The organism is Streptomyces sp. B1I3 (assembly GCF_030816615.1).
In the GTDB taxonomy this organism is placed as follows: domain Bacteria; phylum Actinomycetota; class Actinomycetes; order Streptomycetales; family Streptomycetaceae; genus Streptomyces.
In genome coordinates, this window is sequence record NZ_JAUSYD010000001.1 from 6,091,011 (window position 1) to 6,146,459 (window position 55,449).

General features: G+C 71.5%; 55 protein-coding genes and 2 pseudogenes (2 of these 57 running past the window's edge). 40 read left to right on the top strand and 17 right to left on the bottom strand.

Annotation, left to right across the window (positions count from 1 at the left end):
• The 8 genes in view from QFZ58_RS27620 to QFZ58_RS27655 are tightly spaced (at most 60 nt apart) and all read left to right on the top strand, a layout consistent with a single transcriptional unit that may run on beyond the window.
• Positions 1-236 carry the 3' portion of a metalloregulator ArsR/SmtB family transcription factor gene (locus tag QFZ58_RS27620; RefSeq protein WP_307127607.1) on the top strand. 514 nt of this gene lie to the left of the window's left edge, so only the last 236 of its 750 coding nucleotides appear in the window; its start codon lies off the left edge, out of view; it ends in the stop codon at positions 234-236.
• The gene (gene sufB, locus QFZ58_RS27625) at positions 233-1,654 is read left to right on the top strand and encodes a Fe-S cluster assembly protein SufB (RefSeq protein ID WP_307127608.1); all 1,422 of its coding nucleotides are present in this window, start codon (positions 233-235) and stop codon (positions 1,652-1,654) included. The genes QFZ58_RS27620 and sufB overlap by 4 nt, the downstream gene beginning before the upstream one ends.
• Before the next feature lie 60 nt (positions 1,655-1,714).
• On the top strand, positions 1,715-2,896 hold the full coding sequence (sufD, locus tag QFZ58_RS27630) for a Fe-S cluster assembly protein SufD (RefSeq protein WP_307127609.1): 1,182 nt from the start codon (positions 1,715-1,717) through the stop codon (positions 2,894-2,896).
• Complete coding sequence (locus tag QFZ58_RS27635; protein WP_307127610.1) at positions 2,896-3,213, top strand: bifunctional 3-phenylpropionate/cinnamic acid dioxygenase ferredoxin subunit; 318 nt, start codon at positions 2,896-2,898, stop codon at positions 3,211-3,213. Before sufD ends, QFZ58_RS27635 begins: the two co-directional genes overlap by 1 nt.
• 7 nt (positions 3,214-3,220) lie before the next feature.
• Positions 3,221-3,985: a Fe-S cluster assembly ATPase SufC gene (gene sufC / locus QFZ58_RS27640; RefSeq protein ID WP_307127611.1), complete on the top strand. Its 765-nt coding sequence runs from the start codon at positions 3,221-3,223 to the stop codon at positions 3,983-3,985.
• Positions 3,982-5,250 (top strand): cysteine desulfurase, encoded by a 1,269-nt coding sequence (locus QFZ58_RS27645; RefSeq protein WP_307127612.1) that lies wholly within the window; start codon positions 3,982-3,984, stop codon positions 5,248-5,250. The genes sufC and QFZ58_RS27645 overlap by 4 nt, the downstream gene beginning before the upstream one ends.
• A gap of 25 nt (positions 5,251-5,275) precedes the next feature.
• Entirely contained in the window at positions 5,276-5,731 is a 456-nt protein-coding gene (gene sufU / locus QFZ58_RS27650) for a Fe-S cluster assembly sulfur transfer protein SufU (protein ID WP_307127613.1), read from the top strand.
• Positions 5,728-6,066: a metal-sulfur cluster assembly factor gene (locus QFZ58_RS27655; RefSeq protein WP_307127614.1), complete on the top strand. Its 339-nt coding sequence runs from the start codon at positions 5,728-5,730 to the stop codon at positions 6,064-6,066. The genes sufU and QFZ58_RS27655 overlap by 4 nt, the downstream gene beginning before the upstream one ends.
• A 328-nt stretch (positions 6,067-6,394) precedes the next feature.
• Here QFZ58_RS27655 and QFZ58_RS27660 read toward each other — a convergent pair whose 3' ends face one another.
• Positions 6,395-7,402 carry a hypothetical protein gene (locus QFZ58_RS27660; RefSeq protein ID WP_307127615.1) on the bottom strand — a complete coding sequence of 336 codons (1,008 nt, stop codon included), beginning with the start codon at positions 7,400-7,402 and terminating at the stop codon, positions 6,395-6,397.
• 316 nt (positions 7,403-7,718) lie between these two features.
• Between QFZ58_RS27660 and QFZ58_RS27665 the strand changes: the two genes are divergently transcribed.
• From QFZ58_RS27665 to dapD, 3 genes are all read left to right on the top strand, one after another.
• Positions 7,719-8,039 (top strand): multidrug efflux SMR transporter, encoded by a 321-nt coding sequence (locus QFZ58_RS27665; RefSeq protein ID WP_307127616.1) that lies wholly within the window; start codon positions 7,719-7,721, stop codon positions 8,037-8,039.
• The gene (locus tag QFZ58_RS27670) at positions 8,039-8,587 is read left to right on the top strand and encodes a TetR/AcrR family transcriptional regulator (protein ID WP_307127617.1); all 549 of its coding nucleotides are present in this window, start codon (positions 8,039-8,041) and stop codon (positions 8,585-8,587) included. Before QFZ58_RS27665 ends, QFZ58_RS27670 begins: the two co-directional genes overlap by 1 nt.
• Positions 8,588-8,825: 238 nt before the next feature.
• Positions 8,826-9,824 carry a 2,3,4,5-tetrahydropyridine-2,6-dicarboxylate N-succinyltransferase gene (dapD, locus tag QFZ58_RS27675; RefSeq protein WP_307127618.1) on the top strand — a complete coding sequence of 333 codons (999 nt, stop codon included), beginning with the start codon at positions 8,826-8,828 and terminating at the stop codon, positions 9,822-9,824.
• Here the strand turns inward: dapD and dapA are convergent.
• Entirely contained in the window at positions 9,821-10,702 is an 882-nt protein-coding gene (gene dapA / locus QFZ58_RS27680; RefSeq protein ID WP_307127619.1) for a 4-hydroxy-tetrahydrodipicolinate synthase, read from the bottom strand. The two genes, dapD and dapA, sit on opposite strands and share 4 nt — an antisense overlap.
• A gap of 152 nt (positions 10,703-10,854) precedes the next feature.
• Here dapA and QFZ58_RS27685 point away from each other — a divergent pair, with 152 nt between their 5' ends.
• The 6 genes and pseudogenes from QFZ58_RS27685 to QFZ58_RS27710 all read left to right on the top strand — a co-directional run bounded on the left by QFZ58_RS27685 (position 10,855) and on the right by QFZ58_RS27710 (position 16,619).
• Positions 10,855-11,511: a DUF4232 domain-containing protein gene (locus QFZ58_RS27685; RefSeq protein ID WP_307127620.1), complete on the top strand. Its 657-nt coding sequence runs from the start codon at positions 10,855-10,857 to the stop codon at positions 11,509-11,511.
• Positions 11,512-11,631: 120 nt separating this feature from the next.
• A complete protein-coding gene (locus tag QFZ58_RS27690; protein ID WP_307127621.1) occupies positions 11,632-12,342 on the top strand; it encodes an antibiotic biosynthesis monooxygenase in 711 nt (236 codons plus the stop codon).
• 138 nt (positions 12,343-12,480) lie between these two features.
• A complete protein-coding gene (locus tag QFZ58_RS27695) occupies positions 12,481-13,962 on the top strand; it encodes a hypothetical protein (RefSeq protein ID WP_307127622.1) in 1,482 nt (493 codons plus the stop codon).
• Positions 13,963-14,153: 191 nt separating this feature from the next.
• Entirely contained in the window at positions 14,154-15,632 is a 1,479-nt protein-coding gene (locus QFZ58_RS27700) for an alkaline phosphatase PhoX (RefSeq protein ID WP_307129013.1), read from the top strand.
• Between the two features lie 211 nt (positions 15,633-15,843).
• Positions 15,844-16,310: pseudogene (locus QFZ58_RS27705) on the top strand (hypothetical protein); the annotation flags it as partial.
• A gap of 78 nt (positions 16,311-16,388) precedes the next feature.
• A complete protein-coding gene (locus tag QFZ58_RS27710; RefSeq protein WP_307127623.1) occupies positions 16,389-16,619 on the top strand; it encodes a hypothetical protein in 231 nt (76 codons plus the stop codon).
• Between the two features lie 109 nt (positions 16,620-16,728).
• On the opposite strand, the gene QFZ58_RS27715 is transcribed toward QFZ58_RS27710, so the two are convergent.
• The 3 genes from QFZ58_RS27715 to QFZ58_RS27725 all read right to left on the bottom strand — a co-directional run bounded on the left by QFZ58_RS27715 (position 16,729) and on the right by QFZ58_RS27725 (position 19,227).
• Positions 16,729-17,952, bottom strand: a complete 1,224-nt coding sequence (locus QFZ58_RS27715) for a TerD family protein (protein WP_307127624.1) — start codon at positions 17,950-17,952, stop codon at positions 16,729-16,731.
• 65 nt (positions 17,953-18,017) lie between these two features.
• A complete protein-coding gene (locus tag QFZ58_RS27720; RefSeq protein WP_307127625.1) occupies positions 18,018-18,251 on the bottom strand; it encodes a hypothetical protein in 234 nt (77 codons plus the stop codon).
• 166 nt (positions 18,252-18,417) lie between these two features.
• Positions 18,418-19,227, bottom strand: coding sequence for an NAD(P)-dependent oxidoreductase (locus QFZ58_RS27725; protein WP_307127626.1), 810 nt, complete (start codon positions 19,225-19,227; stop codon positions 18,418-18,420).
• Between the two features lie 384 nt (positions 19,228-19,611).
• Between QFZ58_RS27725 and QFZ58_RS27730 the strand changes: the two genes are divergently transcribed.
• From QFZ58_RS27730 to QFZ58_RS27810, 17 genes are all read left to right on the top strand, one after another.
• Complete coding sequence (locus QFZ58_RS27730; protein ID WP_307127627.1) at positions 19,612-20,577, top strand: 5-dehydro-4-deoxyglucarate dehydratase; 966 nt, start codon at positions 19,612-19,614, stop codon at positions 20,575-20,577.
• Entirely contained in the window at positions 20,574-21,755 is a 1,182-nt protein-coding gene (locus QFZ58_RS27735; protein ID WP_307127628.1) for a hypothetical protein, read from the top strand. Before QFZ58_RS27730 ends, QFZ58_RS27735 begins: the two co-directional genes overlap by 4 nt.
• 760 nt (positions 21,756-22,515) lie before the next feature.
• The gene (locus QFZ58_RS27740; RefSeq protein WP_307127629.1) at positions 22,516-23,172 is read left to right on the top strand and encodes a GntR family transcriptional regulator; all 657 of its coding nucleotides are present in this window, start codon (positions 22,516-22,518) and stop codon (positions 23,170-23,172) included.
• A 50-nt stretch (positions 23,173-23,222) separates the two neighbouring features.
• A complete protein-coding gene (locus QFZ58_RS27745) occupies positions 23,223-24,125 on the top strand; it encodes a dihydrodipicolinate synthase family protein (protein WP_307129014.1) in 903 nt (300 codons plus the stop codon).
• A complete protein-coding gene (gene araD, locus QFZ58_RS27750; RefSeq protein WP_307127630.1) occupies positions 24,122-25,858 on the top strand; it encodes an L-arabinonate dehydratase in 1,737 nt (578 codons plus the stop codon). The genes QFZ58_RS27745 and araD overlap by 4 nt, the downstream gene beginning before the upstream one ends.
• Positions 25,859-26,017: 159 nt before the next feature.
• Positions 26,018-26,953, top strand: coding sequence for a carbohydrate ABC transporter permease (locus tag QFZ58_RS27755; RefSeq protein WP_307127631.1), 936 nt, complete (start codon positions 26,018-26,020; stop codon positions 26,951-26,953).
• Positions 26,950-27,867 carry a carbohydrate ABC transporter permease gene (locus tag QFZ58_RS27760; RefSeq protein ID WP_307127632.1) on the top strand — a complete coding sequence of 306 codons (918 nt, stop codon included), beginning with the start codon at positions 26,950-26,952 and terminating at the stop codon, positions 27,865-27,867. The genes QFZ58_RS27755 and QFZ58_RS27760 overlap by 4 nt, the downstream gene beginning before the upstream one ends.
• 5 nt (positions 27,868-27,872) lie before the next feature.
• Positions 27,873-29,054, top strand: coding sequence for a Gfo/Idh/MocA family protein (locus QFZ58_RS27765; protein WP_307127633.1), 1,182 nt, complete (start codon positions 27,873-27,875; stop codon positions 29,052-29,054).
• A complete protein-coding gene (locus QFZ58_RS27770; RefSeq protein WP_307129015.1) occupies positions 29,048-29,875 on the top strand; it encodes a PmoA family protein in 828 nt (275 codons plus the stop codon). The genes QFZ58_RS27765 and QFZ58_RS27770 overlap by 7 nt, the downstream gene beginning before the upstream one ends.
• Complete coding sequence (locus QFZ58_RS27775; RefSeq protein ID WP_307127634.1) at positions 29,872-31,413, top strand: glycoside hydrolase 43 family protein; 1,542 nt, start codon at positions 29,872-29,874, stop codon at positions 31,411-31,413. The genes QFZ58_RS27770 and QFZ58_RS27775 overlap by 4 nt, the downstream gene beginning before the upstream one ends.
• A gap of 97 nt (positions 31,414-31,510) precedes the next feature.
• Entirely contained in the window at positions 31,511-32,845 is a 1,335-nt protein-coding gene (locus tag QFZ58_RS27780; protein WP_307127635.1) for a sugar ABC transporter substrate-binding protein, read from the top strand.
• Between the two features lie 127 nt (positions 32,846-32,972).
• Entirely contained in the window at positions 32,973-33,797 is an 825-nt protein-coding gene (locus QFZ58_RS27785) for a rhamnogalacturonan acetylesterase (protein WP_307127636.1), read from the top strand.
• A 105-nt stretch (positions 33,798-33,902) separates the two neighbouring features.
• A complete protein-coding gene (locus tag QFZ58_RS27790; protein WP_307127637.1) occupies positions 33,903-35,234 on the top strand; it encodes a polysaccharide lyase family 1 protein in 1,332 nt (443 codons plus the stop codon).
• An 89-nt stretch (positions 35,235-35,323) separates the two neighbouring features.
• On the top strand, positions 35,324-36,430 hold the full coding sequence (locus QFZ58_RS27795) for a pectinesterase family protein (RefSeq protein ID WP_307127638.1): 1,107 nt from the start codon (positions 35,324-35,326) through the stop codon (positions 36,428-36,430).
• Entirely contained in the window at positions 36,427-37,509 is a 1,083-nt protein-coding gene (locus QFZ58_RS27800; RefSeq protein ID WP_307127639.1) for a dienelactone hydrolase family protein, read from the top strand. Before QFZ58_RS27795 ends, QFZ58_RS27800 begins: the two co-directional genes overlap by 4 nt.
• Positions 37,510-37,645: 136 nt before the next feature.
• A complete protein-coding gene (locus tag QFZ58_RS27805) occupies positions 37,646-37,897 on the top strand; it encodes a hypothetical protein (RefSeq protein WP_307127640.1) in 252 nt (83 codons plus the stop codon).
• A gap of 178 nt (positions 37,898-38,075) precedes the next feature.
• Positions 38,076-39,206 carry a cellulose binding domain-containing protein gene (locus QFZ58_RS27810; protein ID WP_373428676.1) on the top strand — a complete coding sequence of 377 codons (1,131 nt, stop codon included), beginning with the start codon at positions 38,076-38,078 and terminating at the stop codon, positions 39,204-39,206.
• 65 nt (positions 39,207-39,271) lie between these two features.
• Here QFZ58_RS27810 and QFZ58_RS27815 read toward each other — a convergent pair whose 3' ends face one another.
• The 6 genes from QFZ58_RS27815 to QFZ58_RS27840 all read right to left on the bottom strand — a co-directional run bounded on the left by QFZ58_RS27815 (position 39,272) and on the right by QFZ58_RS27840 (position 44,312).
• Positions 39,272-40,105, bottom strand: coding sequence for a pectate lyase (locus tag QFZ58_RS27815; RefSeq protein WP_307127642.1), 834 nt, complete (start codon positions 40,103-40,105; stop codon positions 39,272-39,274).
• Positions 40,106-40,208: 103 nt separating this feature from the next.
• Positions 40,209-40,925, bottom strand: coding sequence for a hypothetical protein (locus QFZ58_RS27820; protein ID WP_307127643.1), 717 nt, complete (start codon positions 40,923-40,925; stop codon positions 40,209-40,211).
• The gene (locus tag QFZ58_RS27825) at positions 40,922-41,494 is read right to left on the bottom strand and encodes a SigE family RNA polymerase sigma factor (RefSeq protein WP_307127644.1); all 573 of its coding nucleotides are present in this window, start codon (positions 41,492-41,494) and stop codon (positions 40,922-40,924) included. Before QFZ58_RS27825 ends, QFZ58_RS27820 begins: the two co-directional genes overlap by 4 nt.
• A gap of 393 nt (positions 41,495-41,887) precedes the next feature.
• Positions 41,888-42,664, bottom strand: coding sequence for an ABC transporter permease (locus QFZ58_RS27830; RefSeq protein ID WP_307127645.1), 777 nt, complete (start codon positions 42,662-42,664; stop codon positions 41,888-41,890).
• Positions 42,661-43,629 (bottom strand): ATP-binding cassette domain-containing protein, encoded by a 969-nt coding sequence (locus tag QFZ58_RS27835; protein ID WP_307127646.1) that lies wholly within the window; start codon positions 43,627-43,629, stop codon positions 42,661-42,663. Before QFZ58_RS27835 ends, QFZ58_RS27830 begins: the two co-directional genes overlap by 4 nt.
• An 11-nt stretch (positions 43,630-43,640) precedes the next feature.
• On the bottom strand, positions 43,641-44,312 hold the full coding sequence (locus tag QFZ58_RS27840; protein WP_307127647.1) for a DUF4097 family beta strand repeat-containing protein: 672 nt from the start codon (positions 44,310-44,312) through the stop codon (positions 43,641-43,643).
• Between the two features lie 224 nt (positions 44,313-44,536).
• On the opposite strand from QFZ58_RS27840, the gene QFZ58_RS34540 reads away from it, so the two are divergent.
• Positions 44,537-45,310 carry a helix-turn-helix domain-containing protein gene (locus tag QFZ58_RS34540; protein ID WP_373428598.1) on the top strand — a complete coding sequence of 258 codons (774 nt, stop codon included), beginning with the start codon at positions 44,537-44,539 and terminating at the stop codon, positions 45,308-45,310.
• A gap of 69 nt (positions 45,311-45,379) precedes the next feature.
• Here QFZ58_RS34540 and QFZ58_RS27860 read toward each other — a convergent pair whose 3' ends face one another.
• The 3 genes from QFZ58_RS27860 to QFZ58_RS27870 all read right to left on the bottom strand — a co-directional run bounded on the left by QFZ58_RS27860 (position 45,380) and on the right by QFZ58_RS27870 (position 48,180).
• Positions 45,380-46,831 carry a penicillin-binding protein 2 gene (locus QFZ58_RS27860; protein ID WP_307127648.1) on the bottom strand — a complete coding sequence of 484 codons (1,452 nt, stop codon included), beginning with the start codon at positions 46,829-46,831 and terminating at the stop codon, positions 45,380-45,382.
• Between the two features lie 100 nt (positions 46,832-46,931).
• The gene (locus QFZ58_RS27865) at positions 46,932-47,405 is read right to left on the bottom strand and encodes a GNAT family N-acetyltransferase (RefSeq protein ID WP_307127649.1); all 474 of its coding nucleotides are present in this window, start codon (positions 47,403-47,405) and stop codon (positions 46,932-46,934) included.
• Positions 47,406-47,409: 4 nt separating this feature from the next.
• On the bottom strand, positions 47,410-48,180 hold the full coding sequence (locus tag QFZ58_RS27870; protein WP_073747874.1) for an IclR family transcriptional regulator: 771 nt from the start codon (positions 48,178-48,180) through the stop codon (positions 47,410-47,412).
• Positions 48,181-48,346: 166 nt separating this feature from the next.
• Between QFZ58_RS27870 and QFZ58_RS27875 the strand changes: the two genes are divergently transcribed.
• Entirely contained in the window at positions 48,347-49,867 is a 1,521-nt protein-coding gene (locus QFZ58_RS27875; protein WP_307127650.1) for an aldehyde dehydrogenase (NADP(+)), read from the top strand.
• The gene (locus tag QFZ58_RS27880) at positions 49,864-50,475 is read left to right on the top strand and encodes a DUF1349 domain-containing protein (protein WP_307127651.1); all 612 of its coding nucleotides are present in this window, start codon (positions 49,864-49,866) and stop codon (positions 50,473-50,475) included. The genes QFZ58_RS27875 and QFZ58_RS27880 overlap by 4 nt, the downstream gene beginning before the upstream one ends.
• Before the next feature lie 85 nt (positions 50,476-50,560).
• Here QFZ58_RS27880 and QFZ58_RS27885 read toward each other — a convergent pair whose 3' ends face one another.
• The gene (locus QFZ58_RS27885; RefSeq protein ID WP_307127652.1) at positions 50,561-50,767 is read right to left on the bottom strand and encodes a DUF397 domain-containing protein; all 207 of its coding nucleotides are present in this window, start codon (positions 50,765-50,767) and stop codon (positions 50,561-50,563) included.
• Positions 50,764-51,609 carry a Scr1 family TA system antitoxin-like transcriptional regulator gene (locus QFZ58_RS27890; RefSeq protein WP_373428677.1) on the bottom strand — a complete coding sequence of 282 codons (846 nt, stop codon included), beginning with the start codon at positions 51,607-51,609 and terminating at the stop codon, positions 50,764-50,766. Before QFZ58_RS27890 ends, QFZ58_RS27885 begins: the two co-directional genes overlap by 4 nt.
• A 133-nt stretch (positions 51,610-51,742) precedes the next feature.
• Between QFZ58_RS27890 and QFZ58_RS27895 the strand changes: the two are divergent.
• A pseudogene (locus QFZ58_RS27895) lies at positions 51,743-52,180 on the top strand (ATP-binding protein).
• Here QFZ58_RS27895 and QFZ58_RS27900 read toward each other — a convergent pair.
• Positions 52,170-53,591 carry an MFS transporter gene (locus QFZ58_RS27900; RefSeq protein ID WP_307127654.1) on the bottom strand — a complete coding sequence of 474 codons (1,422 nt, stop codon included), beginning with the start codon at positions 53,589-53,591 and terminating at the stop codon, positions 52,170-52,172. The pseudogene QFZ58_RS27895 and the gene QFZ58_RS27900 overlap by 11 nt on opposite strands.
• A 70-nt stretch (positions 53,592-53,661) precedes the next feature.
• On the opposite strand from QFZ58_RS27900, the gene QFZ58_RS27905 reads away from it, so the two are divergent.
• Both QFZ58_RS27905 and QFZ58_RS27910 read left to right on the top strand, forming a co-directional pair.
• Positions 53,662-54,636 carry a GlxA family transcriptional regulator gene (locus tag QFZ58_RS27905; RefSeq protein WP_307127655.1) on the top strand — a complete coding sequence of 325 codons (975 nt, stop codon included), beginning with the start codon at positions 53,662-53,664 and terminating at the stop codon, positions 54,634-54,636.
• An 85-nt stretch (positions 54,637-54,721) separates the two neighbouring features.
• Positions 54,722-55,449, top strand: the 5' portion of a protein-coding gene (locus QFZ58_RS27910) for a DsbA family oxidoreductase (RefSeq protein WP_307127656.1). Its footprint extends 10 nt past the window's final position; the window shows 728 of its 738 coding nt (coding positions 1-728); the start codon lies at positions 54,722-54,724; its stop codon lies off the right edge, out of view.

Here is a 55,449-nt window from a genome sequence, read left to right on the forward strand (position 1 = left end):
TGTGCCAGCACCACTGCCCGGTCGCCCACGTCGCCGAGCAGTTCCCGCAGCTGTGCGAGGCGGAGACGGAATTCTTCTCCAGCCTGCTCGGGACCCACGTACAGCGTCTTGCCACCCTCGCCCACGGCGACGGTGTGTGCACGACGTTCGTTCCGCGCAGCAGCCCCACGGCACCACAGGCTTCACAGACCACCCATTCAGTATCTGCAAGTACGGCCGGGAGGAACCCCGCATGACGCTCCCCACGGAGACTGCCCACCCTGAGCTCGAGGGTCTGGGCACCTACGAATTCGGCTGGGCCGACTCCGACGCGGCAGGAGCGGCGGCGAAGCGCGGCCTGTCCGAAGCTGTCGTCCGCGACATCTCGGAGAAGAAGAACGAGCCGGAGTGGATGCTCAAGCTCCGGCTCAAGGGCCTGAAGCTGTTCGGCAAGAAGCCCATGCCGAACTGGGGCTCCGACCTGTCGGGCATCGACTTCGACAACATCAAGTACTTCGTCCGGTCCACGGAGAAGCAGGCCGAGTCCTGGGAGGACCTGCCCGAGGACATCAAGAACACGTACGACAAGCTCGGCATCCCGGAGGCGGAGAAGCAGCGCCTGGTCGCCGGTGTCGCCGCGCAGTACGAGTCCGAGGTGGTCTACCACCAGATCAACGAGGAGCTCGAGGCGCAGGGTGTCATCTTCATGGACACCGACACGGCGCTGAAGGAGCACCCGGAGCTCTTCAGGGAGTACTTCGGCACCATCATCCCCGTCGGTGACAACAAGTTCGCCTCGCTGAACTCCGCCGTGTGGTCCGGCGGCTCCTTCATCTACGTGCCGAAGGGCGTGCACGTCGAGATCCCGCTCCAGGCCTACTTCCGTATCAACACGGAGAACATGGGCCAGTTCGAGCGGACGCTGATCATCGTCGACGAGGACGCCTACGTCCACTACGTCGAGGGCTGCACCGCGCCGATCTACTCCTCGGACTCCCTGCACTCCGCGGTCGTCGAGATCATCGTGAAGAAGGGCGGCCGCTGCCGCTACACGACCATCCAGAACTGGTCGAACAACGTCTACAACCTCGTCACCAAGCGCGCCGTGGCGTACGAGGGCGCGACCATGGAGTGGGTCGACGGCAACATCGGCTCCAAGGTCACCATGAAGTACCCGGCCGTCTACCTGATGGGCGAGCACGCCAAGGGCGAGACCCTCTCCATCGCCTTCGCGGGCGAGGGCCAGCACCAGGACGCCGGCGCCAAGATGGTCCACATGGCGCCGAACACCTCCTCCAACATCGTCTCCAAGTCGGTGGCGCGAGGCGGTGGCCGCACCTCCTACCGGGGTCTGATCGAGATCGGCGAGGGCGCACCGGGCGCGAAGTCCAACGTGCTCTGCGACGCGCTCCTGGTCGACACCATCTCCCGCTCGGACACGTACCCGTACGTCGACGTCCGCGAGGACGACGTGTCGATGGGCCACGAGGCGACCGTCTCCAAGGTCTCCGAGGACCAGCTCTTCTACCTCATGAGCCGCGGACTCACCGAGTTCGAGGCCATGGCGATGATCGTGCGCGGCTTCGTCGAGCCGATCGCCAAGGAGCTGCCCATGGAGTACGCCCTGGAGCTCAACCGGCTGATCGAGCTGCAGATGGAGGGTTCGGTCGGCTAGCAGGCCCGCCGACCGCGCCCCGACACGTTCTTGACTGAGAAAGCGAGCACTACGACAGCCATGGCTGAGGCTCAGAACATCCCGGCCGGTTCGACGACCGCCGGTTCCATCGCGGTGGCCGCCGAGTCGACCGTCGCCACGCGCATGAGCGCCCCCCCGTCCTTCGACGTCGCGGACTTCCCGGTCCCGCACGGCCGCGAGGAGGAGTGGCGGTTCACGCCGCTGGAGCGACTGCGCGGTCTGCACGACGGCACCGCCGTGGCCACCGGTGACGGTGTCAAGGTCGTCGTCGAGGCGCCCGCGGGTGTCACGGTCGAGACCGTGGGCCGCGACGACGCGCGCCTCGGCAGGGCCGGCGCCCCGGTGGACCGGGTCGCCGCCCAGGCGTACTCCTCCTTCCAGCAGGCCTCGGTCGTCACGGTCGCCAAGGAGGCCGTGCTCACCGAGCCGGTCCGGATCGCCGTGCACGGCCAGGGCGGCGTCGCCTACGGCCACCAGGTCATCGAGCTGGGCGCCTTCGCCGAGGCCGTCGTGGTCATCGACCACACCGGCGACGCGGTGCTCGCCGCGAACGTCGACTACATCCTGGGTGACGGTGCGAAGCTGACCGTCGTCTCCGTCCAGGACTGGGACGAGGACGCCGTCCACGTCGGTCAGCACAACGCGCTGGTCGGCCGGGACGCCTCCTTCAAGTCCATCGTCGTCACCTTCGGCGGTGACGTGGTCCGTCTCCACCCGCGGATCGCCTACGCGGGTCCCGGCGGTGAGGCCGAGCTCTTCGGCCTGTACTTCACCGACACGGGCCAGCACCAGGAGCACCGCCTCCTGGTCGACCACAACACCCCGCACTGCAAGTCCAACGTGGCCTACAAGGGCGCGCTGCAGGGCGAAGGCGCGCACGCCGTCTGGATCGGCGACGTCCTCATCCGGGCCGCGGCCGAGGGCACCGACACCTACGAGATGAACCGCAACCTGGTTCTGACCGACGGCGCCCGGGTCGACTCCGTGCCCAACCTGGAGATCGAGACCGGCGAGATCGTCGGAGCCGGCCACGCCTCGGCGACCGGCCGCTTCGACGACGAGCAGCTGTTCTACCTGCAGTCCCGCGGCATCCCGGCCGAGGAGGCCCGCCGGCTCGTCGTGCGCGGCTTCTTCGCCGAGCTGGTCCAGCAGATCGGTCTGCCCGATGTCGAAGCCCGGCTCCTCGACAAGATCGAGACCGAGCTGAAGGCATCCGTCTGATGGCCTTCGTCCGAGTCTGTGCGCTGAGCGAGCTGGAGGACGGCACCCCGAAACGGGTGGAGCTCGACGGCACGCCGGTCTCCGTCGTCCGCACCGAGGGCGAGGTGTTCGCGATCAACGACATCTGCTCGCACGCGAACGTCTCGCTGTCGGAGGGCGAGGTGGAGGACTGCTCGATCGAGTGCTGGCTGCACGGCTCGAGCTTCGACCTCCGCACCGGCAAGCCGTCCGGCCTGCCCGCGACGCGCCCCGTCCCCGTATACCCCGTAAAGATCGAAGGGGACGATGTGCTCGTCTCCGTCACCCAGGAGTCCTGAGTCACCCATGGCAACGCTTGAAATCCACGACCTGCACGTCTCCGTCGAGGCCGACCACGCCACGAAGGAGATCCTCAAGGGCGTCGACCTGACCGTGAAGCAGGGCGAGACCCACGCCATCATGGGCCCGAACGGGTCCGGCAAGTCCACCCTCGCCTATTCGCTGGCGGGTCACCCCAAGTACACGATCACGAGTGGCACGGTGACTCTGGACGGCGAGGACGTCCTGGAGATGTCCGTCGACGAGCGGGCCCGCGCCGGCCTGTTCCTCGCCATGCAGTACCCGGTCGAGATCCCCGGTGTCTCGGTCTCCAACTTCCTGCGCACGTCCGCCACCGCCGTCCGCGGCGAGGCCCCCAAGCTGCGGACGTGGGTGAAGGAGGTCAAGGAGACGATGTCCGGGCTCCAGATGGACCCGTCCTTCGCCGAGCGCAACGTCAACGAGGGTTTCTCCGGCGGTGAGAAGAAGCGCCACGAGATCCTCCAGCTGGAGCTCCTCAAGCCGAAGATCGCGATCCTCGACGAGACCGATTCCGGCCTGGACGTCGACGCCCTGCGCGTCGTCTCCGAGGGCGTCAACCGGGTCCGTGAGGGCGGCGAGGTCGGCACCCTGCTGATCACGCACTACACGCGGATCCTCCGCTACATCAAGCCCGACTTCGTGCACGTCTTCGCCAACGGCCGCATCGCCGAGTCCGGTGGCGCCGAGCTCGCCGACAAGCTGGAGAACGAGGGCTACGAGGCTTACGTGAAGGGTGGCGCTTCCGCGTGACTGACGCCCGACAGGGGCTCTCCGGCCTCCTCGACACCGAGGCGATCCGCAAGGACTTCCCGATCCTGGACCGCACGGTCCACGACGGCAAGAAGATCGTTTACCTGGACAGCGCGGCGACCTCGCAGAAGCCGCGCCAGGTCCTCGACGCGCTCAACGAGTACTACGAGCGGCACAACGCCAACGTCCACCGCGGTGTGTACACGATCGCGGAGGAGGCCACCGCGCTGTACGAAGGCGCGCGCGACAAGGTCGCCGCCTTCATCAACGCACCCAGCCGCAACGAGGTGATCTTCACCAAGAACGCCTCGGAGTCGCTCAACCTCGTGGCGAACATGCTCGGCTGGGCCGACGAGCCCTACCGGGTCGACAGTGACACCGAGATCGTCACCACCGAGATGGAGCACCACTCCAACATCGTGCCGTGGCAGCTGCTCTCGCAGCGCACGGGCGCGAAGCTGAAGTGGTTCGGCATCACGGACGACGGCCGCCTCGACCTGTCGAACATCGACGAGATCATCACGGAGAAGACGAAGATCGTCTCCTTCACGCTGGTCTCCAACATCATGGGCACGCACAACCCGGTCGAGAAGATCATCCGGCGCGCCCAGCAGGTCGGCGCGCTGGTCTGCATCGACGCCTCGCAGGCCGCCCCGCACATGGTGCTCGACGTGCAGGCGCTGCAGGCCGACTTCGTGGCCTTCACCGGTCACAAGATGGTCGGCCCGACGGGCATCGGCGTGCTCTGGGGACGGCAGGAGCTCCTCGAGGACCTGCCGCCGTTCCTCGGTGGCGGCGAGATGATCGAGACGGTGTCGATGCACTCCTCGACCTACGCCCCCGCGCCGCACAAGTTCGAGGCGGGTACGCCCCCGATCGCGCAGGCAGTCGGCCTCGGCGCGGCCGTGGACTACCTCTCGGCCATCGGCATGGAGAACATCTACCGCCACGAGCAGGCGATCACCGAGTACGCGGTGAGGCGGCTGCTGGAGGTCCCCGACCTCCGGATCATCGGCCCGGCGACGGCCGAGGACCGTGGAGCGACGATCTCCTTCACGCTCGGTGACATCCACCCGCACGACGTAGGCCAGGTCCTGGACGAACAGGGCATCGCCGTCCGGGTCGGGCACCACTGCGCACGGCCGGTCTGCCTGCGGTACGGAATTCCTGCGACGACGCGAGCGTCGTTCTATCTGTACTCCACGCCGGGCGAGGTCGACGCCTTGGTGGACGGCCTGGAGCACGTACGGAACTTTTTCGGTTGATCGGGACAGGGCTGAGGGTTGACTGGTGAAGCTTGACTCCATGTACCAGGAAGTGATCCTGGACCACTACAAGCACCCCCACGGGCGTGGCCTGCGGGACGGCGACGCCGAGGTGCACCACGTCAACCCGACGTGCGGCGACGAGATCACGCTCCGCGTGAGGTATGACGGCGAGACCATCGCCGACGTCAGTTACGAGGGCCAGGGCTGTTCCATCAGCCAGGCCAGCGCCTCCGTGCTCAACGAGCTGCTGGTGGGCAAGGACCTCGGCGAGGCGCGGAAGATCCAGGAGACCTTCCTGGAACTGATGCAGTCCAAGGGTCAGCTGGAGCCGGACGATGCGATGGAGGAGGTGCTGGAGGACGCCGTCGCGTTCGCCGGCGTCTCCAAGTACCCGGCCCGGGTCAAGTGCGCGCTGTTGAGCTGGATGGCGTGGAAGGACGCGACGGCGCAGGCGCTGTCCGAAGGGAAGACGGCATGAGCGACAACGAGACTCTCACCATCAAGCCGGCCTCCGAGGAGGAGGTCCGCGAGGCGCTGTACGACGTGGTCGACCCCGAGCTCGGGATCGACGTCGTCAACCTGGGCCTGATCTACGGCATCCACATCGACGACGCCAACATCGCGACGCTCGACATGACGCTGACGTCCGCGGCCTGTCCGCTGACCGACGTCATCGAGGACCAGGCGAAGTCCGCGACCGACGGCATCGTCAGCGAGCTCCGCATCAACTGGGTCTGGATGCCGCCGTGGGGCCCGGACAAGATCACGGACGACGGCCGCGAGCAGCTTCGCGCACTCGGCTTCAACGTCTGACCCATGACGTCCTGGACGGCCCCCGGCATCGTGCCGGGGGCCGTCCGCGTCTGTTCGCCCGGCGTATCAGCGGCGTGCCACCGCGTACCTGAGCTCCCGCGCCCCTCGTCCCGCCGAAGTCGGGCGGCAAGGCGCTGATCGTGCCCGTGACCGACTTCGACGAGGTGGCGGGCGGCGGGGCCGAGGCCGTCCTCGGTACGCCGATCGCGCTGGACCTGGGCGGGCCGGCCGTCCGGGACATCCGGAAGAACGCCACCGGTCAGTACCTGATCGTCCGTGTCCCCAGGACGACGGCCGTGCCCGCGCCACCGGACGGTGACGGGGCGGGTCACCACTGCGGGGCGGCGCCGCCTGCGTACGGTGGTGGCGGGTGGGGGCCCTGGGCGGGGGCGCCGGCGGCCTCGGCCAGGACCGGGCCCAGGTCCTCCGTCCGTATGCGGCGGTCGACGTAGAGCAGGCCGGCCACCAGCTGCGGGAACGTCGTCGAGATGACCTGGCTGACCAGCTGCCCCAGCATCATCGCGACGAGGTAGCCGCTCATCGCCACGATCACCGCTGTGGCGCTCGGGTCGTTGCCGAGCGAGGACGTCCCGATCATGCCGGGGAACATGCCGAGGATCGAGAACGGCATCTGGATGACATAGCCGGCCGTGGCCGCCATGCTGCCGGCCAGCAGGGTGATGCCGAAGATCCGCCACCAGTCGCCGCGCACCAACTGGGAGGAACGGCGCAGGGCAGCTACGGAGCCCTGGCCCTCGAAGACCACCGCCGCCGGTGCCAGGCAGAACTTGATCCAGAGCCAGACGGCCACCGGGCCGGTCACCAGGGCGCCCAGGAGTCCGAGCGTCGTGGCGGTGGCGGCGCCGCCACCGCTGTCCATGGCGATGAGACCGATGGCCACCCCGACGAACGCGACCCCCATGAGGACCACGGGCACGACGGCGATCAGGGCCGTGAGGATCAGCGCACCGATCACGGGTGCGACGCGGCTCCAGGCCTTGCGCCACACCGTGGCGAAGGCGACGGGCCTGCCCAGCACCGCCTCCTGGAGGACCGCCGGGACGGCCGCGTACATCAGGCCGGAGACGACGGCCATGGTGATGATGCCCAGCAGGGCGAGGACGCAGAGCGCCGTCACCAGCGACACGACGTCCGACGAGGCGGCCTCCTCGTCGTGGCTGAGGGAGACCACGCGATCCAGGGGGCCGGCGACCGTGGAGTAGGCGATGGCGACCGCCGCCGCCATGACCAGCAGTGCGCCGCCGTACAGCGCGGCGGCCGTGCCGAACAGCGGCCTCCAGTACCTGCCCATCGTCGAGAACGCGCCGTTGAGCACATCCCCGAGCTTCAGGGGTGCGAGCGGTATCACTCCCGGCTTCGGCGGCGGTGCCCAGCCGCCCCAACCCGGCGGCCCGGGGGGCCCTCCGTACGGCGGCGCTCCGCCGTGCGGTGTGCCCCCGTATGCGCCGCCGCCCCACCCTGCGTCCTGCGCCACTGCTGCTCCGTTTGTTGTTGTTGTCCGGTTGTCATCCGGTCCTACCGGTCGGGACACCGTAGCGTCCCGCACCGGCCCCGGAACCGGCCAGGGCGGGCCGGAACGGGCACGGGTGGGGTTGTGTACGGCCGTACACAATGATGTGTACGGTCGCCCCATGGGATACGGACTGCTGGCCGCGGCCATCGCCGCCGAGGTGGCCGGAACGACGGCCATGAAGTACAGCGAGGGGTTCACCCGGCTCTGGCCCTCGCTCGTCACGGTCGTGGGCTACGTGCTGGCGTTCACGCTGCTCGCCCAGACCCTCAAGACCCTGCCCATCGGTACCGCCTATGCCATCTGGGCGGGGGTGGGCACCGCGGCGGTCGCCGCCATCGGCATCCTCTGGATGGGCGAGTCCGCGGGCTCCGTGAAGCTGGCCGGCATCGCGCTGATCATCGCCGGGGTCGTGGTGCTCAATCTCGGCGGGGCCCACTGATGGCGCGCCGTTACGACCCCGGGCGGCGCGAGCGGATCATCGACGCGGCGATCCGCGTCGTGGCGGCCGAGGGCATCGCGGGTCTCAGTCACCGGACCGTGGCCGCCGAGGCCGACGTGCCGCTCGGCTCGACGACGTACCACTTCGCCTCGCTCGACGAACTGCTGGTCACCGCCCTGCGCCGGTGCAACGAGAACTTCGCCCGGACCGTACACGAGAGCGCCTGCCTCGCCGATCCCGCCGTCCCGACGGCGGAGGCGCTGACCCGGCTGCTGGAGGGGTGGTTCGCGGGTGGGCGCGGGCCGATGGAACTGGAGTACGAGCTCTACCTCGCCGCCCTGCGCCGGCCGGCCCTGCGGGCCGTCGCCGCGGAGTGGGCGGACGGCCTGACAGAGGTGATCGCCTCCCGCACCGACCCCGCCACCGCGCGGGCGCTCGTCGCCCTGCTGGACGGGATCAGCCTGCAGGTGCTGCTGACCGGGGGTGACTTCGACGCGGCGCACACCCGGGAGATGCTGGGCCGGATCGTGGCGGGGGCCGGGCGCTGAGGTGGCGGGCCCGCTCCCGTACGGCGGACACGCGTCGCGCACACCGGCCTCGATGCCGGTGGCCGTGTGCAGCGCCCGGGCGAGCGTGCGGTCCCGGTCCACCACCGGCGTCAGCCGCCGCAGCCGGCCGGATGGACCCCCGTGCACCGTCGCGCCGGCGTCGGTCACGGCTGCGTGAGCCCTCCCGGACGCTGAGACCGGTTGGCCCGGGCGGGCCTCGGGCGGTTAGGTTTCGGTCATGACCGACACGACTTCCCAGGGCCCCGCCCGTACCACCGGCGCCGTCGCCGCCGGCCTCGCCACCATCGCCGGTGACGGCACCGTCCTCGACACCTGGTTCCCCGCCCCCGAGCTCGTCGCCGACCCCGGCCCGGCCGGCACGCAGCGCCTCGGCGCCGAGGAAGCGGTGAACCGGCTCGGCGCCGGCGCGGCCGGGGCCGTCGGCGTGGACGCGCGCCGCGGGGTGGAGGTCGTCGCCGTGACGACGGTCATCTCCTCGCTCGACGACAAGCCGCTCGACGCGCACGACACATATCTGCGGCTGCACCTGCTCTCGCACCGCCTCGTCCAGCCGCACGGCCAGAACCTCGACGGCATCTTCGGCTTCCTCGCCAACGTCGCCTGGACCTCGCTCGGCCCGGTGGCCGTCGACGACCTGGAGAAGGTCCGGCTCAACGCCCGCGCCGAGGGACTGCACCTCCAGGTCACGGCGGTCGACAAGTTCCCCCGGATGACGGACTACGTCGCGCCCAAGGGTGTCCGCATCGCCGACGCCGACCGGGTCAGGCTCGGGGCGCACCTGGCCGCCGGTACGACCGTGATGCACGAGGGCTTCGTCAACTTCAACGCCGGCACGCTCGGCACCTCCATGGTCGAGGGCCGCATCTCCGCGGGCGTCGTCGTCGGCGACGGTTCCGACATCGGCGGCGGGGCGTCCACCATGGGCACGCTGTCCGGCGGCGGCAAGGAGCGCATCGTCATCGGGGAGCGCTGCCTGATCGGTGCCGAGGCGGGCATCGGCATCGCGCTCGGCGACGAGTGCGTCGTCGAGGCCGGGCTGTACGTCACGGCCGGTACCCGTGTCACGATGCCTGACGGCCAGGTCGTCAAGGCCCGGGAGCTCTCAGGCGCCTCGAACATCCTCTTCCGCCGCAACTCGGTCACCGGCGCCGTCGAGGCCCGCCCGAACAACGCGGTGTGGGGCGGCCTCAACGACGTACTGCACGCCCACAACTAGCCCTCGGCGGCGATCAGTTCCTCGTACACCCTGCGCAGCCCGTCGGTCGCCCCGCGGCCGGCGGGCTGCAGCGGTTCGCGGACCGGGCCGGCGTCCAGCAGCGCCTTCGCCGTGACCGTGCCCGGCAGGCCCGAGGCCGTCATCGCCTCGACCAGGCCGACGGTGAGCGCGTTGAGGCGGGTGGCCCCGGCGGTGTCCCCGGCGTCGAACGCGTCCAGTACGGCCCGCATCCGGCGCGGGACGACATTGGCGACGGTGCTGACGTAGCCGGCCGCGCCGAGCGCGTAGAGGGGCAGGTTCAGTTCCTCGCAGCCCGAGTAGTAGGCGAGGGGCGTCCGTGCCATGAGCTTCGTCGCCGCGAGCAGGTCGTACGAGCAGTCCTTGACGGCCACGATGTGCGGGTGCTCCGCCAGCCGGGCCATCGTCGGCGGCTCGATCCTCGTGCCGGTGCGGCCCGGGATGTCGTACAGCATCAGGGGCAGGCCCGTGGCCTCCGCGACCCGGACGAAGTGCGCCTCGGCGGCGGCCTGCGGAGGGCGGCTGTAGTACGGGGTCACCACCAGCAGCCCGTCCGCGCCCGCCGCCTCGGCCTCCCGCGCCAGCCGGACGGTGTGCCGGGTGTCCGGACTGCCGACCCCGGCGACGAGCGGGACTCCGTCCCCCACCGCCTCCCGTACCGCCCGGAGCAGCGCGGTCTTCTCCTCGTCCGTCGTGGTCGGGGACTCGCCCGTGGTGCCGCTCAGCACGAGGCCGTCGCAGCCGCCCGCGACCAGGCCGAGCGCGTGGGCGCGGGTGGCTTCCAGGTCCAGTTCCCCCTCGGTGGTGAACGGCGTGATCATGGCGCAGAGCGTGCGGCCGAAGGGCCTGTGCGGTGTCATCTCCGCAGTGTCGGCGCCACCGTCCGTACAGGTCCACTTAGTTCTTCTGGTGTGACGGTGAAGCGTTGCTGAACGGTCTTCGCTCGGCCGACCCTGTCTGGCATGATCGAACGCGCAAGCGGCAGACCGTTCCAGGGGTGGGGTACACGGCGATGCGCACAGGAACGACGATCTCGGCGGCCGCGCTGGTGGCCTCCACGCTGGCGCTCTCGGGCTGTGCGGGCTTCCTCGTCCCGGCCGGCGAGGGCGAGCCGGGGCCCACCGCGAGCCCGGCCGGCGCCGCCCGGCCGCCGGCCGCCCCCGTGCGACCCGAGACCCTGGCACCCCGTCCACCGGCCACGGCGGACGTGCCCGCCCAGGGCGCGCCGAGCCCCGAGGCCCCGACGGCCGGCTGCCCCGCCTCCGGGGCCGCCGTGGATATGGGGGAGGTGCAGGCGGCGATGTTCCACCGTGCCGTGGTGCTCACGCTCACCAACTGCGGGAAGAAGCCCTACCGCGTCCACGGTTATCCGTCCGTGCGCGCCCTGGGCGACGACGGTGAACGCCTTCCCGTCCCCGTGAACGCGGGAGGATCGATGTTCGGCAACGACGAGGGACCCGAGGAGGTCGTGCTGGAACCCGGCGGCACCGTCACCTCGATCCTGGCCTGGGTCTCCACGAAGGAGGGCGGCGATCTCATCGAAGGGGACGCCCTGGAGATCGCCGCTGCGCCGGACACCGGTGCGCGGACCTTTCCGCTGGAGGGCCACGACGTGCGGCTCATGGACGAGTTGAACACGACCGCCTGGCGCACCTCGCCGCCCGAATGACCTCGCCCGGGCCTCGCCCCCCGCGGGCCCGGCCGGTCCGGCCTTGACCTCGAGCGCGCTTGACGTACGAGGGTGTGGGCGTCGGCGCACCGCAGGAGTGCGCCCGGAGAGGACCACGCCATGCCGTCCGCACAGTTCGACTCCCGTCCCGACCTCACCCGTCCCGACTCCGGCATCGTCGAGGTCGGCACGTGGGACGCCGGTACCCCCGAGCGCCGGCGGCGCACCGTCGAAGCCGTCCGCGCGGCATGGTCCGGCCTCGACCGGACCCACCCGGGGCTCCTCTCGTACACCGTGCTCACGGGGGAGGACGGCAGGACGCTCCTCCACTACTCGCAGTGGTCCGGTGAGGACGCCTACCAGGACTTCGTCCGCACCGGCCGCGACGCCCGCGACGCGGAGATCGACGCCGCCGTGCCCGGGATCGAGCGGCTCGGGCTGCACACCTTCACGTTGTACCGCTCCGGGGTGAGGGAGGGCGACGACCGCGAGCCGGGCTGCGTCGTGATCGTCGACGTCGAGTTCGCCGGACCGGACCCGGCACGTCAACGGGACTGGGTGGACACGGTGTTCGAGGCGCTGGGCACCGACCCGGCCCCGGTGCCCGGCGGCATCTCGGCGCACTTCCACGTCGGTACGGACGGCACCCGCGTCCTGAACTACGCGGAGTGGGAGACCGCGCAGGCCCACATCGACGCGCTCGCCGCCGCGGGCGACGGGGTCGGATCACCGACACCCCAGTGGCAGCGGGTCCAGGCCTACCCGGGCGTGACCGGCGGCGGAGTGCACCGCTACACCCCCGCGTCCGGCATCGGCGCCGGCCCGGCGTAGAACCGGGCGGCAGGGGACGAACTGCGTCTACGCTGGGGTCGGCGGCCCGGATCCCACGTGCACCGGGCCGGCCCCGGACCCGTACACCGGATCCGCTCGACGCACATGCCCCGCGCACGCCCCGAGGAGAACCCCCTGATGTCCGCAGAGCGCCCTTCCCTGCCGCCGGTACGGCTGCACACCGACGCCGAACTGGCACGGGACGCGCTGGCCGCTCCGCTGCTCGCCCGTGCCGTCCGCCTCGCCCGCTGGGCGGGTCCGCAGACCCGGGTGGGCGCCGGTGGTGAACTCGTCGACGCGCAGCTGCCCGCGGCGGCCGAGCACCTCGGCCTCGCCGAGGACGAGGACGGTGCGGCGTACGCCAGTGAGGCCTGGCGTCTCGCGGTCGACGCAGGGCTCGTGGACGTCGAGGATCCGGAGCACGACGGCGAGGACGGCGCGGCGGGGGAGGACGCCGAGGGCACGGTCACCGCGGGTGAGAACCTGGCCCTCATCACCACCGGTTCGCCCCAGGACGTGCTCGGGATCTGGCTCGACGGCCTGGACGCCGTCCACGCGGACGCCACCGCACCGGCCTTCGACGACTTCGCCGACCTCATCGGTGACGACGGCAGCGTCGACTTCGACGCCCTCGACTGGGACCCCGAGGCGGAGGCGGAATTCCTCGACGGGGTGCTCGGCAATCTCTACGCGCTGACCCTCTCGGACGCCGGACCGGGCGAGGGCCCCGTGCCCCTGCCCGCCCTCGCCGCCTCCGTGGTGGTGCCCGACGACATGGACGAGCCCACCGACGACGTCCTGGAACAGGTGTCGGAGGCGATGATGCGGCTGGACGACCAGTTCCGGCTGCTCGAACCCATCGGGATCGTCGAATACCGCCCGGTGGACGAGACGTTGCTGACCGAGGAGGGCGAGGAGGCGGTACCCCCCGCCGACGACGAGGACGTGACCCGGTACGGGATGGTGAAGCTCACCCCCCTCGGCCTCTACGGCATCCGGGAGCGGATGCTGGCGGCCGGGGTGGACGCGCCCGCCGTCGGTGACCTCGCCGACAAGGGGGCCGACGTGCTCCTCGACGGCATCGCGTACTACCCGGAGGGCGCCGCCCGCGCCGAGGTCGAACTGTGGCTCGGCCGGCGCGGGGCGCGTGACGGGGCGCAGGCCGCCGCCGCCGAACTCCTGGGCGCGGCCCGGGGGGCCGACCGGGGCGCCCCGCTGCGCAGGCTCCACTGCCAGCAGGCCCTGGCACTGGCCGGCCCCGAGGCCGAGCCCGCGGTACGCGCCGTCCTGGACGACCCCGAACTCGGCGGGCTGGCCCGGGTCTGGCTCGTGGAGCGGGGCGCGTCCGACGTGCCCGCGCCCGCGGAGTCGATGATCTTCTGGCTCGCCGTCGACACGATCGCGGCACAGCTGGACGCCGAAGGTGACATGGGCGAGCTCCAGGAGCTGGTGGAGGGCCTCTCCGGCCAGCACAGCGGCTTCTTCGACGAGGCCTGGCGGGTGGACCACCCGGCGACGGCCGAGGTCCTCGAGGCGATGGGGCGGCTCCACCGCGACCGGAAGACGGCGAAGGCCGCCCGCAAGTCCGCTTTCAAGGCCCGCTCGCGTACCGGGAGCTGAGCAGGGCGGGGGACCGCTTTTCGGCCAGGCGAGACCCGTCCGCCTGGCCTCCGTGTCCCGTTCTGTCCGTGTTCGCCTGACGGCTTGATGTGCAGGCCCGCTCGACGTCGTTCCTCGTTCAACTGGCGTTGGTGCAGGGAAGGGAGCGTGATCACGCCAACCACCCGGCCACGCAGCACCAGGAGTACGCGATGTCGTTCACGCGCAGGGAATTCACCAGACAGTCCGCCCTCACCGGTGCCGGCATCGCCCTCACCGGCACCGTCGGGGCGCTGGCCACCGCGCCCGGTGCCCTGGCCGCCGACGACGCCCGCCACGGCCACGGCCACGGGGACGACGACCACGGGCACGGCCACGGGCACGGCCACGACAGGGAGCTGGGCTACGGCCCGCTGCTCCCCGACCCGAAGGGCATCCTCGCGCTGCCCGCCGGTTTCTCGTACCGGATTCTCACGCACAGTGGTGTCACCAAGCTGGAGACCGGTGAGCCCACCCCCTCCAACCACGACGGCACCGCGGCCTTCGAGGGCCCCCGGGGCGTCACCCTCCTCGTCAACAACCACGAGCTGAGCGGCACCCGGGCCGGCTGGGCCTACCCGGTCCCCCTCACCGAGGGCCTCGTCTACGACCCGGTCGCGGCCGGCGGCTGCACCGTCGTGGAGACCCGCCGCGACGGACGCACCGCCGAGTGGGTCGGCATCGCCGGCACGTCCACCAACTGCGCGGGCGGCAGCACCCCCTGGGGCACCTGGCTGACCTGCGAGGAGACCGAGGACAAGGCCGGCAAGAACGGTCTTCTCAAGGACCACGGCTACGTCTTCGAGGTCGACCCGTACGACAAGCGAGCCAACCGCGACCCGCGCCCGATCAAGGCGTTCGGCCGATACGCCCACGAGGCCGTCGTCATCGACCCCAAGCGCGGCCACGCCTACCTGACCGAGGACGCCTCCGGCCCCAACGGCCTGCTCTACCGCTGGGTTCCGCCGCACGGCTTCGAGCACGGCCGCGGGAAGCTGCGTACCCTCGCCGACGACGCCGGGGTCCTTCAGGCCACCAAGTGCTTCGACAAGAAGGGCGCGTTCGTCGACGACCTGTCCCGCGCCACGAAGATCGGCACCGTCTACGGCGTGGACTGGGTCGACGTACCCGACCGCGACGCGAAGACCGTCTCCGTGCGCAAGCAGTTCACCGACGGCCAGGTCACCCGCGCCCGCAAGCTCGAAGGCATGTGGTGGGGCGACGGCGGCGCCTACTTCGTCTCCTCCTTCGCCCGGGACGAAAGCCCCGTGGCCCACGACGGCCAGGTCTGGTTCTACGACCCCAAGCGCCGCACGATCACCCTGAAGGTCCTCCTGGGCGTCAACCCCGACGCCTCCGTGGACGGCGCCCTCGACGGCCCGGACAACATCACGGTCTCCCCTTACGGCGGCATCGTCATCTCCGAGGACGGCGAGGGCATCCAGCACCTCTTCGGGGCGACCGACAGCGGCCGCACCTACCCCATCGCGCGCAACGAACTGAACGCCGGGACGGAGGCGGACCCCTCCTACAGCGAGATGACCGGAGTCACCTTCTCGCCGGACGGGAAGACGCTGTTCGCCAACATCCAGACGCCGGGCATCATGCTCGCCATCACCGGTCCCTGGAAGCGGCAGCCGAACAAGCGCTGAGCCGGCCGGCCGCCCGGCACGCGACGAAATCCCGTCGCGTGCCGGACAGCCGTTCTCCTGGAGCCGGGGCCATGCACCTCCCGGTGCGAAGGCAGCGGCCACTTCCTTGCCCGACGTCACGCCGCAGCCGTCCTGACCTCGGGAGGCGCGAGCGCCGGGGCACCCGGTGCCGCGCCTCCCGAGGTCAGGCACGAGCGCCGGGGCGCCCGGTGCCGCGCCGCCCGCGTCGAACCGCACCCTGACCGCTCACCGGGCGCTGATTGACATGCCGGTCACGGAGCGCCGTGCCCTGGTCACCGGGCCCGGCGGCGTGGGCCGGCCGGCCGAGGCGGGCATGACCTGGGAGGCCCTCGCCGGCCGGCCGAGGGTCCTGGGGCGCTTCGGCGACCTGGGTGGCACCAACACCGCCGAGGCGGTGCGCAGGCACTACCGGAAGCACGACCGGGTGCTGATCGTCACGGACGAGCAGGGCCTCGTGCACGCACCACGGCGACGCCACCGGGGGATCGGGCCCACCGTCCCGGTCCACACCTGGAACCTCGCGGGGTATACCGGGTCGGGCACGCGCCGTCCGGGAGCGAGAACCGCCACACTTTCGGGGGGCTTTCCGACGCGGCATTCCGCATGGTGCCCCTGCTGGAGGCGGGCAGGAGCGCCGACCGGCCCTGGAACGGCTGATTACAAAACCGCCACTACTGCGGCCCCGGGGGCGGTCGGGCATGGCGTCGGGCGCTCCCAGGGCGCATACTCAACGTAATGAAACAGTCAGCCGGATCCCGGCGTCACCTGCCATCCAGTCCCTTCAACCGCCCGGCCCAGGCGGCCCCACCGGTCGAATGCTTCGAAGTGGGCGACAGGGTGTCGCACGACCAGTTCGGACTCGGGCGAGTCCTCGCTGTCGAGGGCGACAACGACGCAGTGCTCATCGACTTCTCGGGGCGTCAGGGAAGGATCCTGAGCCCGTACTCCAAGCTGACCAAGCTCTGAGAGGGAGGACGAGCACGTACCGCGTCCGACCGGAGGCTCTCCGGACCCGGGGCACCTGAGGAGAAATCCACCAGGTGCCCCGGAAGCCGTTCCGGACGCCTTCGCGGTGCTACAGGGCCTTGGCGGCGGGCTTGACCATGCCGCGGACGGTCCGCGACTTCACGAACTCGCCCATGCCGGTCATCTCCCATTCGCCGGAGAACTGCCTGATCAACTTGGCCATCATCACGCCGGTCTGCGGCTCCGCACCGGTCAGGTCGAAGCGGACCAGTTCCTCGCCGGTGGCCGCGTCGATCAGCCGGCAGTACGCCTTGGCGACCTCGGTGAACTTCTGCCCCGTGAAGGAGTTGACCGTGAACACCAGGCCGCTCGCCTCGGCGGGGATCCGGCCGAGGTCCACGACGATCACCTCGTCGTCACCCGCGCCCTCGCCCGTGAGGTTGTCGCCGGAGTGCTTGATCGCGCCGTTCAGGATGGAGAGCTTGCCGAAGTAGCAGCTGTCCAGGTGCTTGCGGTCGGGGCCGAAGGCGATCACCGAGGCGTCGAGGTCGATGTCCTTGCCACGGAACGCCGGCTCCCAGCCGAGCCCCATCTTGACCTGCGAGAGCAGTGGCCGGCCGCCCTTGACCAGGGAGACCGTCTCGTTCTTCCGGAGGCTGACCCGGCCCTTGTCGAGGTTGATCTTGCCCGTGCCCGCCGGAGCGGGGGGCGCGGCCGGCGGGGCGGGAGGCGCCGCCGGTGCCGGGGGTGCGATCCGGGGGTCCACGGGAGCGGCCGCCTGTGCGGCCGGGGCGGGGGGCGCGACCGGGGCGGGAGGCGTGGCCGCGGCGGGCTCCTCCACGGAGACGCCGAAGTCCGTGGCGATGCCCGCGAGCCCGTCGGCATAGCCCTGGCCGACCGCGCGGGCCTTCCAGGCGCCGTTGCGCCGGTAGATCTCGACGACCACCAGCGCCGTCTCGCTGCCCAGCTGCGGCGGGGTGAAGGTGGCGAGCGCGCTGCCGTCGTCCGCGTTGCGCACGGTGGCGGTGGGCTCGATGCCCTGGAAGGTCTGGCCGGCCGCGTCGGGGCTCGCCGTGACGACGATCTTCTCGATGCCCGGGGGGACCGCCGTGGTGTCCACCACGATCGCGTCCGGCACGGAGCCACCGCCGGCGCGGTAGGTCACGCCGGTGCCCGCGGGCTGGTTGTAGAAGATGAAGTCGTCGTCGGAGCGCACCTTGCCGTCGGCGGTGAGCAGCAGGCCCGAGACGTCGAGCCGCACCGGTGCGGCGACGTCCACCGCCACGCGGACGGCGGAGAGAGGGATGTTCGAGCCGGGGGTCATTGCGGTCATGCACGGGGTAACGAACGACCCGGCTTTGCCGGTTCCCTTACCTTCGCCGGTGTGCTCCGTACGGCTCAGTGCCCGCCGCGAACCCGGTTGCGCGGGTGGTCGCGGGCGGTGCGTTCGTTGCCGTGCCGGTACGCGCCCGTCCAGCGCGCCATGACGAGCTGGGCGTCGCCGGACTCCACCTCGGCCAGGAACCTCGCCGCGCGGCCGCCGCGCAGGGAGCCCGCGGGGCGGCCGTGGTGGGTGAGGGTGACGCTCGTGTCGCCGTGCTGTTCGTACTGTAATCCGGAGGGTTTCGGCATGGCCGTACGGTGCCCGTGGCCACGGCGCCGCGTCGCGGCGTTTTCCGGCCGGACGGCGCGGTTCCGACGACCGTCCCGGTCCGGACCGGGCCGGCCCGGTGCGTCCTGGTCCGGACCGGGCCGGCCCGGTGCGTCCTGGTCCGGACGGCGGGCCCGAGGGCCCGGCCTAGTGGGGCCAGATCGGAGGGTCGGTGACGAAGTGCCCGCCGATGTGTGCGTGGTCCGGGTTCTGCGGGTCCAGCTCGCCCTGCTCGGCGACGAGCTTGTCCGCGTACTGCTCGGAGTCGTCCTGCGGTTCGTAGCCGAGGGAACGGGCCGTCGTCAGGTCCCACCACAGGCGGGTGTTGGCGGAGGAGCCGTAGACCACGGTGTGGCCCACGTCCGGGGCCGTCAGGGCGGCGTGGAAGAGGCGGGCGCCGTCACTCGGGCTCATCCAGACGGACAGCATCCGTACGGACGTGGGTTCCATGAAGCAGGAGCCGATGCGTACGGAGACGGTCTCCACGCCGTGCTTGTCCCAGTAGAACTGGGCGAGGTCCTCGCCGAAGGACTTCGACAGGCCGTAGAAGGTGTCGGGGCGGCGGGCGGTGGCGACCGGGATCAGCGGGTCGCCGGGGAGCGGGCGCGGGGTGTAGCCGACCGCGTGGTTGGACGAGGCGAACACGACGCGCCGGACGCCCTCCTCGCGTGCGGCCTCGTAGAGGTTGTAGGTGCCCTCGATGTTCGCGCGCAGAATCTTGTCGAACGACGCTTCCAGGGAGATGCCCGCGAGGTGGATGATCGCGTCGACGCCCCGTACGGCTTCCCGTAGGGCGTCCTTGTCGCCGAGGTCGGCGGTGACGGCGTCCGGTTCACCCTCGACGGGGTTGACGTCGAAGAGGCGGAGCTCGTATCCGTACGCGGGCAGCAACCCCCGCATCAGGGTGCCGAGGCCGCCGGCGGCGCCGGTGAGCAGGACGGTGCGGGGAGCGGGCATACGGGATCTCCTCGGTGCGGGCACGGGGCGCGAACGGGCGGCGCGGTGGTGCGGAGCGGTGCTGTGCGAAGCGGTGCTGTGCGAAGCGGTGCTGTGAGAAGCGGGACTCTGCGTAGGGACAGCGAGGTACGCGCGCCGGGTGGGCGCGGCGCAATCGCTCCGTGCGTCACCCGAGGCGTCAAATGCGTGGATCGCATTCACATGCATGGACAAGCTAAGAAGTCCCGGCGGATCACGTCAAGTGTGGCTCGGGCGGCCTGATCCTCCCTCGGGTCGGGTCTTCCTGTCTTGACCTGCGCCGCGAGGCTGGCTTAGCGTGGAGGCGTTCATAAATATGGACGACGATCAGAATTGTGCACGTCTGAATCTGCTCAGGGAGCGCCCGTGACCTCAGCCCCGCTAGCCGCCCGACTCACCGACGTCGCCGGGCCGCTCTTCTTCCCCGTCACCGCCTTCGGGCCGGACGGCACCGTCGATCTCGACGCCTTCCGCACGCATGTGCGCACCGGCATCGACGCCGGTGCGGCGGCGGTCTTCGCCTGCTGCGGCACGGGCGAGTTCCACGCGCTGGCTCCGGAGGAGTTCCGCCTCGTCGTCGCCGCCGCCGTCGAGGAGACCGCCGGGCAGGTGCCCGTGGTCGCGGGCACCGGATACGGCACCGCCCTCGCGGTCCACTACGCGAAACTCGCCGAGGAGGCGGGCGCGGACGGGCTCCTCGCCATGCCGCCGTACCTCGTCGTCGCCGGGCAGGAGGGGCTGCTCGCCCACTACACCGCGCTCGCCGGGGCCACCGGTCTCGAGACGATCGTCTACCAGCGCGACAACGCCGTCTTCACCCCCGAGACCGTCCTCGCCCTCGCGCGCACCCCCGGCGTCATCGGTCTCAAGGACGGCGTCGGCGACCTCGACCTGATGCAGCGCATCGTCAGCGCCGTGCGCTCCGGGGCGCCCGGCCAGGACTTCCTGTACTTCAACGGGCTGCCCACCGCCGAGCTCACGGGCCTCGCCTACCGCGGCATCGGGGTCACGCTCTACTCCTCCGCCGTCTTCGCCTTCGCCCCCGACATCGCCCTGGCCTTCTACCGGGCGCTGGAGTCCGGCGACGACGACCTGGTCAACGCGTTGCTCGACCACTTCTACCGGCCGCTCGTCGAGCTGCGGGCCAAGGGCCGCGGCTACGCCGTCTCGCTCGTGAAGGCGGCCGTCCGGCTCGAGGGCCTGGACGTCGGCACCGTGCGCACCCCGCTCACCGAACCGCCGGCCGCGCACATCGACGAACTGACCGGGATCATCGCCAACGGCCGTGCGCTGCTGGAGAAGCACGGGGCCCGGCAGGAGGCGCAGGGGTGAAGACCTCCGCCTTCCTCTACCCCTGGGACGTAGCCGGGGACCCGGACGCGGCCACCCGCCTCGTGGACCTGGGCGTCCAGCAGGTGACCCTCGCCTCGGCCTACCACTCCACCCGCGCCCTGACCCCGCGTCACCCCGGCCACCGCGTCGTCACCGCCGAACACGCTGCGGTCCTGTACCCCCCGGCCGCCGGACGCTGGGCCGGCCGCCGGCTCCGCCCCTACGAGCAGACCTGGGTGGCGGGGGGCGACCCGTACGCCGAGGCGGCCGGGGCCCTGGCCGACGCGGGTCTCCAGGTGCACTCCTGGGTGGTCCTCGCCCACAACTCCCGCCTGGGCGCCGAGCACCCGGACACCTCCGTGGTCAACGCCTACGGCGACCGCTACCCCTGGGCGCCGTGCATCGCGCAGCCGGCCGTCCACGCGTACCTCGTGGACCTCGCGGCGGAGGCCGCCGTGCGCCCCGGGGCGCTGGGCACCGAACTGGAGTCGTGCGGCTGGTACGGCTTCGCCCATCTGCACGCCCACGACAAGACGGCGGGCGTCGGCCTCGGGGACGCGGCGCAGTACCTCATGTCGCTCTGTTTCTGCGCCGACTGCCGGGCCGGGTACGCCGGGACGGGGCTCGACGCCGACGAGCTGGCCGCCGCCGTGCGCCGCGCCCTGGAACCCGTCTGGGCGGGCTCCGGTTCGGCCGGATCCGGCTGGTCCGGCGTGGGCGAACTGCTCGGCCCCGGCCTCGCCGACGCCACGCGGCGGTGGCGGGACCAGGTGGCCCGGGGGCTCCAGGAGGCCGCCGTCTCCGCGGTGCGGAGGGCGGCGCCCGGCCCGGACTTCCAGGTCCTGCTGCACGCCGACCCGGCCTCGTACCGCACCGGCGCCAACGTCGGGGTGGATCCGGCGCACCTCCTGTCCACGGCGGACGGTGCGGTGCTGCCCTGCACCGGTGGTGACGCGGCGCGCGAGGCGGTGCTCGGGCCGTTCGCCGGGCTGACGGGGGTGCTGGCGGCCAACTTCAACGTGGTGACGGGGATGGGCGGCAGCCCCGGCACGCTGGAGCGGGACGCCGCGCACGCCCGCGCCCTCGGCGCCGGCGAACTGCGCCTGTATCACGCGGGACTGGCCTCCGGGCCGGACCTGGAGGCCGTCGCCGGCGCGCTCTCGCGCATCAACCGATGACGGGACCGGGCAGGCGGTAGCCCCGTCGACCCGGTAGCCCCCCGCAAACCCGGCCCGGCCCTGCCGTGTCGTCCCGCAGGCCCCGCCCCGCCCCGCCCCGCCGGAACCGGTCCGGCGGGGCGGGGCCGCTCGTGATCGGTCCGCGCGGACCTGGGGCGCGAGCGTCTCCGTGCCCTCGTCCGCCCTCGTCCGCCGTCGTCCGCAGGGTGCCGGAGGCACCTGGGAGCCGGATGCCGACCGCACGCGGCCGGCCGCCGACCCGCACGGCCCCCGCCGGCCGCCCGCACGGCCCCTGCCGCCTCCACGAGCCCTCCCTGCCGTCTCCGCCGCCCCTGCGGCCTCCGGCCGCGCCCGGAGGAGGCCGCCGGTCGTGGGGTCCGCAGACGCCTTCGGTCCGACGAGCGACGTGACCCGTGAACCGGTGGTCAGCCCGTCGCAGGCGTATCGGAACCGCATACGGGCTCTTCGGCCGGGCAGGGCACGGCCGTGCGGTCCCGCGCCACCTCCCGCACTGCCCCCTCCGGCCCCCGTACCGCTGTGACCAGCACACTTCGGGGCGAGCCGTACCACCCCGAGAAGCGCCGCCGAGGTGTGAGGGGCCATCAGGAGCCGGGCAGCCACCGGAAACCAACACGCCGTTCCCGAAACATCTTCTGTCAGAAGCGTTGACGAAACATTCACGACCGCTCTAGCTTCATCGCGTCGTACTTCGTACGTCATATATGAGACGCGATACGCGAGATGCGAGAGCCCTTCACCCATGACCTTTGCGCCTGCCCCGATTCCGTCCCGGACCCAGTACGTGCTGGAGGCGATCAAGCACGCCATCCTCACCGCGCAGCTGAGACCGGGGCAGGCGCTCGTCGAGACCGAACTCGCCGCACAGTTCGGCGTCTCGAAGACTCCTGTGCGCGAGGCCCTGAAGACCCTCGCGGGCACGGGGCTGGTGGTCATGAGCCAGTACAAGGGCGCCACCGTGCGGCTGGTCGACGCGACCATGGCCCGGGAGGTGTACGACGTGCGCCTGCTCCTGGAGCCCGAGGCGCTGCGCCGCTCCATCACCCGCAAGGCCTCGCTCGAAGCGGCCCAGGAGGCCCTGGAGCGGGCTGACTCGGCGATCGACAAGGCCGACAGGTCGCTGGCCAACCGGGACTTCCACCGGGCCCTCTACCTGCCCTGCGGCAACCCGCTGCTGGCCCGGACGCTCGACGAGATCCGCGACCAGGCCGCACTCGTCTCGACCGTGGCCTGGGCGACCATCCCGTCCTGGGAGCGGGAGGCGGCCGAGCACCGGGAGATCCTGCGGCTCGCGCTCGCCGACGACGCCGCGGCCGCCGCCGGGGCTCTGCACGACCACATCGCATCGTTCGTACGCCGCGCGTTCCCCGACGACGAAGACGGGGGTGACACGGCGTGAACCACCCGCTGGACCTGAACCACCAGCACCTCGACGAAAGGCCAGTCCGCATGGACCTCTCCCCGCTCAAGGCGGCCCTCGCAGACGTTGTGGCGATCCCGGTGACCCCGTTCGCCGAGGACGGCGGCATCGACACCGCCGTCCACCGCGCTCTGCTGCGACGGCTCCTCGACGGCGGCGTCCGCGTCGTCACCCCGAACGGCAACACCGGGGAGTTCTACGCACTGACCCCCGACGAGCGGCGCGCGGTCACCGAGCTGACCATCGACGAGGCGGGCGGCCGGGCCACGGTCCTGGTGGGCGTCGGACACGACGTACCCACCGCGGTGGCCGCCGCCGAGCACGCCAGGGACGCCGGTGCGGAGATGGTGATGGTGCACCAGCCCGTCCACCCGTACGTGTCCCAGGACGGCTGGATCGACTACCACCGGACCATCGCCGAGGCCGTACCGGAGCTCGGCGTCGTCCCCTACATCCGCAATCCGCTGCTCGCCGGCGAACGGCTCGCCGAACTCGCCGACAGCTGCCCCAACGTCATCGGGGTGAAGTACGCGGTCCCCGACGCCGCACGCTTCGCGGCGTTCGCCCGCGACGCCGGCCTGGAGCGGTTCGTCTGGATCGCCGGACTCGCCGAGTTGTACGCCCCCTCCTACTTCGCCACTGGCGCCACCGGCTTCACCTCCGGTCTCGTCAACGTCGCCCCCGGGGTTTCGCTGAGCATGCTCGAGGCGCTGCGGGCCGGTGACTACACCGCGGCGATGAAGGTCTGGGAGCAGATCCGCCGCTTCGAGGACCTGCGCGCCGACCGGCAGTCCGCCGACAACGTGACCGTCGTCAAGGAAGCCCTGGCCGCGCTCGGCCTCTGCCGCCGCGACGTGCGCGCGCCGAGCCGGGTCCTGCCCGAGGCGCAGCGTGCCGAGGTCGCCGGCCTGGTCGCCGGGTGGTCCATATGACCGAGGGCACGAGCCGCATCGCTCCCGAGGAGCTGCGCAGCCACCAGTGGTACGGCACGGACGGGCTCCGCTCCTTCAGCCACCGCGCCCGCACCCGCCAGCTCGGCTACCTCCCCGAGGAGCACCTGGGCAAGCCGGTCATCGCGATCCTGAACACCTGGTCCGACATCAACCCCTGCCACGTCCATCTGCGCGACCGTGCGCAGGCGGTCAAGCGCGGTGTGTGGCAGGCGGGGGGCTTCCCGCTCGAATTCCCGGTCTCCACGCTCTCGGAGACCTTCCAGAAGCCGACACCGATGCTCTACCGCAACATGCTGGCGATGGAGACGGAGGAGCTGCTGCGCTCCTACCCCGTCGACGGCGCCGTGCTCCTGGGCGGCTGCGACAAGTCGACGCCCGCGCTCCTGATGGGCGCCGCGTCCGTCGACCTGCCGGCCGTGTTCGTGCCCGCCGGGCCGATGCTGCCGGGCCACTGGCGCAACGAGGTCCTCGGCTCGGGCACGGACATGTGGAAGTACTGGGACGACAAGCGGGCCGGGCTCATCGGCGACTGCGAGATGGCCGAACTGGAGAACGGGCTCGCCCGCTCCCCGGGCCACTGCATGACGATGGGTACCGCCTCGACCCTGACGGCCGCCGCCGAGGCGCTGGGCGTCACGGTGCCCGGCGCCTCGTCCATCCCGGCCGTGGACTCCGGCCACGACCGCATGGCGGCGCAGTCCGGGCTCCGGATCGTCGAACTGGTGTGGCAGCAAATGACATTGTCGCGGATCCTCACGGCCGACGCGTACGAGGACGCCGTGGCCACCGTGCTGGCGCTCGGGGGCTCCACCAACGCCGTCATCCACCTGATCGCGATGGCGGGCCGCTCCGGCGTGAAACTCACCCTGGACGACTTCGACCGCATCGCCCGCACTGTCCCCGTCCTCGCCAACCTCCGTCCCGGCGGGAAGTACCTCATGGAGGACTTCCACTTCGCCGGCGGGCTGCCCGGATTCCTGGCGCAGCTCACCGACGTACTGCACCTGGACCGTCCCACCGTCGCGCACGGCACGATGCGCGAACAGCTCGACGGGGCCCTGGTGCACGACACCGACGTCATCCGCGAGCGGGGCAACCCCCTGGCCGAGGAGGGCGGTGTGGCGGTGCTGCGGGGCAACCTCTGCCCCGACGGCGCGGTCATCAAGCACATCGCCGCCGAGCCGCACCTGCTGCGTCACACCGGGCCCGCGGTCGTCTTCGACGACTACAGGGAGATGCAGCGCACGATCAACGATCCCGCCCTGGCCCTCACTCCGGACCATGTGCTGGTACTGCGCAACGCCGGCCCCAAGGGCGGCCCCGGGATGCCCGAGTACGGCATGCTGCCGATCCCCGACTACCTGCTGAAGCAGGGCGTACGGGACATGGTGCGGATCTCCGACGCCCGGATGAGCGGCACCAGTTACGGGGCGTGCGTCCTGCACATCGCGCCCGAGTCCTTCGTCGGCGGGCCGCTCGCACTGGTCCGCACCGGCGACCTGATCACGCTGGACGTCGAGGCGCGGCTGCTGCACCTGGACGTGCCCGACGAGGAGCTGGAGCTCCGCAGGTCCGAGTGGACCGAGCCGCCCGCCCGCTACGGGCGCGGTTACGGGGCGCTCTACCAGGACCAGATCACCCAGGCCGACACCGGATGCGACTTCGCGTTCCTGGCCCGGCAGGGAGAGGTGCCCGACCCGTACGCGGGCTGAAACCGGGCGAAGAGAATTCGGCGCACCCATCCGTCCGGTATGCCGAACGGCATGCGGTAAGCGCTTGCACCATGCACCGAACGTACGGCACATCCAGCACCACGAGCACCTCCCGCACCCCAGCACTGCTCAGCACCTCCCAGAGATCGGAGACGCGTCATGGCCCAATCCGCAGCCGTGGCCACACCGCCGCCCAAGGCGAAAGCGCCCAGGCGCCGCTCGGCGACCCCCCGCCGCCTGCCGTATCTGCTGATAGCGCCCGCGGGCCTGCTGATGCTGGGCTTCATCGCCTATCCGGTGATCAGTGTCTTCTACTACAGCCTGCAGAACTACAACGTCACCAAGCCGTGGCGGAACGGCTTCGCCGGTTTCGACAACTTCACCAGGATCTTCACCGAGGACGACCAGTTCTGGTCGACGCTCGGCTTCAGCGCCCAGTGGGTCGTCACCCAGGTCACCCTGCAGCTGGCGCTCGGCCTCGCGCTCGCCCTGATCGTCAATCAGACCTTCGTCGGCCGCGGCATCTCCCGGGCCATGGTCTTCTCTCCCTGGGCCGTCTCCGGCGTGCTCACCAGCACCATCTGGATCCTGCTCTACAACTCCTCGACCGGCTTCAGCCGGTACCTCGCCGATGCCGGCATCGGCGAGTACGGCACCTCGGTGCTCTCCGACACCGGGACCGTCTTCTGGGCGGCGACCGTCTCCGAACTCTGGCGGGGCGTCCCCTTCTTCGCCATCCTCATCCTCGCCGACCTGCAGTCCGTGTCCAAGGAGCTGTACGAGGCGGCGTCGGTCGACGGCGCGGGCCGGCTGCGGCAGTTCTTCCACATCACCCTGCCCCACCTGCGCGACGCGATCATCCTGGCCACCCTGCTGCGCGGTGTCTGGGAGTTCAACAACGTCGACCTCCTCTACACCCTCACCGGCGGCGGACCGGCCGGGGAGACCACCACCCTGCCGCTCTACGTCGCCAACACAGGCATCGAGGGCCACGACTTCGGATACGCCTCCGCGCTCACCACCGTCGCCTTCGTGATCCTCCTCTTCTGCTCGATCGTCTATCTGCGCCTGAGCAAGTTCGGAGGCGAAAAGTGACCGCCGCACTCGCGGAGAAGAACAGCGCCCGCACCCCGGGCCCGTCCGTACGGCAGGACGGCCCGCCGCCCACCTCGCACCGCCGCTCCAGGCGTGAGCGTTCCTTCGACGACATACCGCGCTGGCAGATCTACGTGCCGCTCGGCATCTACCTCGTCTTCACGCTCATCCCGTTCTACTGGATGTTCCTCTTCGCCGTCCGGCCCGCCGGCTCCACCTCGCTGGTGCCGTGGCCGATGACGGGGGAGCACTTCTCGAAGGTCTGGAACGAGCGCAGCTTCGCCGTCTTCTTCCAGAACAGCATGATCGTCGGCATCTGCACGCTGATCGCCACGACCCTGGTCGCCCTGGCCGGCGGATACGCCCTGGCCCGGTTCGACTTCAGGATCAAGGGCGCGTTCATGCTGGCGCTGCTCTGCTCGCAGTTCATCCCGGGCGCACTGATGCTCGTACCGCTGTTCGAGATCTTCAAGAACCTCCAGATGATCAACTCGCTGGGCAGCGTCGTCATCGCGGAGACCGTCTTCCAGCTCCCCCTGTCGATCATCCTGATCAGCGGCTTCATCAAGAACGTGCCGGTCTCCCTGGAGGAGGCCGCCTGGGTGGACGGCTGCTCGCGCTTCAGGGCCTTCTGCGCGGTCGTCCTGCCGCTCCTGCGCCCGGGGCTGATCGCCGTCGGATCCTTCGCCTTCGTCCACAGCTGGAACCACTTCCTGTTCGCCCTGATGTTCCTCAGCGAGCAGGACAAGCAGACGATCCCGGTCGGCCTCAACACCCTGATCGGCGCGGACAGCGTCGACCTGGGGGCGCTGGCCGCGGGCGGCGTCATCGCCGCCGTGCCCGTGGTGATCGTCTTCGCCTTCATCCAGAAGTGGCTCATCACCGGCTTCAGCGCCGGCGCCGTGAAGGGATGACCCGGATGCGGATACGCGCCACCACCACCCCCGTCCCGATCGTTCTCGCGGGCGCCCGGGGCCATGGACGCTGGCACCTCGCCAACGTCCGCCGTCTCCAGCACCAGGGTCTCGTCCGGCTCGCCGGCGTGTGCGAGCTGAACCCGCTGACGGACGAGGAGCTGGAAGCCTTCGCCGGGGAGATGCCCGCGCAGTCCCGCGACTTCGGCGCCCTCCTCGACTCCACCGGGGCCCGCGTCGCCATCGTCTGCACCCCCATCCCCACCCACACCGAGCTGGCCCTGACCGCGGCGGCCCGCGGTGTCCACCTCCTCCTGGAGAAGCCGCCCGCCGCGACCTGGGCCGACTACGCCCGCATGGCCGACGGCGTACGGGAGGCGGGCATCGCCTGCCAGATCGGCTTCCAGTCGTTCGGCTCGCACGCCGTGCCCGCCATCAGGGAGCTGGTGCGCACGGGGGCCGTCGGCACCGTACGCGGCTTCGGCGCCGCCGGAGCCTGGGTCCGCGACGACGCCTACTTCCGGCGGGCGCCCTGGGCCGGGCGGCGCCGGCTGGGCACCACCGACGTGGTCGACGGCGTCCTCACCAACCCCCTGGCACACGCCGTCGCCACCGCACTCGAACTCGCCGGCCGGGGGAGGGCCGAGGACGTGGCGTCCATCGAGACCGAGCTCTTCCGCGCCCACGACATCGAGGCCGACGACACCAGCTGCGTCCGCGTCACCACCACCGACGGGCCACCGGTCACCGTCGCCGTCACCCTCTGCGCCGAGCGGGCCGGTGAGCCGTACGTCGTCGTCCACGGCGACCGGGGCCGCATCACCTTCTGGTACAAGCAGGACCGGGTCCTCGTCCAGCGCGCCGGGCACGGTCCCGAGGAAGCCGTGCACGGGCGGACCGACCTCCTGGAGAACCTCGTCGACCACCTCGTCGACGGCACCCCGCTCCTCGTACCGCCGCACCGCACCGGCGCGTTCATGCGCGTCGTCGAAGCCGTACGGACCGCCCCCGAGCCCACCCCGCTTCCCGCGGACGCCTGGTACACCGAACCGGCCGCCGACGGCACCGGTACGCGGCGCATCGTGCGCGGCGTCGACGGGCTGGTCGCCGCGGGCGCCGACACCCTCACCCTCTTCTCCGAACTCGGCGCCCCCTGGGCGCGACCCAGCGAGGTGAGCACATCGTGACCACCGCACTTCTCAGCTGCGCCGGACGCCCCGTCGGCCGTTACAGCTACGGGTCCGAGACGCACGGCCGCCCCTACCTCCACCCCGTCACCACCCTCGCGGGCATCCCCGTCACCGAGGAGCGCCCCGCCGACCACATCCACCACCTGGGCGTCTCCGTCGCCGTCCCCGACGTGGCCGGACACAACTTCTGGGGCGGCAGGACCTTCGTCCGCGGCCAGGGCCCCACCGCGCTCGACAACCACGGGGTCCAGCGCCACCGCGGGTGGAAGCTCCGCGACCCGGACGGCTTCGTCCAGGAACTCGGCTGGGAGGCCGGCGGGACCGAGCTCCTGCGCGAGCACCGCACCGTCGCCGTCGGTGAACTCTCCGACACCGCCTGGGTCCTGGACTTCTCCTTCTCCCTCACCAACCGGGGCACCACCGCCCTGTCCATCGGCAGCCCGGCCACCAACGGCCGTCCCGGCGCCGGATACGGCGGCTTCTTCTGGCGCGCCCCCAAGGAGTCCGCCGCCCCCGCCGTGTTCAGCGGCACCCGCGAGGGAGAGGAGGCGGTGCACGGCGCCCCCGCCGACTGGCTGGCCCTCGCAGGGGAGGGCTGGACCCTCGTCTTCGCCGGGGCGACCGAGGAGACCCGGCGCGACCCGTGGTTCGTGCGGGCCGCCGAGTACCCCGGCGTCGGCTCCTCCCTCGCCGCGGACCGCCGGCTGCCCGTCGAGGCGGGTGACACCGTCGTACGCCGGATCGTCACCGTCGTCGCCGACGGCCGGCTCGACCGCGACACGGCCGCCGCCTACGTCCGCAAGGTGGTGACCGCGTGAGCGGCCCGTCGAAGCCCCGCACCGCCGACCTCGGAGACGGCACCTACCGCAACCCCGTCCTCGACGCGGACTGGTCCGACCCGGACGTCGTGCGGGTCGGCGAGGACTACTACCTCACGGTGTCCAGCTTCGGCCGCGTACCAGGGCTGCCGCTGCTGCACTCCCGCGACCTGGTCAACTGGACGCTCGTCGGCCACGCCCTCGACCGGCTGGAGCCGGCCGCCGAGTTCGCGGTGCCCCGCCACGACTGCGGGGTGTGGGCCCCCTCGTTGCGCCACCACGCCGGCCGCTTCTGGATCTTCTGGGGCGACCCCGACCACGGCATCCAGCAGATCAGCGCCGAGGACATCCGTGGCCCGTGGACCGCCCCGCATCTCCTGAAGGCGGGCAAGGGACTGATCGACGCCTGCCCGCTGTGGGACGAGGAGACCGGCGAGGCCTACCTCGTGCACGCATGGGCCAGGTCCCGGTCCGGCATCAAGAACCGGCTCACCGGCCACCGGATGAGCCCGGACGGGCGAGAACTCCTCGACGAGGGCCGCACCCTCGTCGACGGCGACACGATCCCCGGCTGGTTCACCCTGGAGGGCCCCAAGCTCTACCGGCACGACGGCTACTTCTGGATCTTCGCCCCGGCGGGGGGAGTGGAGACGGGCTGGCAGGGCGCCTTCCGCTCGCGGGAGTTCTGGGGTCCGTACGAGGAGCGGGTCGTCCTGTCCCAGGGCCGTACCGATGTCAACGGCCCGCACCAGGGCGGCTGGGTCAGGACAGGCGCAGGCGAGGACTGGTTCCTCCACTTCCAGGCCAGGGGCGCCTACGGCCGGGTGGTCCACCTCCAGCCGATGCGCTGGGAAGGGGGCTGGCCGGTCATCGGCGACGAGGGCGAACCCGTCCTCGTCCACCCCAAACCGAAGGCCGCCGAGCAGGCCGTGGAAGCGCCCGCCTCCAGCGACACCTTCCCCGGCGGGCGCCACGGCAGGCAGTGGCAGTGGACGGCCAACCCCCGGCCCGGCTGGACGGTCGAGCACGCGGGCGACGGGCTGCGGCTCAGCTGCGTACGGACCGCGTACGCGCACGACCTGCGGGCCCTGCCCAACGTCCTCGTCCAGCGGCTGCCCGCCGAGGAGTTCACCGTCGAGACGGGCCTCACCCTGCACAGCGACGAGCCGGGGGCCAAGGCCGGCCTCGCCGTCCTGGGCGACGCCTTCGCGTGGATCGGCCTGGAAGCCGGTGCGGACGGGACCACCCGGCTCGTCCACCGGTACGCCGAGACCGTCGCCGAGCACGAACGGGACGCCGCACACGCCCGCCCCGCCCCGGGCTCCCACGTGCGGCTGCGCATCGAGGTCTCCCGGGGCGCCCGCTGCCGCTTCCACGCCGACACCGGCGACGGCGCCGGCTTCCGCCCCTCGGGCCAGGTCTTCGCCGCCACGCCCTGGCGCTGGGTCGGAGCACTGCTGGGCCTCTTCGCCACCGCGCCGGACGGTACGGGACCTTCCGGCACGGCCTGCTTCACCGCGTTCCGCACCAGCCGCTGACGGCACGCCTCACAGACGCCCCCCACGGAAGTACAGAGCGACCCGCACCTGCGACACCAGCGATTTCACCGACAGTACCGAGAGAGAAGAGCCGACGATGACCATCTCGAAGACGCACCGGGGGCGTGCCGCGGCCGCGGTGTCCCTGACGGCGGTACTTGCCCTGACGGCCACCGCGTGCGGTGACGACGGCAGCAGCACGGGCACCGAGGGCAGCGGCAAGGGCGAGATCACCTTCTGGGACAACAACGGTGGTCCGCGCACCGCCATCTGGACCGAGATCATCAAGGACTTCGAGAAGAAGTACCCGGACATCAAGGTCAAGTACGTCCCGATCCCGATCGCCGACGTCCAGTCCAAGTACGACACGGCCATCGCGGGCGGCGGCCTGCCCGACGTGGGCGGGGTCGGTACCGCCTATCTCGCCAACATGGTGTCGCAGGAAGCCCTCGAACCCCTCAACAAGCGGCTGGAGGGGTCGTCGCTGAAGGGCAAGCTCGTCGAGGGCATGGTCGAGAGCGTCAGAGCCGCCGCCGGCCGGGGCGACGACATGTACTCCATGCCGACCTCCGCGAACAACGGCGCGCTCTGGTACCGCACCGACCTGTTCGCGCAGGCGAAGCTGGAAGCCCCCACCACCTGGCCCAAGTTCTACGAGGCCGCCGAGAAGCTCACGGATACCAAGAACAACAAGTTCGGCTACACCATCCGCGGCGGTGCGGGATCCATCGCCCAGGCGCTCGACGCCGTCTACGGGCAGACCGGCATCACGGAGTTCTGGGACGGCGACAAGACGACGCTCAACGACCCGAAGAACGTCGCCGCGCTGGAGAAGTACGCCGGCCTCTTCAAGAGGACGACGCCCGCCGCCGACGTGAACAACGACTTCACCAAGATGGTCGCCCAGTGGGACACCGGCACCATCGGGATGCTCAGCCACAACCTCGGCTCCTACCAGGACCACGTGAAGGCCCTCGGCGAGGACAAGTTCGCCGGCATCCCGGCACCCATCGGGGAAGGCGGCACGCGGGTGCAGGTCTCCAACCCGGTGGACGGGCTCGGACTGTTCCGCAGCAGCAAGAACAAGAACGCGGCCTGGAAGTTCATCGAGTTCGCGGCCTCGCACGAGTCCAACAGCAAGTGGAACGAGTCCGCGGGCGCCATCCCGGCCAACACCGAGGCGGCCAAGGACCCGTGGATCGCGAAGTCCGAGCCGACCGCGCTCGCCGCCAAGGCCCTCACGGACGGCTCCACCAAGATCGTCGACCTGCCGTACTACCTGCCCGACTGGAACAACATCAGCAAGGCCGACAACGAGCCGGAGTTCCAGAAGGTGCTCCTCGGCAAGACCACGGCCAAGGCGTTCCTGGACAAGATGGCCGACGAGCTGAACACCGCCCAGAAGGAATGGACGGAACTGGGCAACGGCTGACCCGACCGTCCCCTCACGGCCGGCACCCCGGTGACCGGGGGACCGGCGGCGGTCCGGGTCGCGCCCCGCCGCCGGTCCCTCTCCCGGCCCATCCCGCGTGTACGTCCTACGAGAGAGGCAGACCCCTGTGTCACTCACCCGCAGACGGACGGCAGCCGCGATCCTCGCGCTGCCCCTCGCCCTCGCGGCCACCCCCGCGGCCGCGCACCCGGGCGGAGGCAGGCCCCGGCCCCGGACGCTCCACATCGCGGGCGACTCGACGGCGGCCCAGAAGTACGCCGACGCCGCGCCCGAGACCGGCTGGGGCATGGCCCTGCCCTTCTTCCTCGCCCGCGGTCTCACCGTCGCCAACCACGCGGTCAACGGGCGGAGCTCGAAGAGCTTCGTCGACGAGGGCCGCCTCACCGCGCTCCTGGACGGCGTCCGCCCCGGCGACCTCGTCCTCGTACAGTTCGGCCACAACGACGAGAAGACCGAGGACCCGGCCCGCGGCACCGACCCGTACACCACGTACCAGGAGTACCTGCGCCGGTACGTGAAGGGCGCCCGCGCCCGGCGGGCGGAGCCCGTGCTGCTCACCCCGGTCGAGCGCCGCCGGTTCGCCGCGGACGGGACCGCGAGGCCCACCCACGGCGAGTACCCCGCCGCGATGAGGGCCTTGGCCGCCGAGGAGGGGGTGGCCCTGCTCGACCTCCAGGCGCTCTCCCTCGCCCGCTGGCAGGAACTCGGCCCGGACACCACCGAGACGTACTTCAACTGGCTGGAGCCGGGGGAGTCGCCCAACTACCCCGACGGCAAGCAGGACAACACCCACTTCCGGCCGGCGGGCGCCATCGACGTGGCCCGGATGACGGCCCGCGCGCTGCTGGACGCGGACGTGCTCGCCCGGCGCGACCTGCGCCGCCTCGACGAGCCGGTCCGCGAGGCCTGGATCACCTGGCCGCAGGCCTGACCCGCTGCCCTTCCTCGGCAACGCGCCGCTCCCGCGCCGCACGATCTCCCGCAGCGCACGTCCGCACGCACCACACCTTCTCCGAACGACAGTTAAGGATTCGCCATGCCCGCACGCATGACTCATGCCCGCGCCATCGCCGTGGTGCTGGGCTGCGCCTCACTGGCCCTCGCCGTGAGCGTCCCCGCCCAGGCGGCCCCGCACCACCGGGGCAAGGGCGTCGAGCGCGCCGTCCTTCCCGCGGGCGACGGCTGGGCCGCCGCCGACGGCTCCACCACGGGCGGCTCGCAGGCCACCCCCGACCACGTCTACACCGTGACCGACAGGGCCGAGCTCATCGCCGCCTTCAAGGACGCCGGCGACGCCCCGAAGATCGTCCGGATCGCCGGGACGGTCCACGGCAACGCCGACGTCAACGGCACCCCGATCGGTTGCGAGGAGTACCAGCAGGACGGCTACACCCTGGAGAAGTACCTCGCCGCCTACGACCCGGCCGTCTGGGGCACCGACGCGGTCCCCTCGGGCCCGCTGGAGGACGCCCGCGCCGCCTCCGCGAAGCTCCAGGCGGCCGCCGTCAACGTGAACGTCCCCTCCAACACCACGCTCGTCGGTGTCGGGAAGGACGCCACGGTCATCGGCGCCAGCCTCCAGGTGAAGAACGTCTCCAACGTCATCGTCCGCAACATCACCTTCGAGGACACCTACGACTGCTTCCCCCAGTGGGACCCGACCGACGGGGACCACGGCGCCTGGAACTCCGAGTACGACAACCTCGTCGTCCACGGCTCCAGCCACGTCTGGGTCGACCACAACACGTTCGGCGACGGCGACCGCCCCGACGCCGGCCAGCCCCACTACTTCGGCCAGGTGTACCAGCAGCACGACGGCCTCTTCGACATCGTGCGCGGCGCGGACCTCGTCACCGTCTCGTGGAACGTCCTCAAGGACCACGACAAGACGATGCTCATCGGCAACAGCGACGGCGCCGGCGCGAGCGACCGGGGCAAGCTCCGCGTCACGCTGCACCACAACCTCTTCAAGGACGTGAAGGAGCGAGCGCCCCGCGTCCGTTTCGGCCAGGTCGACTCGTACAACAACCACTTCGTCGCCACCCGGGGCGCCGCCTACGGCTACACGTACGGCATCGGAGCCGAATCCGCGCTCGTCGCGGAGCACAACGCCTTCACCGTGCCCGCCGGCTTCGACAAGGCGACCATCCTCAAGAAGTGGTCCGAGTCCTCCCTCACGGCGCAGGACAACTACGTCAACGGCCGCAGGACCGACCTGATCGCCGTGCACAACGCGGGTGTTCCCGCCGAGCAGCTCACCGAGGGCGCCGGCTGGAATCCGGAGCTGCGCACCAAGGTCGACCACCCGCTCGTCGTCCCCCTGCTCGTGGACCTGGCAGCTGGAGCCGGCAAGCCGCTGAGCCGCTGAGCCCACCCGAACCGGCCGGAGCGGCACCGCACGCTCTCCATCACCCCGGAGAGCGCCGCTCCGGCCCTCATCCGCCAAGGAGTACCGCCATGCTCAGCCGACGCAGTGCCCTGTCCCTGCTCGCCGGCACAGGCGCCGCCCTCACCTTCGGCGCGGCGCCCGCCGCACACGCCCGCCCCGCCACGCACCGGCCGTTCGGCCGGTACGGCTCGCCCTCCCGCCGCCTCGACTCCCGCACCCTGTACGTCGACCCGCAGGGCCGGGGCGACCACACCGGCGTGCAGCGGGCCGTCGACGCCGCCTCCGGCACGGGACACACCCTCGTGCTCGCCCCCGGCGTGTACCGCGGGACCGTCACCGTCCCCGCCGCCCTGACCGGCCTGACCCTCGTCGGCGCGAGCGGGGACCCCCGCGACACCGTCATGGTCCACGACAACGCGGCCGGCACCCCCAAGCCCGACGGCTCGGGCACCTACGGGACCTCCGGGTCCGCGACCACGACCGTCCAGGCCGCCGGCTTCACCGCCCGCGACGTGACCTTCGCCAACGACTGGCTTCGCGCCGGCCACCCCGGGTACACCGGCACCCAGGCCGTCGCGATCAAGGTCCAGGGCGATCGTTCGGCGTTCTACCGCTGCCGATTCCTCGGCCACCAGGACACCCTGTACGCAGACTCCCTGTCCCTCACCGCGTTCGCCCGCCAGTACTACCGCGACTGCTACATGGAGGGTGACGTCGACTTCGTCTTCGGCCGTGCCACCGCCGTCTACGACCGCTGCCACTTCCGCACCCTGACCCGCACCGACCTGGCGTCCGCCCCGTACGGCTTCGTCTTCGCGCCCAGCACCGCCGGGGCCAACCCGCACGGCTACCTGGTCGTGCGCTCCCGTGTCACCAGCACCGCCCCCGACGCGTACTACAAACTGGCCCGCCCCTGGGTGCCCTCCTCCGACCTCACCGCACACCCGATGCTCACCGTCCGCGACAGCCATCTCGGTGCGGGCATCGACGCGGACACGCCCTACGGCACCATGTCCGCGGGCTTCCCCTGGCAGGAACAGCGCTTCGCCGAGTACCACAACACCGGCCCCGGCGCCCGCATCACCGTCCCCGGCAACCGTCCCCGGCTGAGCCGGTCGCAGGCCCGCTCCCACACCCCGGCCGAGTGGCTCGGCGACTGGCGCCCGTACGCGTGAGATCCGGCCTCACGGAAGGCGTGCTCCCCGCCTTCTACGAGCAGCTCCGGGACGGCCTCACCTTCCCGCTCGCCTGGGAGAACGCCACCGGCGGCGACTTCACGGCCTGGCGCGCCGAAGCGCGCGCCAGAGCCGGGGAGTCCTTCCTGCAGCCGCTCGCTCCCGGGCCCGAACCGTTCGACCCCGTGACCGTCGACGAGCACCGGACGGACGCGTACACCGCGCGCACCGTGGAGTTCGCCGTCAGCCGTTACGGGCGGGCGCGCGGCTCCCTGCTGCTGCCGCACGGCAGCGGGCCCTTCCCGGCGGTACTGCTCCTGCACGACCACGGCGGCGAGTTCTCCATCGGCAGGGAGAAGGTCGTACGCCCCCGGGCGGACCCGGCCCGCCTCGCCCGGGCCACGGCGTGGGCCGCCCGGTACTACGGGGGCCGGTTCCCGGGCGACGAACTGGCGGCCCGCGGTTACGCGGTGCTCGCCGTGGACACCCTCGGCTGGGGCGACAGGGGACCGCTGGCCTACGGGGACCAGCAGGCCCTGGCAGCCAACTTCCTCCAGCTGGGTACCTCGCTGGCCGGACTCGCCGCCCACGAGGACATCCGGGCCGCGGCCTTCCTCGCCACACTGCCCCAGGTGGACGAGGGGCGCGTCGGGGCGCTGGGCTTCTCCATGGGCGCCTACCGCGCCTGGCAGCTCTCCGCCCTGTCCGACGGCGTCCGGGCCGCGGCGGCCGTCTGCTGGATGACGACCGTGGCCGGCGTGATGGTCCCGGGCAACAACGTCCTGCGCGGCCAGTCCGCGTACTTCACGCTCCACCCCGGGCTCCACCGTCACCTCGACATCCCGGACGTCGCCTCGCTCGCCGCCCCGAAGCCCGCCCTCTTCCTCGCGGGCGAACAAGATCACCTCTTCCCGCGGGCCGGGGTGACGGCGGCGTACGCGAAGATGCGGGCGGTCTGGGAGTCGCAGGGAGCGGGCAGCCGGCTCACGACGACGACGTGGCCGGGCCGTGGCCACGCGTTCACGGCCGACATGCAGGACGAGGTGTACGCGTGGCTGGACCTCTGGGTGGGCGGCTGAGCAGCGGTCATCCGCATGCGGCACATTGCGTCGGTCGAATGACTGTACGCGCCTGGCGCGCCGGTGTACGGTCTCGGGCCGAGGGGTCTGGGAGCGCTCCCATGGCGCTGTGTCCGCTTCGCACGAGGAGGAACGCATGAAGAGCTTTCCCGCCGCACGTGCGACCTGCGCGACCGTCCCGGGCCTCAGGGCACCCACCGGCCCCCGGGCGGTGCCCGCCACCGGCTGCGAGGCCGGCCGCACGGCCACCGGTGGGTGGCGGGGTGGTTTCCGGTCCGAGGTGAAGACCACCGGCCCGGGCGCTCCCGTCACCGGGTGGTCACTCCCGTCGGCCGCGCCGGGGCGGAAGGTCGTCCACGGCTGGTACGCCGACACCCCCACCGGCTGACCTCGACGGGGCTCCGGGGCACCGGAGTCCCGTCCCGTTGCATGGGAGCGCTCCCGCCACTCTCTCGCACCCCCCTACCTCGGAGGCACACGTGCGCATCCTTCTCCCGCGATTACTGAGCCGGCCCGTGACGGCGGTCCTCACGTCCCTCGTACTGCTCGCGTCCGGCTTCACCGTGATGTCCGCGAGCGGCGCGATGTCCGCGAGCGCGGCGGACTCCGGCTGCCGGGTCGACTACAGCGTGAACCAGTGGACCGGCGGCTACACCGCCCAGATCAAGGTCACCAATCTCGGCCAGGCGCTCACCGGCTGGCGGCTGACCTGGACCTACACCGGCGATCAGAAGGTGACCTCGGCGTGGAACGCTTCCGTCACCCAGACCGGTGCGTCCGTCGTCGCCGTCGACACGGGCTGGAACGGCGCGCTGGCCACGGGCGGCACCGCCGAATTCGGCCTGCAGGGAACCGTGCGGTCGGCCGGCTCCGCACCGGGCGACTTCGCCCTCAACGGCGTGCCCTGCGGCGGTGACGGCACCCAGCCACCGACCACACCCCCCACGACTCCGCCCCCCACGACTCCGCCGCCTACGACTCCGCCGCCCACGCCCCCGCCGACCGGCGCGGACTGCGGCAGCGCGGTCATCTGCTCGGGCTTCGAGGACCAGACCGGTCCCACCCCGTCCGGCGCCTGGAAGTTCACCGCACCCGACTGCCAGGGCACCGGCACGGCCGCCGTCGACAGGGCGGTCGCGCACAGCGGCGGCACATCGCTACGGGTCGACGGCCGGGCCGGCTACTGCAACCACGCCTTCGTCGCCGCCACTGCGGACCTGTCCTCGGTCGGTCCGGTGGTGTACGGACGCATGTGGGTGAGGCACACCACCGCGCTGCCCTCGGCCCACGTCACTTTCGTCTCCCTGCCCGACACCTCCCAGGGCGGGCGGAGCCTGCGCGTCGGGGGCCAGAACGGCGCCCTGCAGTGGAACCGGGAGAGTGACGACGCCACGCTGCCGGCGCAGAGCCCGGCCGGCGTGGCGCTGAGCCGGCCGCTGCCGACCAACAGCTGGCAGTGCCTGCGTTTCGCGATCGACACGACGGCCACGGGTCTCGACACCTGGCTCGGCGACGAGCGGATCGCGGGCCTGCACGCCGACGGTGTCCCCACACAGGACATCGACCAGCAATGGCTGGCCCGCACCACCCCGCCCCGGCCCACCACCCTGCGACTGGGCTGGGAGAGCTACGGGACGGGTGACGACACCCTGTGGTTCGACGACGTGGCCGTCGGCTCGGCCCCCATCGGCTGCTGAGAGCTCGCCGCCCCGGTGTCCCGGCCCGAACACGGCCGGGACACCGGGGCGGCAGGTCCCGCGGCTCAGTCGTAGCTCAGGTCCGACGCCGTGTAGCGGCAGTAGGTGCCGTCCGGTCCGCTGCCCGTCTCCTTCGGCTCGGCCCCGGTGTTGTTGCCGGTGTAGCGGACACACGGCTTGATCTTCTTGCTGCTGTCGCCGTGGATCCGCACGGAGCGCAGCGCGGCGGTGTCCCCGTAGTTCGTGTTGATGCCGACCAGGGACTTGCCCGGTGCCGTCACGTCGACGTCGTTGACGATGATGTTGCGCTGGTACTGCTTGGAGCAGTTGCCGCACGAGCGGACCAGCTTGCCGAAGTCGGCGACCTGGAACTTGGTGATGACCAGCTTGCCCGCGCCGTTGAACTGGAAGACCTTGTCGGAGGCCTTGCGGGCCCCGCCGCCGTACACCGTGTACACGGAGGACGAGGAGGTGCCCTTGAAGGACGCGGCGTCCTCGCCGACGTCCTCCCACCAGACGTTCTGGAGCGTGCAGCTGCCGGAGCAGTGGATGCCGTCCGCGGCGGGCGAGCCCAGGATGACGTTCTTCAGCGTCGCCCCGTCCTTCAGCTCGAAGATCGGGTCCTGCCCCTCGTCCTGGCCGCCGTCGCCGAGGTCGCCGCTGCCGTAGAAGCGCTTGAGACCGCCGTCGTACGTCCCGGAGACCTCGATGGTCGACGAGACCGCCTGGGTGCCCTTGGCGCTGGGCCAGGCGGGGACCGCGGCCGCTGCCGCGCCGGCGGGCTGCAGCATGACGTTGGTGGCCAGTGCGGCGCCGGTGAGTCCCAGGGCCGCGGTCAGCGCGGCGGCCATGCGGCGCTTGCCGGGCCGGCGCCGGTGAGTACGCGCTCGTGCGCTCATGTGGGGTGTTCCGTTCCTCGGTGGTGGGGGAGTGTTGCGCTTCTTGGTCGCCACCGGCGGGCCGGGGGGTTGCCGGGTCCCGGAACTTTTTCGTACGACGTGCTCAGGGCGCCGCCGTGAAGTCCCCGCCCACCGTGACCTGTTCACCCTCGGACGCCCGGGCCCGCGCCGTGTAGCCGTCCCGCCCGGCGTCCCGGACCCCCTCCGCGTGGTTGTACTGCCCGGCGAAGGTGTGCGTACCCGCCGGCACGCTCCGCCCCGGCTTCAGCGTCCACCGGTAGACGAGGAAACCGCCCTCCTCGTGCGCCGAGACCACGAAGTCCTGCTCGGGCAGGGAACGCCAGGAACCCGTGGTGTTCACCCCGCCGTTCAGCTCGACCCGCAGTTCGACGGTGAGTGCGGACAGGGGTTCCCTCGCCTCGACCGTCACATTGCTCTGCGCCCAGTAGCGGTTGCTGTGGGAGTCCACCGTGCCGTCCGACCGCAGCGGCCCCTGCCCGGCGGGCAGCGCGCCGCCCCGCGAGGGGTCCGCCGGGGGCGAGGGGGACGGTGACGCGGGTCCGGCGGCCACCCGCGCTCCCGCAGGCTCCCGCTGACCCGCCGAGGTGACCGCGAACGCCCCGGCCGCCAGCACCCCGCACACCGCCGCCGTCGCACCCGCCACCCGCAGCCACGGCATCGGCGCACGCGGCGGACGGGGGGTGCGGGCCGGTGCCTCCCCGGCCATGCCGCGCTCGATCCGGGCCAGCATCCGTTCCCGGTCCGGGCGGTGCGAGGCGGCGGCGGTGTGCAGCCGCTGCCGCAGGTCCTCGTCGTTCACTGTCTTCCTCCGGTGCGCTGCGCCGCGACGGCCACCTGCACCTCGGCGGCCGCTGCCGCGGGGCCGAGCAGCCGCTGCAGTTCCGCCACACCGCGCGAGGTCTGGCTCTTCACCGTACCGACCGATATCCCGAGGACCAGCGAGGTGTCCCGCTCGGAGAGGTCGAAGGCGTGCCGCAGCACCACGCACGCCCGCTTGCGGAACGGCAGCCGGCGCAGGGCCCCTTGGACGTCCACCACCGCCGACACGTCGGGCCCGTCCGCCGCGTATCCGTCCCCGGCGGCGCGCGGCGCCCAGAACAGCGCGATCCTGCGGCGTTCACGCACGGCACTGCGGATGCGCGTACGGGCCAGGTTGGCGACGACCCCACGCGCGTACGCCACCGGGTGCTCGGCGCCCCTGACCCGGTCCCAGCGGTGCCAGAGCGCCATCAGCGCCTCGGCAGCCAGATCGTCGGCCGCGTCGGCCTCGCCCGTCAGCAGGTGGGCGAGCCGGGCGAGTTCGGCATAGTGCGCCTCGAAGAACGCATGGAACTCGGCGGCAGCAGCATCATCCACGACTGTGCCCACGGGTACCCCTTCTCTGCACTCGGATCCCTGCCCGCTCGAACGGGCCGCGTACGTCGCTGTGTACGTTCACACTTCCGTCCGCGGGGACGAGAGCGTACCAACGCGCACCCCGGAAGCGCTTCGACGCGGGTGCGTAACCCAGTAAGGCGTAACACGGCGAAAACGTGAACCCCTGGTACGGAAGAAGCGTCGCGCGACACCTGTGCGGAGCCCCGGCCCCCAGCCACTCGAGTGGCGGTCCGGACCCCGGGTACGCCGACGGGGCGGCGCGGGCCGACGCGGAGTCGGAGTACGCCGCCCCGGTGCGGGACGTGGTGCGGGACGTGGTGCGGGACGTGGTGCGGGACGTGGTGCGGGACGTGGTGCGGGCGGTGGCCCGCGCCGGCATCGCGACTACCTGGGGTCGCTGTCGAACTGGGCCTTGGACCAGCGATGGCCCAGGAGGGTCAGGGCCAGGCACCAGCCGAGGGCGAGCCACCCGTTGCTGCCGATCTCGGTCCCGAGGAGCAGGCCGCGCAGGGTCTCGATGGCGGGGGTGAAGGGCTGGTACTCGGCGATCGGCTGGAACCAGCCCGGCATCGAGTGCAGGGGCACGAAGGCGCTGGAGATGAGGGGCAGCAGGATCAGGGGCATGGCGTTGTTGCTGGCGGCTTCGGCGTTGGGGCTGGACAGGCCCATGCCGACCGCGATCCAGGTGAAGGCCAGGGCGAACAGGGCGAGCAGGCCGAAGGCCGCCAGCCATTCCAGGACGGTGGCATCGGTGGAGCGGAAGCCCATGGCCACTCCGATGGCGCCGACGAGGATCACGCTCAGGATCGTCTGCAGGACGCTGCCCACGACGTGCCCGAACAGGATGGAGCTGCGGTGGATGGCCATGGTGCGGAAGCGGGCGATGATGCCTTCGCTCATGTCGGTGGAAACCGAGACGGCGGTGCCGATGGTGGTGGAGCCGATGGTCATGAGCAGGATGCCGGGAACGATGTAGGCGATGTAGGCGGAGCGCCCCGCACCGCCGCTCATGGTGTCGCCGAAGATGTAGACGAAGAGCAGCAGGAGCATGACGGGGGTGAGGAGCAGGTTGAGGGTGAGGGAGGGGTAGCGGCGGGCGTGCAGGAGGTTGCGGCGCAGCATGGTGGAGGAGTCGCGCACGGCGAGGGGGAGGGTGCTCATCGGGCGGTCTCCTTGGGATGGTTGGGCTGGCTGGGGAGGGTGGTGGTGGTGAGGGCGAAGAAGACGTCGTCGAGGTCGGGGGTGTGCACGGTCAGTTCGTCGGCCTCGATTCCGGTGGTGTCCAGGCGGTCGAGGATGGTGCGCAGGTCGCGTTGGCTGCCGTCGCTGGGCAGTTGGAGGGAGAGGGCCTCGTCGTCGCGGGTTGCGGTGGTGAGGGTGCGGGCTGCGTCGCGGTAGGTGGTGGGGTCGGTGAAGCGCAGGCGGACGTGGCCGCCGGGGACGAGTCGTTTGAGTTCTTCGGCGGTGCCTTCGGCGGCGATCTTTCCGTTGTGGAGTACGGCGATGCGGTCGGCGAGTTCGTCGGCCTCTTCGAGGTACTGGGTGGTGAGGAGGACGGTGACGCCTTCGGAGACCAGGGCGCGGATGATCTGCCACATGGTGTGGCGGGAGCGGGGGTCGAGGCCGGTGGTGGGTTCGTCGAGGAAGATGATCCGCGGGTTGCCGACGAGGGTCATGGCGATGTCCAGGCGGCGTTTCATGCCGCCGGAGTAGGTGGAGGCGGGTTTCTTCGCTGCTTCGGTCAGGTCGAAGCGCTCCAGGAGTTCGGTGGTGACCTGGCGTCCCTCGTTCTTGGGCAGGTGGTGCAGGTCTGCCATGAGTAGCATGTTCTCCTCGCCGGTGATCAGTCCGTCGACGGCGGAGAACTGGCCGGTGACACCGATCGCGGCACGCACCGCCTGCGGGTCGGCGGCCAGGTCGTGACCGCCGATGCGGATGTCGCCGGAGCCGGCGCCCGCGGAGACGAGCGTGGAAAGGATCTTGACGGCGGTGGTCTTGCCTGCCCCGTTCGGGCCGAGCAGGGCGAAGACCGTTCCTTCGGGGACGGTCAGGTCGACGCCGTCGAGGACGGTCTTGTCGCCGTAGGACTTGCGCAGCCCGTTCGCCGCGATGGCCAGGTCGGTCATGGGGTGCTCCTTCACAGGCTGCGGGCGGTGATGTCGCCGTGGGCGGTGGTCGCGTGGATGGTCAGGCCGGCGGCGGCGCCGTCGGTGTTCTTGAGCGCGTTGTGGATCCGGCCGTATGTGGTGCCGGCGTCCAGGGAGGCGGAGACTCCGCGGGCGGCGCCGACCGAGATCCCGCCGGACAGGGTGCGCAGTTCGACCGTGCCGCCCATGGCCTCGGTGATGTTGATGTCGCCCTGCTGGGTGCTGATCTCCCCGGGGCCGCCCAGGCGGCCGACCGACACGTCACCGGCGAGGAGGGTGAGGTGGGCGCTCGCGGTCTCGTCGAGCTTGACCGAGCCCTGCGCGCTCTCGAAGGCGACGTCACCGAGCCGTCCGACGCCCCGGAACTCGGCGCCGGCCGCCTTCGCCTCGACGCGGGAGCCTGCGGGCAGCTGGACGGTCACCTCGACGGACCCGGAGCTGCCGAGGATCCGGTTCTTCGCCGGTGAGGCGGTGATCCGCAGGACACCGTCTCCGTAGGCGACCGTGGTCCGCTCGGCCGCCTTCACGTCCTGGCCCCTGGAGGCGTCGGCGGGCAGGACCTCGACCGTGGTGTCGGCCCGGTCGGCGGCGATGAACCGGACGCGCCCTGCGGGGAGGTCGAGCACGGCGGAGATCGGGGCGGGGGTGTCGAAGTTCTGCATGGCGTGTCCCTGTCTGCTCGTCGTTTCTGATAGTGGAAACGCTACGTTGCGTTCATGGATGCAGCAAGAGACGCGTTGCGTATGACACGCATAAGTGCAGGTCAAAGCCTACTAATCGTTGCAACGGCCCTGGGCGTAATGCAACAAGCGGACAGTCTGTCGTTGCAATGGAATGGAAGTGAACGCTATGCTCGGGGTATCGGGACCTACGAAGGGAGATCGCGGTGCCGGGAGGCAGGCTCACTCAGGAGGAACGCCGGCACATCTCGCTCGGGCTGGCCGACGGGCTCGCCTACGCGGAGATCGCCAGACAACTGGACCGCCCCACCTCGACGATCACGCGTGAGGTGATGCGCAACGGCGGCCCTACCGCCTACCGCGCCGACCTGGCCCACCGTGCCACCGAGCGCCGCGCCCACCGGCGCGGGCAGACCACGTCCCGGGGCGTGGAGGCGGTTCCGCAGGCTTACGGGCGTGACGCCGAGGCCGTGCGCGAGTACGAGGAGGTGTTCACCACCGTCATCATGGCTTCGGGCATGCCCAAGATGATGTCCCGGGTGATGGCCTGCCTCACCCTCGCCGACACGGGCAGTCTCACCGCGGCCGAACTCGTCCAGCGTCTCCAGGTCAGCCCGGCGTCCGTCTCCAAGGCGATCGCGTTCCTCGAGGAGCAGGGCCTCGCCCGCCGGGAACGCGACGAACGCCGCCGCGAGCGCTATGTCGTCGACGACGACATCTGGTACGAGTCCATGATGGCCAGTGCCCGGTCCACCGCCCAGGTCGTGGAGGTCGCACGGCAGGGCGTCGGTGTCCTCGGCCCCGGCACCCCGGCCGCCACCCGCCTGGAGAACGTCGCCCGCTTCCTCGACTTCGTCTCCGAGAGCACCGCCCGCGCCGCGGAGCAGGCGCGCGCGATACTCCACGCGAAACCCGCGACGACCTCGGGCGGCGCGGCCGATGCGGGTGCGGACCACGGACAGGACGCCCCGCACCGATGATCACGGCCCGTACTGCCCCGCGGTGGAGCGCGGCCGTGTGACGGCCGCGCCGCGACGCCCCCCGCGTCCTCAGCTCCCCAGTGCCGCCTTCATCATCTTCTGGGCGATCGGCGCGGCCAGGCCGTTGCCGCTGACCTCGGAGCGGGCCGCCCCCGAGTCCTCGACGACCACCGCGACGGCGACCTGCTCGCCGGTGGAGTCGTCCTTCGCGTACGAGGTGAACCAGGCGTACGGGGTGTTGCTGTTGCCGACGCCGTTCTGGGCCGTGCCCGTCTTGCCGCCGACCTCGGCGCCGGCGATCCGGGCGTTGGTGCCCGTGCCCTTCTCCACGACGGTGACCATCGCGCTGCGCAACTGCTCGGCGGTGGACTCCGACACGACGCGCTCGGTGTCCCCGTCCGGGAACGCCTGCAGCGTCGAGCCCCCGGAGTCCGTCACCTCGGAGACCATGTGCGGGGCGGCCAGCTCGCCGCCGTCGGCGAGGGCCGCGGAGACCATGGCCATCTGCAGCGGGGTCGCCGTCACCTCGAACTGGCCGATGCCGGTCAGCGCTGTCTGCGCCTTGTCCATGCCCGTGGGATAGACACTCTCGGAGGCGCGCACCGGCACGTCCAGCTTCTCCGTGTCGAAGCCGAACGCGTCCGCCATCGCCTTCAGCCGGTCCTGGCCGAGATCGGCGGCGACCTTCGCGAAGACGTTGTTGCAGGAGTACTGGAGTGCCGTGCGCAGGGTGGCGTTCCCGCAGGGCGCCGAGGCGTTCTCGTTGGTCAGGACCGTCGACGTGCCCGGCAGGGTGTACGGGTCGGGGCTGTCCGTGGGGACGTCGACCGAGCTGTACAGACCGTTCTCCAGCGCCGCCGACGCCACCACGAGCTTGAACGTCGAGCCGGGTGGGAGGGGCTGGCGCAGTGCCCGGTTGACCAGGGGCTTGTCCTTGTCGCCGAGCAGCTTCTGCCAGGTGTCGCCGTCCGTCGTCCCGCTGATGCCGGAGGGGTCGTACGAGGGCGAGGAGACCATGGCGAGGATCCGCCCGGTCTCCGGGTCCATCGCGACGGCCGCGCCCCGGTCGTCGCCGAGCGCGTCGTGGGCCGCCTTCTGGACGGCCGGGTCGATGGTCGTCAGCACGTCGCCCGGTGCGGCCTGCTCGCCGGTGATCACCTCGCCGGGATTCCTGAGCCGGTCGTCGGTGCCGTCGAGCACGTCGCCGTAGATGCCTTCGAGTTGTGTGGCGCCGTACGCCTGCGAGCTGTAGCCGGTGACGGCCGAGTACAGCTCACCCTGGGGGTAGGTGCGCTTGTAGCGCAGGTCGCCGCCCCGCGTCTCCTTCGAACCGGTGACCGGTGAGCCGGCCACGATGATGTCGCCGAGCGGCTGCGCGTACTGCGCGATCGTGTTCCGCCGGTTGTGGTCGTCGTCCGCGAGCGCCCGGGCCTCGTACGCCTGGACCCAGGTCGCCCGCACCAGCAGGGCGAGGACCATGAGCAGACAGAAGACCGAAGCGCGCCTGATTGTCTTGTTCATCCCGCTGAGGGACGAGTGGGGTGGCGGGGGCCGTTCCCGTTCGTCTGCCTTCTCACCGATTTCTCACCTGCCGGGCCAGGAATCTTCTCGGCGCCCGCTCTCACTCCTCCAGCAGGAGGAGCACCTCGTCGGTCTCCTCGCCGCGGGCCTCCGCGTACCCCCGGTCCGTGCCGGTCAGGGTGAAGCCGCACTTCTCCAGCACGCGGACCGACCCCGCGTTGTCCGCGGCGGCCCGCGCCCGCAGCGGGCGTTCCGGTACGGCGTCGAGCAGCGCCCGCAGCGCCGCCGTCGCCAGGCCCCTGCCCCAGCGCGAACGGTCGATCCAGTAGGTGACCTCGCGCTCGGCCGGCGGTCCGTAGACGCCTACGCTGCCCACCACCACGTCATCGGCGAGCACGGTGCGCATGACGACGCTCTCCGACGCGCGGATGCGCTGCCAGTGGGCGTCGAACATCGCCCGGTCGGACGGATCGGCGCTGGTGAAGGCGGCCACCCGGGTCGCCTCCGGGTCGCTCATGAAGGCGAAGAACAGGGGCAGGTCGCCGTCCCGGACCTCGCGCAGGGTGACGTGCACGGGGTCAGAGTCTCCGGGTGGCGAGGGTGAGGCGGTCGCGGGCGTCGAACAGCGCGTCCTTGACCATCTGCTCGTGTGCCGGCGTGAGCCGGGCGACCGGGACGGAGCAGCTGATCGCGTCACGCGCAGGCGTGCGGTACGGGATGGCCACGCCGAAGCAGCGCAGCCCCAGGGTGTTCTCCTCGCGGTCCACCGCGTACCCCTGCTCGCGGATGACGTGCAGCTCCTCGATCAGCTTCTCGCGATCGGTGAGGGTGTGCTCGGTCAGTGCCGGCAGTGTCTCGGGCAGCATCTTGCGGACCTGCTCGTCGCTGTGGGTGGCCAGCAATGCCTTGCCGAGCGAGGTGGAGTGGGCGGGCAGCCGGCGGCCGACACGGGTGAAGGGGCGCAGGTAGTGCTGGGACTGCCGGGTGGCGAGGTAGACCACGTTCGTGCCGTCCAGGCGGGCCAGGTGGATGGTTTCCGTGGTGTCGTCCGAGAGCCGGTCCAGGGTGGGCCGGGCGGCGGCGACGACCTCGTCACCGTCGATGTACGACGTGCCGACGAGCAGGGCGCGTACACCGATCCCGTACCGCGTGCCCGTCGCGTCGGTCTCCACCCAGCCGAGCTCCACCAGCGTGCGCAGCAGCATGTAGAGACTGGACTTGGGGTAGCCGACGGCTTCCTGCACGGCGGCCAGCGAGTGCATTCCGGGGCGCCCCGCGAAGTATTCGAGGAGTTCCACCGTCCGTACCGCGGACTTGACCTGTGCCCCACCAGACTCGGCAACCGACATGCCTCATGCCCCTTCCAGCCCTCTTGCCACAACCGTGCGCGACCCTGCGACTTCTTGCCAACACTGAACACCCGGAAATAGAGTTCCTGCCATATTCACGATCAGGAACGCTGTTCAGAATACCGAACAACTTCTGATGTGTAGCAGTGGACCGGAAGGAAACACGGTGGCAGCAGCACCAGTCTGGAGTGTCGACCCCCGCACCGGGAACCCGCGTGAGCAGGTTGCGGTGGAGGCTACAGCGGAGGAGGTCGACCGTGTGGTCCGGGCCGCGCACGCCGTGCGCGGCGCCCTGGCCGACCGCACCGTCCGCGCCGCGTTCCTGCGCACGGCGGCCGATCTGCTCGCCGAGGCCCAGGAACACGTCATCGAGGCGGCCGACGCGGAGACAGCGCTCGGCCCGGCCCGGCTCACCGGCGAGCTCGCCCGCACGGCGGCCCAGTTGAGGGCCTTCGCGGAGGTCGTCGACGAGGGTGCCTTCCTCGACATCCACATCGACCACGAGGACGGCAGCAGGACCCCGCCCTGGCCGGACCTGCGCCGCTACAAGATCCCGCTCGGCGTCGTCGCCGTCTACTCCGCCAGCAACTTCCCGCTCGCCTTCTCCGTCCCCGGCGGTGACACGGCGAGCGCACTCGCCGCGGGCTGCCCGGTCGTCGTCAAGGCGCACCCTGACCACCCCGCAACCTCCGAGATCTGCGCCTCGATCCTGCGCAGGGCAGCCGTGCGGAACGGCCTGCCCGAAGACGTGGTGAGCCTGGTGCACGGCTTCGACGCGGGCGTCGAGCTGGTGAAGCACCCGCTGATCACCGCGGCAGGCTTCACCGGCTCGATCCGCGGCGGCCGGGCCCTCTTCGACGCGGCGGCGGCCCGCCCCACCCCGATCCCGTTCCACGGCGAGCTGGGCTCGCTCAACCCGGTCGTCGTCACCGCGGCGGCCGCCGCGGAACGCGGTGAGCAGATCGGGGCCGGCCTCGGCGGCTCCATGACGATGGGCGCCGGGCAGTTCTGCACCAAGCCCGGCTTCGTCCTCGCCCCGTCCGGCGAGGCCGGCGACCGGCTGCTGAAGTCGCTGACCGAGACGGTCAGCGACACCGGCTCGGGCGTCATGCTCGACCACCGGATGCGGGACGCCTTCGTCGCGGGGGTGGCCGAGCGGGCGGCACTGCCGGACGTCGAGGCCCCCGTCACCCCCGGTGCGGGCGGCGAGCACACCGTCTCCGCGGGCTTCCTCACCGTCCCCGCGCAGCGGCTCGCCGAAGAGGGCCCGCACGACGCGCTGCTGGAGGAGTGCTTCGGCCCCGTCACCGTCGTCGCACGGTACGACTCCGAGGACGAGATCACCGCCGTGCTCTCCCGCCTCCCGGGCAACCTCACCGCCACGCTCCAGATCGCCACCGAGGAGACCGACGCCGGCGCCGCCCGGCTGCTCACGGAGCTCACCCCGCTGGCGGGCCGCGTCCTGGTCAACGGCTGGCCGACCGGTGTCGCCGTCGCCCCCGCCCAGCACCACGGCGGCCCCTACCCGGCCACCACCTCGACCTCCACCTCGGTCGGCGCCACGGCGATCGAACGCTGGCTGCGCCCTGTCAGCTACCAGTCGACGCCCGACGCCCTGCTCCCGCCGGAGCTCCGCGAGGACAACCCGCTGGGGCTGCCGCGACGGGTCGACGGGCGCCGCGCATGACGGTGCGACTCCCCGAAATACCCTTCGACCTGGAGCCGTTGGGCCCCGACGGCGGATGGGCGTACGAGAACGGCGTGCTCACCGGCCGGGCGGGCGCCCGGCAGGACCGCTTCGTCCCGCCGGGCGGCGACTCCCTGGAACCCGCCTCCGACGCCCCGCGCCTGCTGGGCGCCGTACCGGAAGGCGACTTCCGGCTGGCCGCGCGGGTGACGGTGGGCTTCGCCGCCGCCTTCGACGCCGGGGTCCTCTACCTCCACGTGGGGGAGCGGGAGTGGGCGAAACTCTGTCTGGAGCTCTCCCCGGACCAGCCCACCGTCTGCACGGTCGTCACCCGGGGCCACTCGGACGACGTCAACTCCGCCGTGGTGGACGGCGACAGCTGCTGGTTGCGGCTCAGCCGCACCGGCGACGCGTTCGCCTTCCACGCCTCGGCCGACGGGGAGAAGTGGACCTTCGTCCGCGTCTTCACCCTGGGCACGGCCCAGCAGCGGGCCGCTGCCCGCGCCGGCTTCCTCGTCCAGTCGCCCACGGGCGAGGGCTGCACGGTGTCGTTCGACCGCATCACCTACGCGCCGGGCGGACTCGCCGACCTGCGCGACGGCAGCTGAGCCGACCGGGTAGCCGGTAACGGTCCTCCGCCCTCCGGCTCACGCCGGAGGGCGGAGGACCGGCCGGCGGCCCGGCGCAGCTACGTCACACACCGGCCGCGTACCGGACGAAGTCCGCCCAGCCGGCGGGGCTGAGGGTCAGGTGGGGGCGGGCGGTGTCCTTCGAGTCGCGGACGAGGACGATGTGCTCCGTGGCGGCGACCTCGACGCACGCACCCCCCTCGTTGGAGCTGTGGCTGCTCTTCGACCAGGTGAGAGGCCCCGTGCTGTCGGCAGCGCCGTCGATGCTCATCGCAGTAACTCCTCGATGGCAGTCAGGGAGTCGGACGGTGTGAGTGCCTGCGCCCTGATGCTGCCGTAGCGTGCGGCCAGGATACGGACCTCATCGGGCTCGGTGATGAGCCTGCTGACGTTCTGCACCTCCATGTACGCGAGTTGAGAGCGTCCTTTCGGCGTCAGCAGAATGAAGGGGCCGCCCAGTCCGGCGTGCTCGTCGCGACCGGTGGGCATTACCTGAAGCTCCAAGCTCCTCAGCCGGCCGAGAGCGAGCAGCTGTTCGAGCTGTGCTCTGTGCACCTTCTCGCCACCGATCGGCCTGCGCAGTACCACCTCCTCGACGATGCAGGTCACGATCGGGGCGGGCCACCGAGTCAGCAAGTCCTGGCGAGCCAGGCGCGCTGTCACGCGTTGCTCGATCGTCGCCTCGTCCAGCAAGGGCTTCCGCATGGTGAACAACGCCCGCGCGTGTTCCTCCGTCTGGAGCAGGCCCGGGACGACATGACTGGCGTATTCGTGGACCTCGGCCGCGTTGGTCTCCAGCTGGACGTAGTCCCGGAACCACGCCGGATGCCGCACCCGCGCCCGGGCCCGAGCCCGGGCCACGTCCTCCGACGCGGCCCGCAGCAACCCGCCCGCACCCAGCAACTCGTCCGCCGCGTCCAGGAATTCCGGCTGCGCCGTACGACGGCCCCGCTCCAGGGAGCGGATGAGGTCCTCGCTGTAGCCGAGCCGTTCACCGAGCTCGCGCTGGGTCAGCCCCGCCCGCTCCCTGAGGAGCCGGATCTGGCGTCCGACGACGCGGAAGAGGTCCGCCGCCTCCTCGGGGCCGTCGTCGTCGCCGATCGTGTCGTCCAGAACCACCGGTACCTCCGGTACCCGTCGCCGTGCGCACCGGTACGTGCTCGTCACGTACCGCCATCACTCCTGGTAAGCGTACGGTCACGCGGCCACGCTGAGTGGTGTGAAGAGCGAATCCGTACAGATCCCCATGGCCCCACAGCAGTTCACCCAGTTGCTCAGCGCCACCCGGCGAGGTGCCCGGCTCGGTCGGTTGCTCACGGTGGAGCAGCTCGTCGCATGGGGGTGGCCCCGCGACGGCGAGGCCACCCACGCCGCCGCCCTCGTGGTGGCCGAGCTGACCTCCAACGCCGTCCGGCACGGACGGCTGTAGGGGCGGGGCTTCCGCGTCGGCCTCAGCCTCTGGCCGGAGGGGACACTGCGGATCGAGGTGACGGACCCGCGCGGTGAGCGTCCCCTTCCCGTGGGGCCCACGGAAACGCCGGAAGGGGGCCGGGGGCTGCTCCTCGTCGGCGCCCTCGCCGCGGACTGGGGCGTGCGTCCGTCACCGCCGTCGGGGAAGACGGTCTGGGCGGAGATCGGCCCGTCCGGGAGACGCTGGAGGAGCCGCGCCCAGGTCAGTTCCTGACCGCTTCGCGCTGCTCATTGCCCCGTGCCAGCCGGGTCGTCGCCAGAGAGGTGAGGCTCAACAGGATCGCGCTGATCACCAGGCTCGTCCGCATCCCGTCCTCGAAACCGTCCGCGACCAGGGCGCCGAACGCGGCCACCCCCAGCCCGCCGGAGACCTGACGGGCGGCGTTGAGGACACCCGCGGCGACCCCGGCCCGGTCGGCCGGCACGGTCTCCATCATGGCGGCGGTGAGCGGCGGCAGGGCCAGGCCCGCTCCCAGTGCCAGCGGAACGAGCAGCGCGGCGGTCAGCACCAGCGACGTGTCCGTGTCCACGGACAGCAGGAGCAACAGGCCGCCTACGGAGACCATCTGGCCCACCAGCATCGGCAGTCTCGGCCCGTAACGGTTCGCGAGCCTCCCCGACAGGATGTTCACCACCACCAGTAGGGCACTCATCGGCAAGAACATCAGGCCGGCGGTGAGCGCGGACTGCTCGCGTACCTGCTGGAAGAAGAGGCTGTAGACGAAGATCATGCCGTAGAAGGCGACGCTGATCGCGGAGCCGGCTCCCACCGCCACCGCGACGGTCCGGTTGCGGAAGAGGCCCAGCGGCACCACGGGATGCGGATGCCGGGACTCGATACGGAAGAACGCGGCCAGCGCCACCACCGCGATCCCGAGGGCCACCAGGGCGACCCTTCCCTCCTCGATCACCGCGAACGCCAACCCGGCCAGGGCGAGAACGGCGGTCAGCTGACCGGGGAGGTCCAGTGGGGCAGGCCGGCGCGCCGAACGCGGGGCCCGGACGGTCAGCGCCAGCGCGGCCAGCCCCAACGGCAGGTTGATGAAGAATATGGCCCGCCAGTCCCAGGCCGTCGTCAGCGCCCCGCCCACGACCGGGCCGAGTGCGGCCGCGGTGGTGCCGCCCGCCGCCCACAGCGACACCGCGCGACGGCGCTGAGCGGGGCCGGCGTAGGCCTGGCGCACCAGGGCGAGCGTGGTAGGCAGGACGACGGCGGCAGCGACTCCCTGCACCACCCGGAATCCGATCAGCGCCGCGAGGCCGGGGGCCAGACCGCAGGCGACGGACGCCAGCGTGAACAGGGTGATTCCGAGGGCGTACGCCCGGGTCGCGCCGATCCGGTCGGAGAAGGCGCCCGTCGACAGCAGCAGTGCGGCGAAGGCGACCGTGTAGGCGTCGACCACCCATTGCAGCCCCGACATCCCGCCGCCGAGGTCGGACCCCATCGAGGGGAGCGCGACGTTCACCACCGACGCGTCCAGCATGATCAGCGCGAAGCCGAGCAGGGACGCGACGAGGGTGAGGGCGGGGGAGGGGGACGGGGACGAGGGCGGGAAGGAGCCGCGTCGGCCGGACGGCAACGCATCGGCGGGCAGGGGCGTTCGAAGAGCGTTCTCTGTCGGCATGCCTCCAGCCTGGCGATCACGGCCCGCGTACAGTAGTGGCCTGAATGCCATACCCCCGGAGGTTCTGGCCATGCCGCCCGTGCACCGCGTAGCCGTCATCTCGACGCCGCCCGTGTCCATGTTCAACATCGCCATCCCTGAGATGCTGTTCAGCAAGGTCGAGATCGACGGCGATCCCGGGTACGAGACGGCCTTCTGCACCCTGCGACCCGGCCCCGTGCGCACCAGTGGCGGACTCGACGTGCACATCCCGAACGGCCTGGATCTCATCGACACGGCCGACACCGTGATCCTCGCCGGGGCGGGCTCCTGCGAGGAACCAGACCCACGCATCCTGGCCGCCCTGCGTCGGGCCTCGGCCGACGGCAAGCGCATCGCCTCCATCTGCACCGGCGCCTTCGCCCTGGCCGAGGCGGGTCTGCTGGACGGGCGGGCCGCCACCACGTACTGGACGTACACGGGCGAACTCGGCGACCGCTACCCCTCGGTCGAACTCCAGAAGGACGTCCTCTTCGTCCAGGACGGCCCGGTCCTCACCTCGTCCGGGTACGCGGCCGGGATCGACCTGTGCCTTCACATCATCCGTACCGACTACGGCGCCGCCGTCGCGAACCGGGTCGCCCGCCTCACCCTCGTCGCACCCGTACGACCCGGCGGCCAGACCCAGTTCACGGACACGCCGCTGCCGCCCGAGCGCGGGGTGTCCTTCGCCCGGACCCGCGCCTGGGCGATGCAGCACCTCGACGAACCGCTGACGCTCACCGACCTGGCCCGTCACGGTGGCGTGTCCGTACGCACGCTCTCGCGCCGCTTCCACGCCGAGACCGGGCTCAGCCCACTCCAGTGGCTGCTGCATCAGCGCATCGAACGCGCCCGGGAACTCCTGGAGACCACCACCCTGCCCATGGACCATGTGGCCCGTGCCAGCGGTCTCGGCACGGCGGATTCGATGCGCCAGCACCTCCAGCGCCGCCTCGGCCTCACCCCGAGCGCCTACCGCGCCTCCTTCACCAGGCTCACCGCGGTCCCCGTCGCGGGGGAATGAGCAGGTCGGATCGCATGTTGAGGGGGAGCGGAGGGCTCCTCCGCGTGTATCAGCCCGCCCCCGGAACCTGGAGAGAAGAAGAGTCATGCGCGTCGAGATCTGGAGCGACATCGCCTGCCCGTGGTGCTACATCGGCAAGGCCCGCTTCGAAAAGGGCCTGGCCGCGTTCGACCACCGCGACGAGGTCGAGGTGGTGCACCGCTCCTTCGAGCTCGACCCGGGGCGCGCCAAGGGCGACACCCAGCAGGTGATCGACATGCTGGCGCAGAAGTACGGGCGCACCCCGGAGGAGGCCAGGGGCATGGAGGCCAACGTCGCCGCGAACGCGCAGGCCGAAGGGCTCGGTTACCGAGCCGAGGGGCGTGACCACGGCAACACCTTCGACATCCACCGCCTGCTGCACCTGGCCAAGGCACGAGGCCGCCAGGACGAGCTGCTGAGCCTCGCCTACCGTGCGAACTTCGCCGAGGAGCGCTCGGTCTTCGACGACGCCGTACTGGCCGACCTCGCGGTGGAGGCCGGGCTCGACGGCGACGAGGTGCGCGCGGTGCTGGCCGACCCCGACGCGTACGCGGACGACGTGCGGGCCGACGAGCGCGAGGCCGCCGAGCTGGGCGCCGACGCCGTACCGTTCTTCGTGCTCGACCGGCGCTACGGCATCTCCGGCGGCCAGCCCTCCGAGGTGTTCGTGCAGGCGCTGGAGCAGGCGTGGAAGGACCGGGAAGTCACCGCGCTCACTCCGCTCGGCGGCGAGGCGGCGGTCTGTGACACGGACGGATCCTGTGAGGTGCCCCAAGAAGGCGCCTCGGATCA

Excerpts from the sequence above, each read along its gene's own strand:
- sufB (WP_307127608.1), top strand. The coding sequence starts at position 233 with ATGACGCTCCCCACGGAGACTGCCCACCCTGAGCTCGAGGGTCTGGGC.
- sufD (WP_307127609.1), top strand. The coding sequence starts at position 1,715 with ATGGCTGAGGCTCAGAACATCCCGGCCGGTTCGACGACCGCCGGTTCC.
- QFZ58_RS27635 (WP_307127610.1), top strand. The coding sequence starts at position 2,896 with ATGGCCTTCGTCCGAGTCTGTGCGCTGAGCGAGCTGGAGGACGGCACC.
- sufC (WP_307127611.1), top strand. The coding sequence starts at position 3,221 with ATGGCAACGCTTGAAATCCACGACCTGCACGTCTCCGTCGAGGCCGAC.
- QFZ58_RS27655 (WP_307127614.1), top strand. The coding sequence starts at position 5,728 with ATGAGCGACAACGAGACTCTCACCATCAAGCCGGCCTCCGAGGAGGAG.
- QFZ58_RS27665 (WP_307127616.1), top strand. The coding sequence starts at position 7,719 with ATGGGATACGGACTGCTGGCCGCGGCCATCGCCGCCGAGGTGGCCGGA.
- QFZ58_RS27670 (WP_307127617.1), top strand. The coding sequence starts at position 8,039 with ATGGCGCGCCGTTACGACCCCGGGCGGCGCGAGCGGATCATCGACGCG.
- dapD (WP_307127618.1), top strand. The coding sequence starts at position 8,826 with ATGACCGACACGACTTCCCAGGGCCCCGCCCGTACCACCGGCGCCGTC.
- dapA (WP_307127619.1), bottom strand. The coding sequence starts at position 10,702 with ATGACACCGCACAGGCCCTTCGGCCGCACGCTCTGCGCCATGATCACG.
- QFZ58_RS27685 (WP_307127620.1), top strand. The coding sequence starts at position 10,855 with ATGCGCACAGGAACGACGATCTCGGCGGCCGCGCTGGTGGCCTCCACG.
- QFZ58_RS27690 (WP_307127621.1), top strand. The coding sequence starts at position 11,632 with ATGCCGTCCGCACAGTTCGACTCCCGTCCCGACCTCACCCGTCCCGAC.
- QFZ58_RS27695 (WP_307127622.1), top strand. The coding sequence starts at position 12,481 with ATGTCCGCAGAGCGCCCTTCCCTGCCGCCGGTACGGCTGCACACCGAC.
- QFZ58_RS27700 (WP_307129013.1), top strand. The coding sequence starts at position 14,154 with ATGTCGTTCACGCGCAGGGAATTCACCAGACAGTCCGCCCTCACCGGT.
- QFZ58_RS27710 (WP_307127623.1), top strand. The coding sequence starts at position 16,389 with ATGAAACAGTCAGCCGGATCCCGGCGTCACCTGCCATCCAGTCCCTTC.
- QFZ58_RS27715 (WP_307127624.1), bottom strand. The coding sequence starts at position 17,952 with ATGACCGCAATGACCCCCGGCTCGAACATCCCTCTCTCCGCCGTCCGC.
- QFZ58_RS27720 (WP_307127625.1), bottom strand. The coding sequence starts at position 18,251 with ATGCCGAAACCCTCCGGATTACAGTACGAACAGCACGGCGACACGAGC.
- QFZ58_RS27725 (WP_307127626.1), bottom strand. The coding sequence starts at position 19,227 with ATGCCCGCTCCCCGCACCGTCCTGCTCACCGGCGCCGCCGGCGGCCTC.
- QFZ58_RS27740 (WP_307127629.1), top strand. The coding sequence starts at position 22,516 with ATGACCTTTGCGCCTGCCCCGATTCCGTCCCGGACCCAGTACGTGCTG.
- QFZ58_RS27745 (WP_307129014.1), top strand. The coding sequence starts at position 23,223 with ATGGACCTCTCCCCGCTCAAGGCGGCCCTCGCAGACGTTGTGGCGATC.
- araD (WP_307127630.1), top strand. The coding sequence starts at position 24,122 with ATGACCGAGGGCACGAGCCGCATCGCTCCCGAGGAGCTGCGCAGCCAC.
- QFZ58_RS27755 (WP_307127631.1), top strand. The coding sequence starts at position 26,018 with ATGGCCCAATCCGCAGCCGTGGCCACACCGCCGCCCAAGGCGAAAGCG.
- QFZ58_RS27765 (WP_307127633.1), top strand. The coding sequence starts at position 27,873 with ATGCGGATACGCGCCACCACCACCCCCGTCCCGATCGTTCTCGCGGGC.
- QFZ58_RS27780 (WP_307127635.1), top strand. The coding sequence starts at position 31,511 with ATGACCATCTCGAAGACGCACCGGGGGCGTGCCGCGGCCGCGGTGTCC.
- QFZ58_RS27790 (WP_307127637.1), top strand. The coding sequence starts at position 33,903 with ATGCCCGCACGCATGACTCATGCCCGCGCCATCGCCGTGGTGCTGGGC.
- QFZ58_RS27795 (WP_307127638.1), top strand. The coding sequence starts at position 35,324 with ATGCTCAGCCGACGCAGTGCCCTGTCCCTGCTCGCCGGCACAGGCGCC.
- QFZ58_RS27805 (WP_307127640.1), top strand. The coding sequence starts at position 37,646 with ATGAAGAGCTTTCCCGCCGCACGTGCGACCTGCGCGACCGTCCCGGGC.
- QFZ58_RS27810 (WP_373428676.1), top strand. The coding sequence starts at position 38,076 with ATGTCCGCGAGCGGCGCGATGTCCGCGAGCGCGGCGGACTCCGGCTGC.
- QFZ58_RS27815 (WP_307127642.1), bottom strand. The coding sequence starts at position 40,105 with ATGAGCGCACGAGCGCGTACTCACCGGCGCCGGCCCGGCAAGCGCCGC.
- QFZ58_RS27830 (WP_307127645.1), bottom strand. The coding sequence starts at position 42,664 with ATGAGCACCCTCCCCCTCGCCGTGCGCGACTCCTCCACCATGCTGCGC.
- QFZ58_RS27835 (WP_307127646.1), bottom strand. The coding sequence starts at position 43,629 with ATGACCGACCTGGCCATCGCGGCGAACGGGCTGCGCAAGTCCTACGGC.
- QFZ58_RS27840 (WP_307127647.1), bottom strand. The coding sequence starts at position 44,312 with ATGCAGAACTTCGACACCCCCGCCCCGATCTCCGCCGTGCTCGACCTC.
- QFZ58_RS27860 (WP_307127648.1), bottom strand. The coding sequence starts at position 46,831 with ATGAACAAGACAATCAGGCGCGCTTCGGTCTTCTGTCTGCTCATGGTC.
- QFZ58_RS27870 (WP_073747874.1), bottom strand. The coding sequence starts at position 48,180 with ATGTCGGTTGCCGAGTCTGGTGGGGCACAGGTCAAGTCCGCGGTACGG.
- QFZ58_RS27880 (WP_307127651.1), top strand. The coding sequence starts at position 49,864 with ATGACGGTGCGACTCCCCGAAATACCCTTCGACCTGGAGCCGTTGGGC.
- QFZ58_RS27885 (WP_307127652.1), bottom strand. The coding sequence starts at position 50,767 with ATGAGCATCGACGGCGCTGCCGACAGCACGGGGCCTCTCACCTGGTCG.
- QFZ58_RS27900 (WP_307127654.1), bottom strand. The coding sequence starts at position 53,591 with ATGCCGACAGAGAACGCTCTTCGAACGCCCCTGCCCGCCGATGCGTTG.
- QFZ58_RS27905 (WP_307127655.1), top strand. The coding sequence starts at position 53,662 with ATGCCGCCCGTGCACCGCGTAGCCGTCATCTCGACGCCGCCCGTGTCC.